This window comes from Photobacterium nomapromontoriensis (assembly GCF_050336815.1).
Lineage (GTDB): Bacteria > Pseudomonadota > Gammaproteobacteria > Enterobacterales > Vibrionaceae > Photobacterium > Photobacterium nomapromontoriensis.
Map to the genome: position 1 here is coordinate 115,344 of NZ_JAKJSL010000022.1, position 57,671 is coordinate 173,014.

Consider the following 57,671-nt stretch of genomic DNA (forward strand, 5'->3'; position numbering starts at 1 on the left):
TTCACCCTCATTGGCGAAATTTGGCCATGATTCCCAATTAAAATAATTGTCACTAATAGACTGGTTAACCGACGCCAGGCTATAGATAGGTTTACTGCTATCGTCAGGTGACGCAATCACCATTCCCGCTAAATGATCCAAATGTGCATGACTTATAAAATAGCCTTTTATTCTCTCTCTCAGCACATACCCAACCTTGGTATACGGTGATCCGTCAGGAACAACAATCGACGCTAGCGCCTTATTCTCGGCAGCAATAAGACCACTCACAAGCGCACCAGCATCAAGCATGATATAGTCATTGTCGGCCTCACTCTTCATCATAAAGGCAGTCAAATTACCATCTTGAATACCACCTTTACTCCCCAAAGCAATCAAATTAAAATCGGCATACGCCCCGTGAGTAGCTAGCAGCAACGTTCCCGCTATCAATTTTTTAACCATATTTGTTCCTATCATACATAATTGCATCCTGTAGCTTTGCTACTTTATTTCACTGTAAGAATCTCAATTGCACATAATGAAAATTGCAAACATCTAGTAGAAATATGATTATCTGCAAGAGATGACGAGATCGATAAACATCGCCTTTTATTATCGCTAATAAGAATATTACTTTAAGACTGCAAAATGTATAAAAAAACCCCGGAAAAGTGACCTCAACCGGGGGTTTTTATTTATAAGTTGATAATGTTGTTATAAAACAATACCAGCAAATATAAAGCCGAAGATAATACTAAAGACCATGCTCAATAAACCAGGCAACATAAAGCTATGGTTAAAGATATACTTACCAATCTTCGTCGTGCCTGTACGGTCAAAGTCGATTGAAGCAATGATTGGACCGTAGTTAGGGATAAAGAAGTATCCATTTACCGCAACGAATGTTGCAATAATCACTTCAGGTGGAAGACCCAGCATAATACCTACAGGTACAAGTACCGCTGTAGTAGCACCTTGGCTATTTACCATCACAGATAGACCAAAGAGTGCGAATGCGAACGTCCATGGCGCAACTTCAACCATGCCAGATACCGCTTCTTTCACCATTGCATCGTGACCCGCAATGAATGTATCACCCAACCAAGCGATACCAAAAATCGCTACGATTGCACGCATACCAGCATGAAATACAGAACCTTGAGTGATCTCATTGCCATCAGGTTTGCAGATCATGATGATCAGTGCACCAACGGCCAGCATGATAATTTCAATCGTATGCGCCATCCCCATCGGTGAGCCATCAAAGTTAGGACGCAATACCGGGAAAGCCCCCATAACAACCACAGCTAAAGCACCAAATAAGAATAGACCAACCGCTGTTTTTGCTTGAGGTTTAATCACAAGCTCGTCAACTTGAACTTCTGCTTCCATTTCCTTACGGAATGCAGGATCTTCCATACGACGTTGATACTCAGGATCGTCTTTTAACTCTTTACCTAGTTTGTTAACGATCAGACATGCCGCAGCAAGACCGAGGAAAGTACCAGGAATCGTTACCAATAATACGTCTGCAAGTGTGATGCCTTGAGGCTCTAAGAATGCCACCAATGCAACCACCGCCGCAGCAATTGGACTTGCTACGATTGCAAACTGAGATGCAATAACGGCCATACCCAGCGGACGCTCAGGGCGAATACCACTGCGACGGCTCACTTCAGCAATAACAGGTAGTACAGAATACGCAACGTGACCAGTACCAGCTAAAAATGTAAAGATATACGTGACTAAAGGCGCAATAAAAGTGATATGTCGAGGGTTTTTACGCAGAATATTAGACGCTATCTTGATCAGGTAATCTAAACCACCTGAGGCTTGCATTGCCGCAGCGGCTGCAACAACCGCCATGATCATAAGCATTACATCAATGGGTGGACTGGTTGGTTTTAAACCAAACATGAAACTTAGAATGGCCAGACCAACACCACCCAGCACACCTAAACCTATCCCGCCAATTCGGGCTCCAATTAAAATACAACCGAGGACAATAAAAAACTCGATAAAAAACACATCCAACTCCTTGATGACAATACTAACATTAACTGCGCAAATAATAATTTGTTTGCAAACTAAATAACCAGTTATACATCACATATGTGCATCAAGATTCAAAATAATTCTTTATTTTTCAACATGATGGTTTAAATGCAATTGTTATTTTTATAACAACATGTTTTCACGGGGACCTTGTATTTAACACACAATAAACCGTATTGATTAACATTAAAAAAGTTCAGATGTCATCAGCGCTATGCAAAGGTTAATTAAAATAGATACTACTTGCCGCTACGACCTATATTTAATAACACTACAAACAACAAAAGCCGCATAATGATTTACATCATTAACGGCTATTTAATGTTTATGCTGCTACTTCTGTTTCTGGCTTCACGTCCAACTTTTGGGGTTTATTTTGTCCGCCAGCAATGGCAAGGATCACACCCAATGCCACACCTAAACTGGCAGCAAATAACACTTGAAAATTTGACGGCAACATGAATGTGATGGTATGGGCAGGGATCCAGAAAAATGGAATACTTTTCTTAAACACGAAACCATACTGTACTTGCCAATCAATTTGACTAAATTTTTGTGCCATATTAATCGGCTTAATCAATGCAACCAGAGCCCCTTTATGATCCGCAATATGTAAATCGGTAATCTTATGCAATGTCATGAATATTGGAGCAAAAATCAAATTTAACCCCATACTTATTGAAAATGCGATAACCAATGGACTCGGTGAATCAATAAACTTTTTTAATAAAACAGGATCACCAACAGAAAAGATCACAAATGCGGCTTTTATCATTGTCCCCAAAATAAACCAGACAACCATTTTAGGAATCACCCCAAACCCTGTAAGCGACCATGATCCGATACGGATTCTCTGGCCAAGAACTTCACCGAATGTCGCAAGAATCGCGAACTTCACCCCTGACATTATAAATGCATGCTCATTGGTTACATTAACGAACCCGTTATACACACTTGGGATCAGAAAAAATGGTGCGAGGAAGACCAGCACTCCCGCGAGGACTGCTTTATCATGTTTTGACATATTAATTTCCTTATTAAGGGTAATGTTTCTGCTGTTCTATATGGTTGTCATAACGGTATTCGCGGTATTTATTACCGACTAATAACACCACGCCAATGGATCCAGTTACAGCCGCAACAGTGGGTACAAATTCCATTCCCCATGTTGCTGTTACCACCGAATTCACGACACCAGACATAAAATTACCGATACCGGCAATGGCCATAAAAACCGTTAACGCCATCGATTTTGCGCAACCATTAGATAGTTGAGCGGCTTGAATTTGTGAACTTGCCATCATAAATGGCCATGTACAACGATTGATAAAAATCATCGCAAGCACCACAACAGCAAGTGACGGGACATAATTTAACGCACAGTAGCTAAGAATAATAAAGACCATCGTCTTAACTGCACTTGCATTGATTAAGACATTATCGGCTCCAAATCTCTCGGTAAGCTTGCCAACAATCGGATAAAAGGTCAGCGCAATAATCCCACTAATGCTGACTACTGAGCTAGACAATTCGGGGTCAATAAGAAAGACTTCTCGCATTAATACGGGGAATGGCAGAAATAAGATCTGCGCAGCAAAACACAATAAGCCCCAGCCTACTGCCATAATACCGAACGGGGAACATAACAATTTGCTCACTCGATGAGATTCACGGTAATCTGCGGGGTTTTTTCTTACAATAAACTGGAAACTCGGTACCAACACCAAGGCCAAAGCACTACTGGCCAACATCATGTAACCACCAAATGCGATACCTGCTACCGGATCCGTAATACGTCCTGCAATCCCAAATCCAATGACTTCGCCAATAATAAAAGCGGCGATCAGCATCCCTGTCCTTCCGTGCCATTCCGATTCTTCAAATCGCCTGACTATCAATAAATTTAAAATGGAATAACCCACGGCATAGATCAGACCTTGCGCGAGCAGATTCATGAATAACAACGGAATAGTGGTACAAAACTGTACCGAAAAAGCAAGCAGACTGTTGATAAGTAATAAGCTTGAAATCCAATATCTTGGCGAGCCAAATTGATCTATATACTTTGACATTAACGGGCCAATTAGCGGCCCCGCCGTCCAAGCAGACATAATAATACCAAGAGCAACAAGTCCATTATCAAACTGGGCCACGACGTATTGGGGTACCAACATAATGCAAAAGCCAACGTTAAAGGCACCAAGAACTATCATAAATAGGTACCAAACTTCGACTTGCTTGAGTGATGTTCTGATTGAATCCATAATGATATGTGCGGGAAGGTGGAGCTGCCTTCCCGCCCTCCAATTAGTTTAGGAAAATATCATCACCACCAATCACGGTGCCAACAATACGGATATCCTTCAGCGTTTCACGCTTCTCTTCAGTGGCCTCCTCTTCCAGAATGGTAAAATCTGCCCATTTCCCCGTTTCAATTGAACCACGTACATCTTCCTGATGTGCAAGCCACGCATGATTATAGGTAATGACACGCATAGCTTCTGCCACGGTTAGGCATTGGTCTTCACCATACACTTTGCCACTCAGTGATTTACGATTAACTGCACACCACGCTGAGAATAATGGGCTCACTTCCGTTACCATATCGTCAGAGTGTACACCGTGCATTAATCCGTGATTGGTCGCTGAACGACATGCATCCATGCGTCGAACGCCATGCTCACCCACAGTATATTTGGCATGTACATCTCCCCAATAATACAAATGGTTGGTGAATAAGTTAGGGGTAATACCGGCTTTCTTCATGCGATAGAACTGGTTTTCAGTCGCTAACTGGCAATGCTCTAATGAATGGCGGAATCCACAGTTAGGATTTTGTTCACGAATTTTTTCAATCGCTTGAATCGCTAATTCTGTCGCGCCATTACCATTGGTGTGGATAGAGCAAGACATCCCATGCTCTTCACCCGTTTGGATCTGCTTGATGAGATTCTCTTCGGTCATCAGAAGGTGGCCGTTAGGTTTACCTTCTGTGATGTAGTGCTGATCAGGTAGTAAGTTAGCGGTGAAACCTTGTATCGAACCATCTGTCAGCATTTTGAAATTACCAATCGTAAGATAGGGATTTCTCTCTTCGCGAACAGCATGAATGGCATCCCAACCCGTTTTGTCGCCATACACCCAACGGTCTATACCTGTGTACCAAGGTTCCATAATGACACGAGTGTGTAACCGCCCCTGCTGCTGACCAGTAATCCAGCCCTGAGCCGCGACATTACCTGGGGTTAATGGGAAGTTTGTGCCTTTATCGGTCACTGACGTACAGCCATTAATGCGTGCCACTTTGGTGGCTATTTCACCCGCTTCAAGAATTCCTTCTGGTGAGAAATCCATCTTGGCTGCACCTTTTTCAAAAGCAAATTGCATCAGTGGTGGCTCGGCAACGGTGCCGTTTACCTGACCATTGTCATAACGGAATAAGTTAGGATCTTCCGCCATATTTTCATAACCACACAGCTCAATAGCAACCGAGTTGATATTGATGACATGGCCAGAAGCATGACCTAAACAAATCGGAAATTCAGTACTGACTTCATCTAACACATTACGGGTCACGTCTGCGCCAGATAGCAATAGTGGATCAAAACCCCAGCAATTTAGCCACTGCTCAGAGCTTGAGGATAAACGCTCACGATCTTGTTCAATCAACTCAGCCAAGCGAGATTTTAGTTGCTCAACTGACTGCGTTCCTTTCAATATTGAACCATCAGCAGCTTTGCGATCAACATAGCCCAAATAATGTGAATCTTTCAGATAAGCCCCTAAAATATGCGGATGCATGTGGTGTTCGGCAAATCCAGCATACATATAGTGATTCGCAAATGTACTGTTTGTTTCAACTTCAACACGGTGTGCACGAAGTACCTGGCGAAGTTGTTCATTCGATCCGACACCTACAATAATGCCATTTTGAACCGCAACCGTTTCTGCTTCTGGTTGCTCTGGGTTCATAGTGATCACTTTTTTCGCTTCAAAAAGAGTGACAGGTACGCGAGTATCAATAAGACGCATTGAGATAGTTTGAAATTTCATAATTCATCTCTTCTATTATTTGTAGGGGGTCGCTACCTTTATTAAGGCAGCGAGTTTATTAAGTATTATTTTGTTTAACGCTGTATTAGTCACATTACGGTTTTTGAGTCCAACCTTGCGTTGGAATACCCATAAAGCCCGGAATATGCAGTAAGACAAACAAGATTAGTGACCAGAACGCGTATTGCGCAGACTCGATACGAATATCTTTATAAATAACTAATGCTTCTTGGGCTTGTGACTCAGTTGCACCAACCGCTGTTAACTGATCAAGCATGGCTTGGTTCGCCATAAATCCATGAATTGGCGTTTCAGCTACATATTGTTTAACTACTGGTGCAACCGTGCTGGCTTCAATTTCTGACTTATAGAGTGCGGTTGAACTAAAGAGCAGCACCGCACCAATGATTGCCACACCCGCAGCCTGCCAAACGTTACGCGTTGAGCATTGAATACCACCAGATTGCGCCGCATCACGAGGGTTTAACGCCGATGCGACAATCATTGCAGACTGAGAAGCATAACCACCTTGACCACACCCCAGTAGCACCAAACCTAAGTACATTAGGACAGGGGTGAATCCATCAGGCTGCAAGGAGTAAGCCATTGATAAAGCACCGAAACATACCGCCGCCGTTGATCCTATAACGACCATTCGTGGTGATAAATGACTGAATTTTTTTGGAATCCCTAATGACAGTACAATCATAGGACCAGCCATAATAGCCATTGCGACACCAGTTGCAGCCCCGCCTTTACCTGCTACAACCATGATCCAAGACAGGGTCACGAAGAAAGCGGCGCCAAATACAGCGAAAATCAATCCTGTTACATACAAACCATTACGTACTTGACGTGTTTTAATAAAGGATTGAGGTATCAGTGCCGCGCCATGCTTAGTTTCAATGTTTTTTTCGATGACCATGGTAATAACAAGAATGGCGATACCCGCCAGCGCAAGAGGTAGCGCTGGTGACATACCAAACACGGTAAACGGTGCCACTAATGGCTCAATCAACCCCCACTCAGACACCTTTGAACAACCGATGATGAAGGCAAGTAGACCCATTGACGCAGCAACCGTTCCCACATAATCCACACGCATTTGTGCCGGTTTGATCTCTGGAATAAATTTCCATGCCGCTACAAGCACAATCACAAACCAACCAGACATGGTTGAGAATGCCGCCTGATAGCCAGAGGCATCCATAATAATCCCCGCGCCTATTGGCATAACAACGGCAGCAACCCCTGTCGCCGCGCCGACGCCACCAAAGGCAACAGCTCGATCTTTCCCCTCGTACAGGGAAACAATGATCCCAAGCACTGATGGGATCATGAGTGCTGCACCCAATCCAGTTAGCGATCGTGCCCCCCAAATTAAAATGTCCATATTCGGCGAAACAACAGCTAACGCTTCACCTGCAGCACATAACGCAGCACCGGTCATAAAGACTTTCTTAAAGCCTTTCGCAATACCCATCATGCCGCCAAATACCATTAGCGCCCCAGCTAATAAGCTGTAAACAATGTTTGCTAATTGAACTTGATTCATTGAAGCATTAAGTTGACTAATAAATTCATTGGTCGACATCGATAACACGGAGTTATCGCCCGAAGTACCAACCTGTGCAAAGCAAACCACCCATAAAGGTAACCATACGGCTAAGCCTGCTTTTTTTTCATTATTGATTGTCATATCCATAATAAAATCCTGCCATCCATTAAAAGTATTGAGGGTAATCAGAGAAGAAATAGATAATGCCAATAGATAGAGCATCACCTACAAATAAGCTGTTATTGGTTGTGTCGATATCAATGCGATATTCAGAATAGATTGCCAATTTCTGGTCGAAATTCGTGAGTACACCGACATTGGCGAATTTCGTAGTGTAGTTGTCATTTTCCGTTGTTAAGCCGTTATAACCAGCATACGCCTTCCAACTCTCGGAAAAACGATAGTGAGCAAACACTTCAATACCGGTTGAATCAACCATGTCAGAAGAGACCGGAGACATACCAAAATCTTTTTGGTTATTGTTACCAAAGGTGTAGTTCCCCCCGATCATGATGTACTTATTGTTATACATCGCCCCCATAATGGTAGCGCTAATGGCATCATCACCATTGGCGAGTCCATCCGCATTCGCGACTTGGTGAGCGACACCAAACTGTAGACCACCTTGAGAATAACGAAGCGATGCACCATAAGTGGTACTAACCGAGATTGTGTCAGTGATCGCCTGATCATTTTGGTCCCCGACTATTGCTCCAACTAATACGAGACCACTACCAAGTGGAAATAAATTCGTGTATTTCACTGAATTATCAGCGCGGCCAAAACCACCCACTTCCGATGCTGGTGCGAAGAATGCTCCTGTCGCGGTATCTTTATTGCTGAATGTCGTATCGGAATACATGGCAATGTCATAAAACGGCGACCAAACTTTACCCGCTTCAATGGCACCGTATTGTCCCCGTAAACCGATATAACCTAGACGAGTCTTAAACTCATTATCTTCAATATCACTAAATGCAATGGCATATTCCAATTTTCCATAGGCAATAAGATCATCACTGATTCTATTTTCACCCGCAAAGAAAAGCCGAGATGCACTTGAGTTAAAACCTAAATCATACGGGCTATCATCCAGATTATGACTGTACTCTGTTGCAATCCATCCACCAAACTGAAGGGTCGCGGTATCAATTTGTGCCACTTCTATCGCCGCTGCGCTGTGGGATAAAAGAAGTAAACTGATACCTAATACACTCCTTGTCGTTTTCATTTTGTATCTCCAAGAATGTCTCTAACGAGATTGAATCCAAAGGCCGTTTCTCTCTATGTACCGGCTCACTCATCGAGCAGCCACCTCCGTTTTCGCTTGGAAATACAATGCAAGATCGCTAATTCAGATACCTCAAATAAAAATCATATCGACATTTTTATTCATTCTGATACTTCTAACTATCTGTAAAAAAATGAATTTATCTCCTCAAGAGATACCAAAACCTCAAAAAAACCTCAAACGCACAAAGAGTGTGACCCTTCGCAACGACATATTCTTGATAGATATATAAAATAATGAGTCTTACCATTGTTTGAAAAAATTGGATGACGAATGATGCATGGATTACAAAGTGATCATTATCAATTCGATGATTTTCTCTATTCCCCCACAGAAGGCGTTGTGGTCAAATCCAATCAACGAATTATGTTAAAAGGAAGGGAAAATGAACTGCTGCATATTTTGGTAAAACAACACCCACATGCCGCTACGCGTGATGTTATCCAGTGTACGCTTTGGAATAATTCATACGTTACTGACTCAACCATAAATCAAGCGATTAAAACCTTACGTGATGATCTCAATGACACTGAAAGAACCTTAATCCGCACCATTCCCAAAACGGGCTATATTCTTGGCGCAAGTCCCACTTTTATTGCTTATAAAAATATCAACATCCGCCAGAGTAAACGTCAACGCTTTATCTATTTACCCATTGTATTGAGTTGGCTTCTCGTCGGTTTTATCGCTTTCTACTTAGGATCTCAAGTTGGGATTCCTTCCTTACCAGGACCTACTGAGATTGATGGTAAAATTGTGTATATGTTTGCACCATCAGCGATAGAGAAAGCTCGCTTTACTGCTCATGCTAGCCCTAAAGTAACCACATACATCGAACATACGGAGATCGGTTATCGATATTGCGAGTACAACAATAAGGTGATGCGATGCAAAAACATTCTATAAAAGTTAGCCTTATTATCAGTTTTTCAGCCATTTGTTTTTTCTTAGGAGGACTAAACTTTCATCACCGTACATCAACGCCTCTCAATGAAATACAAGGCGTCTGGAATGGACAATCGGAACTGACGACGTCAACAGGACAATTAAAATACGATATCAATGCGTTAATTCAAGAAAAGAAGATTGTCTTATCATTGATCGCTGAATCTGAAAACAAGTCAAAATTTGCCTTCAAATTAGATTTAGATTACATAGAGCACTCAGGTAATACAGTGCTTTTTTCGGTAAAAGAACGAAAAACTATTTGGTTAGAGCAATTGAGAGAAAAAGACACTCTAGACATTCCAATTATGGGACATTTTCTTATGGCCTCTATTGCACTCATCGATGAAAACAAAATGTATTTTTCTTATTCTGTAGGAACTGAGCACGCCTTTGGAACGTTATTTGAGAAAGGAATTTAGCTATGTTCTTTATTCACGATTTTGTGTTTGATTCTAATGAACGCACAATCAAACAAGCTGAAAAAAGCATCACCCTCAATCATCGAACATCACAACTGTTTGAATTATTGGCTCAACACCCCAAAGAAACCTTATCACGAGATAAGATTATTTCTGAAGTATGGCGTCGTGATTATGTCAGTGACCACTCCCTCACGCAGGCGATCAGTGATTTACGCCGAGCATTAGGGGAAATTCATCCTGATTATAAAAAATTAGTGAAAACACGGCCAAAAGCTGGATACGTTTTAGATGCTGATGTACAAAAAGTCCCCTGCCATACCAGTACCAATGAAGTTGCTGTACCACCTACAGCAACGGTAGCCGCTAAGCCAAAAACCTTTATTTTATACTCATTATTAGCGGTACTGATCATTGCGGTAATTTCTACTCTGGCGGCTTCTCTTTGGGTTTCACATACCCCAAAGACCAATGATGTAAACTTGTATAAAGTGGCTTTTATTACCTTCTCGAGCCCAGAAGAGTATCAACACTTGGCTTTTGGTCTGAGTGATCTGATCAATTACCGCATTAATCAACAAGGACATTATCGCTCTTCTTTAATTTATGATGATAACAATGATTTTTCAAATAATGCCGCATTAATCATATCGGGGGACGTTTTTGAATTAAATGGCAAACCTGTACTGATGTTTTACCTTGATGATAATATCAATAAAGAGCGCATATTTGAACATCAATACCCGCTTGATGGCGAAGCGCTAACACAAGCAGCAAAAAAAATATTAACGGATATTGAATCTAAAATGGAAAATCCGTTTGATCACGCAATCATTGCCGAACTCGACAAACACTATCCAACGGATAGTGAGCGCTTAAACTTAATGTATCAAGCACATTATGCCTCTAACACTATTACACCACGATCACTGTATAACGCAATAAAACTGTATGATGAAGTGCTACGGATCAACCCATCCTTTGAAATTGCCGCTGCTGAGCGATTGATTGCCGCTAATATGTTGATGGAGCTCCAACCAAATAGTATAAGCATGGATGAATACCAAACTATGTACCAGGCAATGCTCGATATTAACCACCCTATTCACCCACCCATTTACTACGAAGCCCTTGCAATACGCCATTTTTCAAAAGACAACTTACAAATCACAAAGGATTACTTAGCTAAAGCCGTTGCTATTCGTGAATCTTGTTTAAGTAATATCATTGCGGGAAAAATAGCTGAAGCTGAAGGCAAACAATTCCAAGCAAATATAGCTTATCGCCGCGCTTTCTCCATGAAACCGGATGATTCGACGAAGCAAATCATTCAACACCTGTTGTTTGAAACCTCGTCGCAAGGCAAGCAGCAACCCAATGTTAAAGAGATGCAGGGCTAGCAACTGTTGACTGACGCAAGAAAAAAGGCCACAACGTAGGTTGTGGCCGATTCTGAATTTTCGATCGCATTATTCAACGTACGATAACGAACTCAGATTACTTTGCAGCAATCACTTCAATTTCAACTTTCGCATCAAGAGGTAGGCGAGCGACTTCCACACAGCTGCGCGCTGGGCAATCGTCACCAAAAAATTCAGCATATACCGCATTCACTGTCGCGAAATCGTTAAGGTCTTTCACAAATACAGTTGCTTTAACGATGTTCGCTTTTGTCATGCCCGCTTCGTTCACAATAGCCTCAACATTTGCTAGCGATTGCTTAGCTTGATCCGCGACATCTTCTGGCATAGTGCCTGTTGCCGGATTAATTGGCAGCTGACCAGAGGTCATCAACATATTACCAAACAGTTTACCCTGTACATATGGGCCAACAGCAGCAGGTGCATTCACGGTATTGATTGTTTGAGTCATTATTTTGCCTATGTCTTATAGTTAACACTAGTGACAATATATCGCACTACAGAGAGAAAATGTTTATACAAACACCCATAAAAACCAGATTTTGTAGAAAGATATGCCACTAATTCAGAAATACTCATTAACTTTGTATGATGCTAAATAAAAAAGCCCTCAGTTGAAATCTGAGGGCTCGGTTATTTAATTTGGATAGTCAGTTACTGGCGAACCGTAATTGAATCTATCTTCAAAGGATCACGCAACGGTACTTTGAGATTCATACCATCAACAACTCTCATGCCCGCCTGACTGATTGCTGGAATATAAACTGGCGTATTAACACCTGGGTAGATATTAGCGACTGAACCTGGATTCCAAGCATCAAAAAAGTCAGTTAGATCTGTCTGAGCAACATAAGATGCACACACCATCAACTTATCACTTTGCTCAAGATTTTGGCCATAGCACATATTATCGCCTTTCAGGTTTAAGGCATCCTCTGATTGATTACGGGTTAAACGGTGCATTAGCTTGAACATATTCCAACCTTTCATGCCTGCCGTCGTCGTATCATAAAATGCTGGTACGTCACCTTGATACCACTGAGTAATATCAAACTCAGTTTCCGCCCACTCTTTCAGCTGAGCAAACATCACTAAACGTTCACCTGCGCCTCCAGCAGCCCATGCATGACCGTTCTCTGTGGCAACAAATGTAGGTGCAATACGGATATCTTGCTCAACACGCGTCATTTTACCTAAGTATTTATCTTGCATGTACAACGCAAGGATATTGTTCACAACTTCCGTAGCCCCTTCAACATTGAATGGTGCTTCAGCGGCGTTATGGCCCACTTCATGCCAAAGCAACCAATCATTAAGAGGTGTAGTACTCAAGTCAGAGCTATTCACATTGAAACTGCTATTCATCACTGGGTAACCTGAGTGCGCAGCACCAATGCTGATCGCCACATCATTCACAAAATGATGACGGTTGTTTGGCATTGATGTGTCCGTTGCTTTGCGGTTATTCCTGCCACCAAATGCTTCATCACGTGCATAGAAGTCATTCAGGTCATCTGCAAATTGGTCAAGTTCAGATGCAAAGGTTCCTAAATCCCCTTTATAACGATTTGCATTAAGGTTATTTTTCGGTGCGGTGTACACGAAACTGCTGGATACCACTTCACCAATCGGTGCAGGCGATGTCATTGGATTAACCCAGCCTTTTCGCACATCAAACAGCGGTGCATCCACTGTGCCTGACAAACTAATATTGACACTTTCACTCGCACCGCCCTGAACATAGATCAAGCCACCATAAGGTACTGTCATTGTCTCGGTGCCACTAGCGATAGTCATGCTCTTCGTCATCCGAGGCGGACGACGCAGACCCAGTTCATGCTTTTCACGGCCAGTAAGATCATCGTGCAACGCCACTGTTACTGTTACTGGTAGTTCATTTCCCGATACTGAAACTGTAAATGGTTGGTGCGCAACAGCCCACTGTCCTGTCGGCTGACGATTGCCCGCATACCACATGGCACTGTAATTCGCCATATCAAGCGTTAGCGAAGCGCCACCCTGAGTGCCTGACGGCTCACCAGGGAATTGGCGAACATCAACCTTTACATCATAATCCCAGAATGAACGACCAAGCATCAAACGAGTCAATGGCTTTTCCATGTAATTCAAAGGGTAGCTAGGGTTAACCATACCAATATAATCAGCGTCATCTTCACCGTATACCATATTCAAACTGACCAGATGATTTTTTAGCGCTATTGGGCATTCTGTCCCACCTTGAGCCTGGTTATTGGTGTAGCAGTTAAGGTACTGCGTAAATCGCTCAAAACCCAATTCATCATCTTTGCCTGCTTCATAACGATAATCTAGGTTATTCCATAGCCAGACCGTCATGTTTTGGTAAATACGGTTAAGATCCACACTGCTCAGGCGCTCACCTTGCTTACCTCCGGAACGGAAGTAGCGCTCATGCTGGAACAAAAGCTCAATATTGGTGCCCAAATCGGCAGCCTTAACCATTGCACGCGCTTCTGCATCACCCAAACTAAGTTCAGTATATGCCGGAACATACATACCACCGGTAACAGGAACACCATTACCCGGGCGGTACTCCAAGCAATTCACCTCATAGTGATACGTACTGTCACTACACTCTTGATAAGTTCGTTTACCATTCACAGCAAAAGCATCTAAAATTCGCGCTTTCGCTTTAGCTAATGAACGCACATCAATCACAGGCTCGCCGCCACGAGTAACAACATTACCTTTTGCATCTTTCACAAAATGATCAGCTTCAGAAATATGAGCTGTATTTGTCGTCACTTCACCCGCGTCATTCTCTGTAACCCATGTAGCTAATTCTAAATTTGGCTTATCGTCTGGCTTATTGTCAACAATGAAGTCCCAAATCACTTTGCCTTCGCTGTCAATGGTGTAAGGCAGTTTAGGTAACTCTCCCTCTCCTGGACTCACCGCCGCGTAGCGAGAGATCATCCAAGTACCATATTGGCTATGTGTATGCGGTTTATCCGGACGCGCATTACTCGGGCCATTGCCATTAGGCACAACAGACCCTCCCATACCAAACGCGATACCAGCACTATCCAACAGACGCGCTAATGGACCGATATCGCTACTGTTCTCTATCGCTTCCATGACGAGTACACTACCGCCACGGCTAACATAATCAATCAATGCTGTCGCATCTTCTTGTGTTAGCTTCGGCTGATTCAAATCCGCCGTCATTGGTAACAAATAATGATTACCATTTGGATGGATCTTATACTCAAAACCATTAATGATTAGCAGAGGCATAGTCAACGGGTCCAATCCATCAAAGCTATTCATCTGCTCTGTAGTATCAACACCGAATACCGGGTCAATGACATATTCCGCATTATTACCCGCCGTTTGTCCGTGACGCTTGAAATAAACATGAGGAATATTCGTACCTACCGTTAAATTACTTTTACCGTTAGTAAGGTAACGGAACGTATTCTGGAAGAAATGCTTCATATCATCACTATCAGTATTGATACCGCACTCACCAGTGGCACTATTCACCCAACCATTCCAACTGTAACCATTTGGGCACACCAATACACTGTTATAACGGGCATTGCCCATTACCATGACTTTACCTTTACCAAGCTCACCGATACTAATAAATGGCAAGTTAAATGTTGCAGTATTTGCACCAACACGCTCTGGTTGCTCTTTTGACGGAGCTTCCGTGATATAAGCTAGGCCACGGCTGTCCCATGCTTTCTTCTCACCAAACGACAACCAGTAATTATTATCGTTACGTGCCATCATTACCGGAAATGCAGTATTAGAGATATTGACTGCGCCCTGCCCACGCGCACTACCAGTACTACCATAAAAGTTAGTACTGTCATGGAATACGTGAAAACGATTTACCGGACGCCAATTCTCATCAATACCCCATAATTTATTTATATCGGCTTGAATGTTGGATAAGTCATTCTTTGCCTGTCGAAAAGTAATAGCTCGCTCATAGCGTTTTGGTGAACAACTACCACCACAAATGGCTTGATCAATATTCGCGGCTAAACCTAGACTAAATTGTTTATCAAATTCAGCTTCAACAACTTGAGTCAAACCACCGCCAACCTCAAGTTCAGTATCTTTATCATTCAGTGAAAGCGATATGATTTCATTAATCACGTTCGGGTATTGGGCAAACACGGCTTCAATATTATCACCTAATAACAAGCTGCCGTTTTCGACTTTACCATAGCGATGCAAAAGCGCTTCAGCATTGCGTCCACGTTGCTCTTCACCCAAATCGACTAATGTGAAGCTTGTCTGGTTACCACGCACTGAACCTAGCTCGAAAGTATCGACGCCAAAGCTGATAGCTTCACCCCATAGGAACTCAAACTCACCTAACGCATTTGTTTTTCCACGAGCAGAAGCACTAAAGTATGATAGACCTTGTACTGGCAAGCCGTTTGTGTCGGTCAAAACAGCTTTACTTAAAATCGTTTCTTTCGGCTTATATTGCAGGCTTTCTTCTGCACTTGCAGAGATAAAACTACTATTCAGATCGCTCGATGCACCAGGTGAAACTTCCGGCTCAATATCAGGCACGTGCGTTGTCGGCGCTTTATCTGTCAAGCTATCATTAGCTTCTTCTTCCAAAATCAGCTTACGAAAAGCCTCTTCGTCCATCGTTAAATCATTAGTGTACAAGTTTTCAAAGCTCAATTTATCTTTTGAACTTGTAAACGTTAATTCAACTTGATCGCCCGTGGTCAATGCCATATTTTTAATTAAGAAGATAGCATTCTTCGCTTGTGACGGGGCATCAATAAATTCATCGGCACTTTCTAACATCAGGCGATGGCGTGAGACATTGGTTCGAGCTGCCATGCTTTCATAATCAAACACATCAGTAAATGTCGCTAAGACTAAATCGTCTTTTCGACAAATAACGGTATCGCGTTGCGAAAATTCAAAAGCATTCGCTGGCTGACTATTACATTGAACTGATGCACCAAATACCAGATGACTGTCTAAAGACAATTCACCCGCAATCATTGGGTCGTCAACACCAATATCTGGTAATTCCCCGCCAGGAAGCGTCGGTAAAGGCTGACTCGGTTCAAGAGGCGTTGTTGGCACATCCGGATTGGTCATCGGATGATTATGTTCATCCTTACAGCCGACCAAAGCCAACGTCACTAAAGTCGTTAATAGTAATTTATTATTCATGCTGAGCGTTACTCGTTAACTGATATCTACTAATTTTAATTTTTTTGTAAAATAGACGTCTGCTAACCCCGATCTGGTTGCTAGAATTAGTCTAATTTAACGGCTAAATCCAGCATTATCTCCAATGCCAGTTTTACAACGGCAGTATACATTGGAATAATCATTTGAAGTATCCGGTACAATATTCATATTAAAATACCTCTTAAATATAATGAGATAAATTATTCACCAATCAACAACAATAGTCACTTTTGCCGTATTCACGGCGCGCATAGTAACGGTTTTTTGTCACCATCTTCCCTGTTTTAGGTTTAATCATTATCCAAATGATCATATCGTCAAATAATTGGCTCTCACCGTACAAAAAATTAATGGTAATAATAAAAAAATTTCATCATTTTTTTATTCAATAAAAGCTCAACTCTTATTTCCCAATCACAATTTAACTATCTAAATAACAATACACACTTCGACATAAACACCCTCATTCTGTGATTTTGTTCTCACTTTAAGCAAATAAGTATGAAAACTCTAAAGCATGCTGTGACAAGTTCGATCACTCTAGCGTGTACGCATTGCATGTCATAAACAAATATTTAACACTAACAGGTAAATGATAATCATTACAATTATGAGACAAAATGAATAACGTCAGGCTATTTCAACAAGGAATCATCAAGCAAGTCAGTGTCTCAGATCCTCTTGCTTACCAAATTCACAACATCACTCCCGCTATTCACCAGCGCTCCGCCTATCAGACTATGGGTTGGTACGATATTTATTTACCTAAACAGCACAACCAAAACCATTTCCGCTGTTTCCAACTTTGTAAAAACGTCTGTTTTACCAAGAGTTACTATCATAGCGAGCAACCCTTACTATCAAAAATTGATTACCAAAGCGATACAACGCTAATGGTGTTTGGCATCAATGGACAAAGTCAGCTTGGTTTCTCTGCCAACAACCAACCCTATTGCATCAACGCTGGTGAAATATGGCTATTTAATCTTCGGCATCAGCCACTTTTTCGCTTTAGTTCAGCACATATCAAACATGAAATGGCTGTACTAAAAATCCCAACCCGACGGTTGAAACAAGCTTTCTCTGAACAAGACAACAAATTCAACTGTATTTTCGACTCTCCTGTTACTCAGATTGCTGTTCAGCAGGCCAATGAAGAATGGATTGCCCCCTTACTGGAAAATCCATTACACACTCCATTTGATCGAATTAAAGCAGAAGGCCGTACACTTGAATTATTTGCTCACTGGCTTCATCCATTAGCGCAATCGCTCTCACTTCCCTCTTTACTAAATAATAATCATCAACAAATTAATGCCATCGAAAAAGCCCGATCTATTCTGATCTCTGAGTTGACGAGCCCACCAGCGCTCAATGATCTTGCACGGCAAGTGGGGATGAGTCATACCCGGCTAAACCGGGATTTTAAAAAAGCCTATGGCAAAACGGTATTCAGTTGGCTAAGGGAATACCGCCTAACATTAGCCAAAACTTATCTTAAAGATAAAACACACAGTATCACTGATATTGCCTTTCAATGTGGATTCAGCAGCGCCAGCCATTTTACTCAAACCTTTCGACAGCAAGAGGGGAATACACCTGTCGCCTATCGGAATCAGCACCTAAGTCAGGGAACTCTTGATGCTTACTAAACTTATATCACCCATGAGTCGATTCCTACCACTTGTGGTGCTATTAATCTGCAATGTCATTGCCCACAGTCTGTTTATGATCAGCTTTCCTGTCGCAGGCCGGGAATTAGGCATGACTGATATACAAACTGGAGCTCTGCTTTCACTATCCGCCTTTACCATGATGCTGGCTGCACCATGGTGGGGGAAACGCATTGATAGACAAGGCCATCGCTCTGCGATATTCAGTGGTATTCTGATCACCGCCTTTTTTTTACTTTTGACGGGGACATTCATTGCGCTTCAGCCAACCTTATTATGGTCAACCACAACGCTATTCACTGTATTACTGAGCCTTCGCATTATTCAATCTCTGGGCGTGGCGGGCTTAATGCCCAGCGCTCAAGCTTATATTGCTGTGCTCACACCGGCAGATCGACGCGTTTCCGGCATGGGGATTCTTGGGGCAACATTTGGTTTTGGAAGCCTAATCGGCGGTAGCTTAGCGATGGCAGGAGGTACAACATTCTTTCCTTTGTCTGTAGTGTTTCTTGGCGGATTGATGGTCATTCTATGTGTACGCCTTCCTCTGGATTCAATACTCATCAGCACAACAAAACCTACAGCTCTAGCACCACATAAACCATCACATAAAAACCCGCTCTCAACATCATTGCCCATAAAGCGCATTTGGCCTTATCTACTGATCACATTTTGCGTTCTGCTATCCTACGGATTACTGCAACAGACAGCGGCGATCAGACTTCAAGACCAATTTAACTACCTGCCACAAGATGCACTAAAAGGAGGAGGGGCACTACTCACTGCTACGATGGTTTGTATGGCTGCAGGGCAAGCGCTACTATCTTACTTTTCCGTCAAGCATCCAATGCGTTGGCTATTTCTCGGCTTAATTGGCGGCATGATTGGGTTAATGGGTTTAGCTATCGCAAGCTCTTTCTTGGCGATGATCATCGCAATGACGATCATCGGTTTTTCAATGAGCTTAATTTTTCCGTCTAACCTCGCACTGATCAGTCTGTCTGCCGATTCAAATAATCAAGCCTATGTCGCCTCACTCAATACCGTCGGTAAAGGGTTAGGGCTAGCCGCAGGCCCCCTGCTTGGCGCAAGCCTACACCACATAAATCCAACCCTTCCAGTATGGGCTGCATTATTATTACTCGCTCTATTAACCATCATTGTTATCTACTCAACGATATCGAACCGCCATTCAGAATTGATGGCATCCAGCTAAATCCATATCAATATTCCGCACTTAGTTAGCATCTATTCTGCACACTAATTCCATAAAATAGTTCGCTGAAATAGAGATGTTAAGGTAGTGTTGGAAAAGGACAATCAGTACACGGTTAACATAAAATGAAACGCATCGTATTATTCACTCAAAAAAACTGCCCACACTGTAAAGATGCACAACGGTATATGGAATCAAAAGGCTACTCGTTCAGATCAGTTGATGTAAGCTCGCCGCGGGGGAGAAAAGAATTTACCAGCACAGGGGCTAGATCAGTTCCTGTACTCAAAATCGGTGACCGCATTTTAATGGGGTGGAACGTGAAAAACTTTGAAGCGATCCTTCAAGCTAAAGATTGATCCTAATCATAACGATAAACACTACCTAACAGCATAGCTCTATTAGGTCGTGTTTATCTTTAGCACTTTTTTACTTACACCAATGGCAGTAGGTAACTGTTAGACCAGTCTGAATTCATGCAATTCACGCTATTTGGCCAATCACCTAAATATCAACAACCGCCAGTGCTCCTTTCTTCACTAAAGACTTAGCAAGAATATTACGATGCACTTCTGACGTACCATCAATGATCCTAAACAAACGAGCATCTCGATAGCAACTTTCGATCAGGTGTCCATCATGACACCCCGCTGCCCCAAAAATCTGTACGGCATGATCAGCAACCTTACCTAAAAGCTCGGTCACTAATACTTTAAGCATTGATATTTCTTCTCGACAGGCTAAGCCGTTATCCATACTTCGAGCCGTTTCCCACAGTAACGCCCGCGCCGCCCGTATTTCCATCGTGCTGTCTGCCAACATATTCTGAATAGTGCCATTACTCACTAAAGGCTGCTCAAACTGATGTCGTGTTTTAGCATGCTCAGTCATCAAATCCAGTAACCGAACACACTTACCTAACCCACGGGCAGCCACTTTGGCTAACCGCGCTTTGCCTAAAGTATTACACAGTAATTGGAAACCTTTATTCAGATCACCAAGCAGCGCATCATCACTGAGCTTAATATTATCGAAAATAAGTTCATTATGGCTGGTACCGATAAAACCCATCATATTGAAACGCTGGCCAAGCGAAAAACCCGGCGCATTCTTATCAACCAAAAACAGTGAGATACCATTAGCCCCTAGCCCAGGAGCTGTTTTCGCCGCCACAATAAAATAATCAGAATATTCGGCATCACTGATATACATTTTGCGACCATTAAGTAACCAGCCATCATCTGTTTTTTTCGCCGACGTTTCTATTGCGATCACATCCGATCCTGCCTCTGGCTCAGACACCGCCAGTGAACACCAGCGCTCACCTCTAACAGCAGGTAACAAATAAGATTCTTGCTGGATAGGTGTGCCTAGTGCTAAACACTCATAGATATTCCCTGTCGCACGGCGGACTAAAACATCTTTAGCATGACCCAACTGCTCTTGCACCAACACGTTTTCAAAAACACTTAGCCCTACACCACCGTACTCATTACCAATATTGGTCGCAAATAATCCAGCCTCTTTGCCCAACCCAGTCACTACCCTTGCTTGATCAAAACTAAGCTCACCATTTTCTGTCACAAGTTGCTCTAACGGAAAAAGATGCTGCTTAGTGAATTCACGCGCCAGCTCAACAAGCTGCTGTTGGGCTTGTGTTAGTTGTGTCATCAATAATATCCTTTCAATTGATTCTGAAAATGTGGTACCCGTTAATTTTGAAATGTTGACATGTCATCGCATACGCTGCGGAATGCATTAATGAATTGGTCAGCTTCTCTTTGGCTCAGCACCAATGGGGGCTGTATCCGCATCACTTTATTGCTATTGGCCGTAACGAACGTTAGAACCTGATGCTCCTTAGCCAATTTGGTCACAAAACGCAGTACAAACATATCTTCCATGCCTTGCTCAATTTCACCCAATGCCGCATTGATGTGTGATTTGGCTTTATCCGAGAGTAAATGATAGGTTCCTGCAGCATCCCAGCTAAAGCGGTGTGCCAGCTCATCCACTGTCGCAGCAACACTGCCACTAAATGATTGCTCAAATTCAATCGCCAGCATCAAGCCCTGCCCCCTGACTGCTTTAATAAAGGGATATTGCTCTGCGATTGCGAGTAACTCTTGCTTTAATTTCGCCCCTATCAACGCGGCTTGTTGCGCAAGTTGTTCTTCTTCAATCAACTGCAGAGTGCGTAATGCTGCCGTGGCAGCCAAGTTCCCCCCACCAAATGTGGACGTATGAAGTGCGAAACGATCCACACTGCCATAGGCCGCATTCCATACCTTGGCAGTTGAAATTGTCGCGCCAATCGGCATCATGCCGCCGGAGAGGGATTTCGATAATGTTAAAATATCCGGCACTACCTGCTCCCACTCACAACAGAACATTTTCCCTGTTCGACCCAAACCAGTTTGAATTTCATCCAATATCAACAAGCAGCCATATTGATGACACAGCTCACGTACCGCCTTCAAATATCCCGCTGGCGCCACGATCACCCCACCCTCACCTTGAATAGGCTCGAGAATAAAAGCCGCAACATTGCCAGTTGCCAGGCGAGCCGCCAATGTGGAGAGATCGCCAAACGGTATCGATTCACATTGCGTCATTAATGGCTCGAACGGCTTACGATGTTTATCTCGCCCGGTTACTGATAGCGCCCCTAATGTCTTGCCATGATAGCCATTATCACAATACAACAATTGCCCTTTGTCTGACGCGGCTAACGCCAACTTGATCGCCGCCTCAATCGCTTCTGTACCTGAATTACTTAAAAATACACGTGATAAGTCACCCGGGGCGATCATGGCCAGATGCTCTGCCAGCAGAGACGCCTGATAGGGCATGGAAACATATTGAATAAAAGTAGGCTGGGCTGCTGATAAGTAAGCGGTCATTGCTTCGCTGATCGCCGGATGATTATGACCAACATTCAAGCACCCGTAGCCTGCGACAAAATCCAGAAAATCCACTCCTTCCGTATCAGTCAGGGTGGCCCCTTCTCCCTTTACAAAGACCCGTTCAAGGTGATTATGGGCGTAAAAATTGGCCATTTCCGGATTAATATGTTGTTTAAAACGCTCCGTCGTTTCCTCTTTCGTTGCCATATCGGATGAAGGTAGCAATGATGCTCGCTGGCTCGGTTGATGATGTTGACGAATCGCGACCCAGTCTTGCGCTTTTATCCGGCGGCCCAAACTCGCCAGGGGCGTCGGGCTGAACCCATGCCGAACGGCAATTTCGCCAATCTCCAGTACCCGTTGACTATTAAGTTCTCTTCCAATCGAAAATGTTTCATTGCGCCCTTCAAGGGCTAAAATCAAGGTTTCAGCTAAACAACCATTGAGAAACATTTTTGGATCAAACTCAGGCTGTGCACCGCCAAACGACACTGCCTCACTGGCTGAAATTAATCCGCCATCGATCAACAAGATATCATCACGAGGCGTCGACTGTGGCAATACGTCACGAGGTAAAGCCGCATCAACGACCACCGATCCGGGCTTAAGCTGAGCGGGATCGATCACTCCACCAGTTGAGGTCGCCGCCACATAAAAGGATACCGATGAATAGCATGCGCTGATGTCATTTGTGAACCGAACTTGTCCCTGATAATTATCTGGAATATAAGCTTTTAATTGCTCAGGCCCAGGGTGTCGATTACGGTGTACCAAATGCAACCGAAAGCCATGCGGCAATAACAGACGGGCAATAACCAAGGCGATTGATCCAGGGAAGCCAACAATTGCCACCTCAGCACCATCTTCAGCCAAACTCAGATGAGCTAACGTATCAAGCAAGTTACGATAAGCCACATAAGCGGTCAGAGAATTCCCCGTCGTCACTGGCAAGCAGGCATGTTTAGCCGTTTGTATGCCACGCTGGCCAACAATCCCAGTAAACCCACCAAGCCCAACTAACTCTGCGCCTTCTGTTTTCAGTTGCTCAATACCCGCCACGACTCGCTCGGTCATAACTTTCGGCTGAGCCAACATTTCTTCTGCCGTCAACGGCATATAATGCACAATGCCACTGCATTCCGCTCCTGTCGCACTCACCACCTTCTCAAAGCGAGTAAATGGTACCAAATTTTGCTTCTGCCAATGGCGTGATTCAAATCCTCCAGCCTGCTCTCGGCTTGTTCGGGTAAAGATATCAATCAGTTTAGTGTGGCGTTTCAGATCAACCGATGTTGGGTGGGCTATAAAACCAAATTTCACGTTAAAAATCCTTATGCTACGTTAATACGATGCCAAGCAGTTTCAGACAACAGGCTCAATCCATCACCGTCTGAGTTATGGGATAGCACCACATCGATAAAATTAATTTTCTTAGGCGTATCTAGCAATTGCAGACAACGATTTGCATCAAAAACAGACCAACGATCTTTGTTAACTAGTAAAGATGGCGACAAATTTGGACTTGATGCAGCAGTAGGAGAAGAAGTCGCCCCCTTTTGTTTCTCATCACGAGAAAGAAGCGCAACCTGCTTAATATTATTTGTCGCACTGCGTTTATCAATGTATGACTGGATCATCGACAGCACCCCATTACAAAGATAAAAAACAGTAATATTTATCTTATCTCGATGTGGGTTATGCAAAAATGCCTGCTCTATCTGTCGTTCAATATTCGGCACCAAATCCCTTGCACCATCACCCACAAATGCCAATATATTTTGTGACGCTGTACGAGCTAAATAGGGTAACGCCATGAGGGCATCACCCATTAAAGCTCGTCCGTACCACCCCGAGAAACCTAACCCCGTTTTGGGTAGATTCCTGATGGCGCTTACACCACAACGACCTACGTCATATACGCCAATATATTGATAATCATGATGTTGGATCCGATCGTGAAGCAGCTCACTTAAATGCGCATAAAAATAATTGGGCGACATGGGTTGCTGAGGAAGCCAATCAACAGGCATGGTTTCAGGACTAGCATGAACACGTTTCAACTCTGCTCGTCGATAGGCCAGTACCTCTGGTGTCACATCAAGCAACTCAGAAACCGATTGTAAAAATGGTAATAAACGGCTGGTAACCGCCAGATCCGTAAAAGGTGAGATATGATGAGGTTTGTAATTAACCTGAACAATGTGGCACTTATTCTTCAGCTTACCAGGGGAAAGCGGCGAAGAGGCCTGATCCACTTTGCTTTTAAGAAAAAAAACACTCTGTGTATCAGGCTCTGCCAATTGTTGGTCTTGATGGAGATACTGAAATACTTTGCGGTTAAAACCATACACCGATAACGTGCCAATATAATTTTCAACGGGCTCTCTGCCACGATAATCAGACACGGAGCCAGGCGATATCATGGTATCCACCAAAGCGATCCCTGCTCGCTCGGCTATCTGGTACACCAACTCACGCTCTTGATTATCAAGATGGCTACATTGCCATACGATCCGACGATGAGAGTTATTGATCAGTTCCATCACCGCTGAAAGTTCAGAGGATGGAGTGGCTTTTTCTTGAGTGGTTATGGGCTCAATGCCATCACTATCCAAACCTATTTGCAATGTTGTTTCGAGCGCTTGCTGAGTTGCAAACACAAAAACTGGCCCGGGCTGATCCTGCATTATCCGAACAATTTCCGGCAGTTTATCGACTAACGTAAGCTTATCGTCAAGATACACATAAGGGATCCCTTTTGCCTCGATAGCTTTTCGTCCATCATAGTCCGTATGCATAGTTCCCTGGAATGGAAACCAATTACTCTCAGCACTATCCGCGCAGATAATGATTCCGGGGGCATGAGCCCGTTTTAAGTTATATAACGTCCCTCTGAATTCATCGATCATTCCCGAGGTAATCGCAACCACATACCCACGCTGATAAAGCTGCCAACCACACAATGCTGACACCGCTAAACTGTGCTCGTTAGCCCCGCTCTCACACTGAACATTTGAGTGCTGACAGAGACGAAACATCGAGTCAATAAACCCTGATATCATCGAACCGATATAGTAATGAAAATCCCAACGATTATGGAAGTGGTGATCCATATAGCGATAAATATACTGTGCAGGCGTTGAGATGACAGGCTTTGATGTCAGTGTTCGTGCCAACAATTTATTGATATATATACTGTCTAAATGATCCATCACGTTTTTAAGTACCTGCATTTCCCAAATCACAGGATCTTTTTGCTGCACACTTAAATTAACCTGGCCTAGTTCAGATCTGGCCTCTATGCCAACCGCTGATGGCGGTAACAATAATACAAATGAATAAGGGGACAACCGACCTGCTGATAAGGCATGTAAGTCGTAGAAGCAACTGCTGATATTTTGCTCTACGCTTTTTCCTTCCATCAGGGCAATATCGGCAATCACGAGATCAATACTATCTGCCGATTCTGGCTGGAGCGCAGCCCTTGCCTCATCGAGCGAAGTAAATGTAAGGACAGTAAACGTAAACTGCTGCTTTTTTTGATGAGACACCAGATAGTCACAAGCCTGTTTCAGCATATGTGCTAACAGAACACAATGGGAAACATTTGCATCTGGCTGCCAAGGGTCAAGGGGCCATTCATCTTGAATTAACGCGGTACTCAGCCTGTCAATAACATCCTGGATTCCTTGGCTCACTGCGGGGGACTGTGCAATCACACAAATCCCTATGTCATGATGCATTTTTACTCTCCGATTTATTACTAGAAGTGATTCGCCTTAACAGTGCCTGAAGCCACCATTAACGCTTGAAGCAGAAAGAAATATCCGTATGCCATTTCTGTATTGTCAGTTTGACTGGCTGAAATACGATAACAACACCCCATAAAATAAATTCGGTCATCTTCATCCTTAAAGTAACGGCTATCGATGACGGAATGCAGCAGCAATAGTCCCCGATCCCACCATTCAGTATTACCACCTAGCGCTTGATCTAATTTGAAAAAAGACACCGCATTGATCAACGTCGCAGAGGGATCATACTGATCAACAACAGATCCATCGTTGGGCGGCATCACGGGTAATTGATCGGCATAACGTTGCCACCAGCGTTGACAACATCGCTCAGCAAGAGAAAGAAAATCGGAAGGGTAAAATTCAGCGGCTGATACCATTGCCAAGGCACCCCAGCTTTGCCCTCTCGGCCAATGCCCCGCCTCTCCCACGGCGAACCATTGATCTTGCGAACTAGATTCAGAGGCGGGCTGATAATCGCTATACGTATACACATCCCCGAACTCATTTATCAACTGATGGGCAATTAGATGAGTATGATTGAGTGGCAAATCCTGCCATCCGGCATGACTTCCAAGCGCAACGAGTGCCGCACAAGGGTCAATACACAATCGATTTTTCCCCGCTATGCCGCCTCCCATAGTAGAGCCCAATGGAAATCCACCCCACCTGGCATAAGTAGCTTCTAACTGGCGCTGACAATATTGTAATAATTCATCAGCCTGTTCATCACCTTGAAGTCGCACAGCCGGACCCAACCCGTACCACGCATTCATCGCTCTAAATAGCGAATCATTTTCAAAGCCTAGCTTCAATTGCTGCCATCGCTGCTGAGCACAAGTGATCAAGCTTTCGGAGTCCGTTGCATAGCCTGCAAGCCAGCAGCTCCCCACCCAAAACCCCGCTAACCAAGATCCTCGCGATGACGTAACCCAATCACATCGCGGGGAAGATAACAATTGATCATCCGCTATTCGGTAAAGCGGAAAACGCGATCCAACATTGTGCTCAATATCGACTATCGTATTGGCCAATTTATGAAGCAGTGAGCGGTAGTCATGGACAGTCTCATCTGTTTTTATCATCCTCCCAACTCCCCATCGAGTAGGCTCAGAATGGGACTGCGCAACCGTATAACGGCCATTGTACAAGCAGTCAGCACCAGCAACAGTAATGCCATCCCGGCATCAATCCCGCCCAAAGATACAACGCCTTGGAACAATAGCGAACCGGATGAAAGGCCCGCAAAAAAGGCCATCGATACACGTCCTGATGCTAATGGGATCTCACCAAAACAGTGATGGCGTAAAATCATCGCCATCGCCAATGCATTTGTCGCAACTATTGTGCTACCAATGCCAATAACACCCGCATACAACAACCACACGTTCTGGCTTGTGGCGGTAAACGTCGCGACAATCGCCAAACCAGCCATAATTAACAACACCACCAATAAATCAGTTTCTAATCGGCAACGGCAAGCCAATGGCGTGAGAATTAATCGCGATATCGCTCCCATCAAACCAAAAACGGTAATAAGGAAAGCCGCTTCACTGGCAGTCATACCAATATCTAACGCAAACACAGGAACCTGCGTGATAAATGCGGCAAGTACAATGCCAACACCGCCTTGCATGATCATTAACAACATCAGCGCTTGTTGTGACAAGGCAGCAGTTCGAGGTTTCGGCAGGGCAACCTTATTACCCTGCCAATTTCGACAAGCAACCACCAACATCATAACCACACACACCGGAATCACGGCGGCCAACGCTGCACGCCATCCCCAACTGACAGCAAGCCAAGGCATCACGGTGCCCGCCGCTAACGCCGATAGCTGAACCCCTGATTGCTTCATTCCGACCATAAAAGCGCGACGTTCTAGGACAACTTGACTGGCTATCGCCTGGTTTGTTGCCGGATTCGCCAGTGCTTGAGCGATACCGCATACCGAGATAGCCAACAACATTCCCAACCAATGCCCGGTCAGCACAAGTGCTGTAAACGCAATCGCTGTGGATCCAAATAACATCATTAACGCGGTGCGCACCCCTAAGCGTTTAACCCAGTGTCCGACTCGAAATGACAGCATCGCAGCAACCCCAAATGAGGCCAATGTAAATGCCCCCAATAGCTCAGGTTCCATCGCACTATCTGCAAGCATAAAAGGGGCCAATGCCCCTGCTGCATATAAAATCAGCATCGGAAAAGCCATTGCAAGCATAAGCACCAAGCCTAAAGACCCGTCCTTAGGGTTCTTAGATTGCGCTTGCTGTCGCGTCATGACTGAACACCCCGCATTTTATTCTGAGGTAAGCTCGTCTCTTTCCGTGCAGGAGCCAGACACGCCAAAAGACTGGCTAGCCCTTTTTTATCTACCTTACCTGCCGGACTTAAAGGCAACTGGCTAAAATGACTGATATATTCCGGTGATTTATGTTTCTCTAAACCTTGATCGTGCAAATAAGAGACAACATCATTCAATGAAAGAGGCTGCCCGCCATCACGTAACGACAGGCATAAACAGACCTTTTGACCTAAGTCGTGATCCGGGACTGCCACGCAAGCAGCGCTAACCACGTCTGGATGGCAGGTGATCAACTTCTCAACCTGGGCAGGGCTGATATTGGCCCCCCCTCTGATGATCACATCTTTTTTACGCCCCATGAGATTGAGATAGCCGTCATCATCAATACAGCCTAAATCACCGGTGTATACCCAGCCTTGTTGATCGCGATACGTTTCATCCAATACGGGAGAATTAACATATTGCATCGGAGTGATTGGCCCGCGGGCCGTAATTTCGCCCACCTCCCCCTGAGGCAGTGGCTGATGGAGCTCATCAACAATACGAATATCGCAAATTGCAGGGTTAGGTTGCCCCACTGTCTGAGCGACCTGCTGCCGATTATCGGTAAGAGCATTAAAACAATTAACGCCGTCGGCCGATCCATACAAATTAATGAACTGACAGCCGAATGCATCATAACAACGATTAATTGTTGCCTCATCAATCAAGGCGCCACCACTGACTAATGCGACCAAATCACTTAAATCCAAGCTGGCTAAGCGAGGATCTACCGCTATTCGCTGGAACATGGTGGGGACACCCAATATATGCGTAGGTCGAAAAGTCCCTATCGCATCCAAAGCCGCTTCAACGCTAAACTTCGGCAATATAACGACCGTCCCACCCAGCCAAGCCATAACGCATGCGCTGGCTGTTGAACCAAATGCCGAGCCAAGAGGCATCAGATATAACGGTACAAAACGATCTCTACCGTCTTTAATCTGTGTCATAAACTGCCCTCGACCACCTAGCAACGCATTATGCGTATAAGCAATCAACTTGGGTTCCGACTCCGTACCCGAGGACACTAACAAGCGAACCGGATCGTCTGGTGAGATCGTCGGTAACGAAAGTAACGGGGGTTTATTAAGCAGCTCATCGAAAGAAAGCCAACCATCTCGTACTTCTCCCACCGAGATCAATACCCGCAAGGCCAACATAAGCGGACGTAACGTTTCAATCATCTGGCACACATCACCTTGTACTGTTTGATTTTCAACGATGATTGCACGCGCCTGACACCGCTTAAGAATAGATTCGATATCGAGTCTTCCCCGCCCGGGCGGGATCGGGCAAACCACCACACCAATCGCAGCAGCAGCCATGTCTATCACCACTGAACGCCAACTGTTACTCAGCTGATAAACAACCACATCACCACGTACCAGACCGGCTTCAGCCATTCCTGCCGCCAATCTCAGGCTATGCTGATATATCTCATCAAACTGATAGCGACCTTCACTAGAGCAAACGGCGTAAGCCTGTGGCTGACGTTGTACATGTCGATAAAAGGCGTCAAACACCGTCAAATCAGGGTAAGCACCACTTGCTAACCATCCGGCACGAACATCTTGAGGAACAATATTGATAATGCCCGCTGAATTCATAATGGCCTCCATAAATCACGTAGCTGGGTATAGCTCTGCGTTTGCAAATAGGGCGCTAACGCAGGATGGGATGAGAGTGAGGCCAAATCGGTCATGACCTTTTGTGAAAGGGGATGGCGCTGAAGTTGAGCATCGCGAACACCAAAAGCCGATTCAACCAAGAGCGTTGCCGCGCCTAATAACGAACTATTGACCTGCAATCCTGAACAACCTTTCGCTCGGCAGTACAGGGCAATAATCACGGCCTGAGCAGCAAGGATCCCGCCAAAGATGTCAGTCACCGTCAATAAGGTTCCACCTCTAGTACCACTTTGGCTGGCAATTACATCGGCAAGACCTGAATAGGCTTGCGCCATAAAGTCGGTACCAGGAATACCCACTTCATCATCTATCGCTCCCCACCCCCCAGCGTAGGTATAAATAATCTCTGGGTTCATGCTACCTAGCGCTTTTGCATCCAACCCCAGCACTTCTGCTTTTCCCGGTGCCCAGTTATGGATAAACACATCCGCATTAGTCGCCAACTCCGCAATACGCTGCCGCCCCTCTACCGACTTGATATCCACCTCTTCAATATCTTTCCGGCCATTCAACGCATCGAATCTGGCTGAGCATTCACCCGCAAGTGGCGGCATTCCACGAAGAGGGTCCCCACCAAGCGGTTCAAGCCGCTGAACGCTCGCCCCTAATAGTGACAAAATATGCCCCGCCATCGGGCCTTGAATTCGGCGACATGATTCAATGATCTGCAGTCCAGCCAACGGTAAATCACTTGGCGATACCAAAGCAGGTAACGACCGCTGCGGTGAACGCGTCTCATCAGCCGGTGCGATTGTCCATGGACCATTAGTCAGAAAATAGGCTAAATCTGCATCTTCTCGTCGCTCTGATAATGTCCGTACGGGTGTTATCGCGACCCCCACTTCACTCGCTAGCGCAACAAGATCGACATAATCTCGCTGAGCCAGCAAAGCCACCATTTCTGCAGGTAACGGCGCTACTGCCTTAGCATAGCGCTGCATAAAACTATGCCAGCCTCGGCCAATGTCTGCACCTTTAGCACCGAGCTGTTCCCAAAAGCGCTGCCATAACCGTGGCGATAACGATTCAAGCTCAAATACAATGCCATCTCGTGATAAAAACGGAGGACAACGTGCAGGATCCGCCTCACCAACAGCAAAATTTTCAGCACCTTTCTCGGTCGTGGCACCAGCCAGATACTGACCGACAGCCAATAATCCAGCCTGGATCAAATCCAATGATGCCCCAGCGGTGTCGCTGCCGCGGTGACGCGCCGTCAATCCGGCAAATAACTGTAGTAAAGCCAATGACGCTGCGGTAATAGAAACATAGTCAATACCGAGCGGTGTAATATGCTCCAACGACCGACTATGCACGGCAGTCAAGCCCGTCAACGCCTGAAGATCCCGCTCACCACAAAGCGTCCCATCAAGTAGAGGCGTGGTTATTTTCAGCAAGAATGATGGGCCATTGGCCTCTGATATGATCAATTCAAGAACGTTATTATCACTTTGATATGGCACTTCCGATAGCATCAAGCCAAGCTTGTCTGCCTGTGATTTTACCGCGTTAATAAAAGGTAAAAATGCAGTGTCAGCCTGTTTAAAATTAGCGCTAATATGTAATGATTTCAGATTTTTAACTTTTGACATAATTACATTCTGATCCAGGGGAATTTAATCTAATAACAAATATTAGCCACCAGCAACGGCGGGAAGAATTGTGATGGCATCACCCGCTTTAACCCCCGTCGTTAATCCATCACCAAAACGGATGTCATCGTCATTCACATAAACGTTAATAAAACCATGAACCTCACCTCCACTGGTTAATCGGTCTTTAATTCCTGGAAAATCAATGTCTAGGTTATCAATAATGTCTTGTACCGTTTCACCTGACGTAGTGACTGTTTTCTGATCATTAGTAAGCGCACGTAAAATAGTTGGTATATGAATAGATACTGACATGTTTTCCTCACTGTATAATTTTAATTGTTTCTTCAACTGCGCGTCCCTGCACGTATCGATAACTGCGTAGTTCTAAATAGGTGTCGGGGGCCGTTGAAATAATGACATGATGGGTGTTGGCTGCTTGAGCAAAGGCCAAATCCTCTCGACTTGGGTATGCGCGAGAAGTAGTATGAGAGTGATAAAACACTATCGCCTCCTGATGTTTCCTGTCCATCTCTCGCCACACTTTCAATTGTTCTGTCGAATCAAACTGAAAGTAAGTTGATGACTTGGCGATGTTTACCATAGGCTGGAAAGTTTCAACGTGATCACTGCCTAAATCACCGATCAATATGCCACACGCTTCGATGGGATGATCGTTAGTCGCATGTTTTACCATGGCATCGACCAAACCTTGTGGTAATACCAACATCACACTCTCCTAGTATGTCGCCTGATCAAATTCAATCACATGAATCCAATTTAAAATCCCGCCTTCAAGATTATGGAGGTCTTCAAAACCGTGCTCTTGCAGCGCCAGTAATGCGTTCCGAGAACGACCTCCCATTTTGCAATACACGACAACAGGCCGCTGACGATCGAGTTGGTCGATTCCTCGTCCACTGAGAATGTCACGTTGTGGAATTCCGATAGCGCCTTCAATATTGCAGATTTCTCGCTCACCCGGCTCGCGTACATCCACTAACTGAATAGAAGCATCTAAATTTAAACGCTGCTTAAGCTCGGCAGGGGTTAAGGTCGGTACAACGGCATCCGAGATCTGGGCTTTTAGTCCACAGAGCACCTGATAATCAGCGAGTTGAGTAATTGGGGTTCGGTTAGGCGCGCGGCGAAGTGGCAGAGTGCGATAAGTCATATCAAGAGCATCGTATACCATTAACCGCCCCAACAAACTGGTGCCCGCCCCTGTGATCAATTTGATCGCTTCTGTCGCCATAATGGAACCCATTGCCGCACACAATACCCCTAGCACCCCCCCTTCAGAGCACGATGGCGCATGTTCTGGTGGTGGTGGTGATGGATACAAATCCCGATAATTGAGTCCCACCCCTTCAGGGGTGCTTTCCCAGAAAACTGACGCCTGTCCCTCAAAACGGAAAATAGATCCCCAAACATAAGGCTTGTTAGCAAGCACACAGGCATCGTTAACTAAGTAGCGTGTTGAAAAATTATCGGTACCATCAAGCACAAGATCATAGTCACTGATAATCGCTAATGCGTTCTCTGGATCAAGCCGTAACTGGTGACAGATAACCTCGGTAAAACGGTTAATTTCAAGGATTGACTGGCGGGCACTTTCTGCTTTATTAACACCCACATCTGACTGGCCATGGATGATCTGACGCTGAAGATTCGACTCATCGACTTCATCAAAGTCAACAATTCCTAGTGTGCCGACACCCGCGGCTGCCAGATACAACAACGCAGGCGAGCCTAAACCACCGGCCCCAATCACCAACACCTTGGCATTTTTTAGTCGACACTGACCAACGTAACCAATATCAGGTAGTAGTAAGTGGCGGCTATATCGTTCCTTCTCTTCTCGGGTCAAACTCGAAGCAGGTTCCACAATCGGTGGTAATTTCATCGCTATCCCTCGGCCATTTAATCGACTCCGACAGTATCGTCGGATTATCAATGTAGAGGGGTCATTAAAAAGGAGGGGGGAGATAAAAAATATAAAATGGCGAGCCAATTTATATCAAATTCAGAACAATGACAGATATTGTTCTGCATTTGATATTCAGTTGTTCGGCATATTATATCCGTAAATATCACACCCCCTATAGTGACGCAGTGGAAGTAGTGGAATTTAGCCAAGTCACCTTAACAATAAAAATAATTAAGGGTCTTGCGATTTGATATAAGGATTTATAATGAAACAACACCGTTATTTTTGGGTTGCACTGCTCCCTCTATTTACCCATGCCCAAGTAATAAAAACACCAACAGAAACGATCGATCTAGATTCAGAAGCTGCCGTGCAACAGACCGAAACACTCGTCATAGAAGCGAGATACTGGCCAGCTGGCAATCAAGACATTCCGGCCAATATTACAGCAATCCCTACCGATGTATTGACGACACCAGCGCTGCAAGGAATCGAGCGCCTCAGTCAATACATCTCGAATACCACGGTTGAAGTATCTAGTGTCCAGCCACGGGTCGTCATGCGAGGACAAGCATCAATTGATGGCGGACTGACAAGCCCTGTCGGATATATGCTTGATGATATTTCGCTCCCTCTCGGGATCCGTCAAGCTCCAAGCTTTATCAATACAGAGGCGGTTGAAATCATAAAAGGGCCACAAGGCAGTTACTATGGCCGCAATAGTGAAGCGGGGATCATCAAAGTCAGCAGCATAGCGCCTACTGACGCACTCTCCGGCTGGGGAAAATACAGCCATATTCAAACCGATGGCGGCAACAGACACGCACCGGGACATCAATTTGAGATTGGTATAACGGGTGGAACCGACGATCTGGCCGCCTCACTGGCTATCAACTACCTTGATGCTGACAGCCCCTACTACAACCAATTCCGTCGTTCAAATAACGAAAACCAACAAGAGCATTTCCACCTTCAAGGCGGGCTCACTTTTTATCCCAGTGATATCACTGAAGTACAACTTCGTAGTCACTGGCAAGACCGTGATAGTGGCAGAGCCACAATGCGCTACCTGACCGGACCTCTCTCGACCGATCAATTTTCGGTTAACCATAATACCCTAACCGATGAACAGAAAACGACGGCAGTAAATTCATTGCGCATTGATCATGATTTCACTAATAGCACCTTAACCACTATTACAGGCTATACCCATTACACTCAAGCGTTTATTCTCGATGCAGATACCAGCCCCGTGTTATTACCCGCCACATATTCTGACCTAAAAGACAGGATGCTCTCTCAAGAGTTTCGCTTAGCTGGTCATACTGAAAATGACAATCGATGGGCAATAGGTAGCTATTTTTACCAGCAAGATACCGACATGAATTTTAAGATGGGATTCAGTGACCTACGCCGGATAACCCATAATGATCAATGGGGTGCGGCGCTCTTTGGCCACATTCAGTACCCCATTAATTCCAGTTGGTCTATCACTGCGGGGTTACGGGCTGAACATACGCAACAAAATGGACACCAGACCGGGGTTGGAACACAAGTATTCAACCAAACACTCAGTAACACTGAATGGTTACCCAGCCTGATTATCGATTATACCGTCTCTTCACAACAACAAGTCTATCTTGGCTGGTCGACGGGTTACCTACCCGGCGGGTTCAATTATACATCAACCTCTTCTACTGACACATTCAGTTATCAGGCCGAGCATACGGATGCGTTTGAACTTGGCCACCGTGGAAATTGGCTGAGTAATCAACTCCACACTGAGTTGACATTTTTCTACAATCAAATCACTGACAAACAAATGATTGATATCTTGCCAGGCATGGCACAAAAAATCAGTAATACCGCTGAAGCCGATATTCATGGCCTAGAGGTCTCTGCCAACTTAACCATGACAAGCGATTGGTCACTGCTCACCACTTGGGGGTATCAAAAAGGGAAAATCAGCCAAGCCCATCAACCAATGGGGTTCACAATAACAGGGAATAATCTGCCCTACTCACCAGACTACACCTGGTCACTGGGGATCAATTATACACCTGACCATCCATTCAGTGCGCTTCTGGCTATCAGAGGGAGTGACAGCTATTTCTTTGATAGTCGGAACACCCTCAAACAAGACAAGTATGAACTGATTGATTTTACAGCCAAATATGATTTAACGCCGCTCACGGTGACGTTCGCAGTCAGTAACCTCTTTGAGGCGGAAATCTATAGCCGAGCTGTCACAACGCCAGCCGGTATTATCGTTGAAGATACCCTACCGCGCACTTTTTCGATAACGGCAAACTACCGGTGGTAAACGACATGAAGCATTCTCTCGTTGGCTCTCCCGCACAACATCACTTATTCAGCACGCTCCTTGGGCCTATACACTGGCATTTACTGGAATTTGCCTTTGAGCACCAGTTGTTCGATCAGCTACATTCACGATCTACCGCTACTGATATCGCTCGGCAGCGGAGCTGGTGCCCTGAACGCTTGGCATTATTACTTAACGCCTATGTCGCATTGGGGGTTCTGACGAAGCAACAAGGCAATAATCAACAGCCATACTATCAAATTGCTACCGGATATCCCCCATACTTACTCAGTGGTTCTAAGCACTACCTTGGCACGACCCTGTGTCATCTGGCTAAGGTAAAAGCTTGCTCATCAGCACGGCTGACCGAATTAATCGCACGTTCCGAACATCCCGTGTCAGACAGCACAAAACAGCGTTTAGATGCAGATACTAATGCCATCACTCACAATAAAAAAAGCACCGAAGGGGAAACCTGCAACATGCGAGATGGTCATTTTTGGCAACATGCGATTACGGGCCTGCTAGCATTTCATCAAAGTACCCGTAATCCCATATTGCTACCGCTCCTTAGCCAGCATCCAGACTGGCGTGATGGTCTGTGCATTCTTGACGTGGGGGCAGGATCACTCCAACTCGCCGAGAATATCTTAGTAAACCACCCCAACACTCAGTTGACCTTGTTTGATCTGCCTGCATGCTGTGATCATTTACGCCAGCAGCTTGTACACTCCCCTCACCTAAATAAATCGGTAACCCTACGCGCCGGCGACATGAATCATGATGACTTTGGCTGCCCCTATCACCTAATACTGGCTTCTATGTCGCTCTATTTTTCCGCCGATCTTCAGCAATGTATCAACAGGCTTTGGCAATCCCTAGCTCCCGGCGGCCTCTTCGTCAGTTTTCATGAAGCATTGGATTCAAGTCGCACTCAACCCGCATTTCATATTTTGGGGCGACTTCCTGCTGAACTTGCAAACGGGCCGCTCTCTCTGGAGCAAGGTCAAGTGGAGGCGGCATTAACCGCCAATGATCCAATCAGCATAACCTCTGAACAAATTTCAACCCCATTTGGTGATATGACATTAATTATTGCCAAAAAACCTGACTAACTAACAAAATAGGAGAAGTGAGATGTCGTTGAATATGGATTTTCTACGTCAATCGGTCATCGGTGAACATTGGCCAATTGAAACCCCATTTGGCATAAAACCCTTAGTTTATGCCGATCACACGGCATCAGGACGCAGCTTGAATTTCATCGAGCAATTTATTCAAAGCAAGGTCATGCCCTTCTATGGCAATACGCATACAGAAACCTCATTAACTGGTCGGCAAACGACTTTCTTGCGAGAACAAAGTCGCCGCATCATTCGTCATGCACTGAATGCATCACCTGAACACCATATTATCTTTACAGGTTCAGGTGCAACCAGTGCCATTAATCGATTCATTCATATGCTGGACTTACCGCGCTATGACCAATATAAGCCGGTGATATTCATTGGTGGATATGAACACCATTCAAATGATCTTCCTTGGCGAGAGGCAAATGTCGAACTGATCAGAATCCCGCTTTCTGATAATGGAACACTTGATCTTACCTTTCTCCGTAAACAATTAATCCACCACCAACGAGCACCGCTTCTCGTGGGCTCATTCTCGGCCGCCTCTAACGTTACGGGCATCAAAACCGATATCGCCGCCACTACCTCGCTACTGAAAGAGTTTGGTGCATTAGCTTGCTGGGATTTTGCTGCAGCGGCCCCTTATATGGCGGTTGACGTACAGGCGATCCCAATGGACGCCGTCTTCATTTCTCCCCATAAATTCCTCGGAGGCCCTGGTACACCTGGGCTGCTTGTGATTCATGATGACTGCTTTGATCAACGTTTACCAGGCTTAAATGGTGGGGGAACCGTCTCTTATGTCAACGAATATATTCATAATTATGTTGATAATATCGAGCGGCGTGAAGAGGGAGGCACTCCTGCCATCATTGAATCTATCCGTGCCGGTTTAGTGTTTAAAATCCAACAAAATATCGGATTGGATTATATTGAAAAACGCGAAAAAGAACTCGTCAAACTAGCCTTTGACCATTGGCACCCACTCACAAACGTTACTTTACTGGGAAACCAGTCGGTCGATAGACTCGCCATTTTTTCATTCAACATTGACAACCTACATTACGGAATAGTCGTGGCAATGCTCAATGATTTATTTGGCATTCAAGCCCGAGGAGGCTGTTCATGTGCCGGTCCTTATGCACATGAATTACTCGATATATCTCAAGATGACAGTAAACAAATACAACAAAAGATTGCCCAAGGGGATGGGCTCGCTAAGCCGGGTTGGGTGAGGCTAAATTTACATTACCTACTCGATCAACCGTCTGTGGACTATATTCTTGGTGCCGTGTCACTTATTGCTCACTACGGGCACCTACTGGCTCCCCATTACCATTACCATAATGACAAAGGGGTCTGGCTTTATCAGCACCACCAACCACAGCTAGCTGTGTCACTAGATCACTTAGATACATTTTTACAACACGATGCGATTCAACCTGAGTCACTGAATGCTGCAATGGATTCAGCCAAGCAAATATTCTATCACCTAAAAGAGCAGCTACCGATAGCGCTCGCTTAACCACACAACAGAGCCTTCGGACCGTGATCTCATTATATTAGACCTAAAAGACATAGTATCACTGGCAGCAGTTTCACCATGACTGCCGCCAGTTTGCGTTTTATCAATATCTATATTCAAACTACGTTAAAGATGGTGAATGGGCTCGATTTTGATGATAATCCACCAGATATTGCGGCTATCCGGCAAAATACCTATCGGCTAAAAAATGCCATTAACCAATACCCCGGCGATGCCCCTCATGATCTATTACGACAGTTACTTGGCAGTTTTGGTGAAGATAGCCACATTTTACCGCATTTTTTATGTGAGTTTGGCAAAACGATTCATATCGGCGATCACACCTTCATTAATATGGGGGTGACAATGCTCAATAATGCAGAAATCCATATTGGCAGCAATGTGCTCATCGGCCCTAATGCCCAATTCTATACTCCGACCCACCCTCTGGACTACCAAAGCCGTCGCCACTGGGAGACCTTCTGTAAACCCATTGTCGTTGAGGACGATGTCTGGGTCGGTGGCCATACAGTAATCTGTCAAGGCGTACCCATTGGGGCTCGATCGGTTGTGACAGCAAACAGCACCGTGACGCGTGATGCGCCCCCAGATACCTTAGCCGCGGGTTCACCAGCTAGGATAATTCGTTCACTCGCAACGGAATAATCTATAGTTAAGCTATGGCTTTTTATATTAAGGGATTAAATGGCAACGGGCTTGTTTCTATTTCAAAACGATCTGCGTCTGCATGACAACCCCGCGTTAAAACTAGCGGCGTCAGAAATGGATAACCTTATCTGTGTGTATTGCCTACCCTATGACCGAGCAAACCGGTACCCGTATGGGATCACCCGGCTCGGGCCACATCGGTTACAATTTCTGCTACAATCGCTCGACAACCTTGCAGAGCAACTTGAACAACACCGACAACATCTGCATGTCCTGCTTGAACACCCGCTCAATATTTTACCCACACTGATCACCAAGCATAATATCAGTGCAATATATAGCAATGAACAAACCGGTACTTATGAGCAACGGAATTGGCAAACGCTTAAGGGCCGCTACCCTTATATCCAATTTTTCAGCGTCGCCAGCCAAACCCTGTTTGACCGCACCGAATTGCCTTTTCACATTACTCAACTTCCTGATTCCTTTGCTCATTTCAACGCTCAAGTAGAAGGGCTCTGCATCACCCCTCCAGTTTCTGAAATTTGCGCACTTCCACCAGCACCTTCAAGCTCTCGCCCCTTTGATATATTAGGCCCTCTTATCAATCAGCAAACTAGCCACTTATTTTCAGGAGGGGAACAGGCGGGATTAAAACAATTGCTTAATTATCAATTAGCTTTCGACCCAAGTGACGATAAAGCGAGTTACAATCAACTTGATGACTTGAGCATCTCTAGCCATATGTCACCATGGCTGGCACTGGGGTGCGTATCACCCAAAACAATGTTATCAACACTCAATACTGCACAACCCGTTAATGGCACCGCCGATCATCCGGCTGATAGCCCTCTCTTATTGATTGAAAGCATGAAAAAAGCATTACTCATCCGCGAATACCGCCATTGGTCTGCCCATTATCTTGGTCCGACACTATTTGCATTCAAGGGAATTAAATCTCATGGTCCCCATACCGCCTTCTATCCAGAACGATTTCGTCGCTGGTGTGAAGGAAATACCCCTTTCCCTCTGGTAAATGCCTTGATGAATCAGCTACGGCAAACGGGCTATCTTTCTCATTGTGGACGACAAATAGTTGCCTCCTGCCTAGTCAACGAGCTCAGTGTCGATTGGCGTTATGGCGCTAGTTTCTTTGAAGAACACCTAATTGATTACGATGTCGCCGTAAATTGGGGAAATTGGCAGTGTATTGCTGGTGTGGGGACAGAACCGGCCGATCCTCAGCCCTTTAATATCGAGCAGCAAACCGCACGTTATGATCCTGATGGACAATTTATCCGTAAATGGGGGGGAGATAACCACGATGGTAATCTCGACTCCGTGGATGCCGCTGACTGGCCAATTTGGTAGCCAACAACAACAGCACCCCATTGAGACTCAAAAAATCACGCTATCAAAGTGACCTAGCGAACAATAGACGCCCGATATTGATTGGGCGTCACACCCATATACTTTTTAAATACTTTGCAAAAATAGCTTACGTCAGAAAAGCCGGCTTCATCAGCAATAATACTCAGAGTATAAGTAGAGTTGTGTAATCGCCACCGCGTATGAGTCAACCGCATGGCGGTCCAATAGTCACTGACAGTACAGGAAAACTCGGCCTGAAAAAGCCGGTCTAGCTGACGACGGCATAAGCCCAGCTCCTCAACTAACTCTGTCACTGATTTTTTTCCTGATAAATGCTGGCGCATTAGCCCAATAGCCCGTCCAACATGACGATTCGTACCATGCACCGCCTGTGTTTCATCATTCAGTGATTTCAGATGATGCTGCTGACAACGGGCTTCATCAACCAGCATATCTGCGAGTCCTTTCAACGCCTTATTTCGGCCACAATGACGAGCCAACAACGCAACCGCTAATTCAATCGCAGCGGTTCCCCCCGCACAGCTGATCCGCTTACCATCAAGGCAAAACAACTGATCAGGCTGAACCCTAATTGTCGGAAAAGCGGTTTCAAACTCACGCACATGCCGCCAATGCACAGCGACCTGACGTTGCTCCATCAACCCGGCAGCTGCAAATAAAAAACTGGCATTATCCACACTGACTAGCGTCAAGCCTTTCGCTGCCGCTCGACGTAATAGTGGTTTATACTGCTCAGCTAATGATATACACGCCTGTGCGCTACGCCCACCAAACACCACCAAGTAGTCGTAGTGTTCAATACTCACCTCATCAAACTGAAAGGGTATCTCTATCGACACCCCGCTGCTAGAGACCAATTGACCCGCTGATAATCCAACGATTTTCCACTGGCAATATTTTTGCTGGCTATAGTCTTCTTCATCAGCAGAGAAGCGTAATTTATCAAGGAAACCACCAAAAGGCAGCATGTTGAACTCAGGAAGCGGTAAGAGTAAAAAACGCACATCTGCACCTGATGTGCACATGGGGGTAGGCTCGATTGTCGGCGAAGTATTTGTATAGCACATGGTAAATTTTAGAAAAACAGACGCGGAACATGTCTAAATAATACCTTACTTATACCAAATAATACCCCGTTAATTAATACTTTAATCAGTATACTTGCTCCGCATACTGTTCGTTTTGTTCAAGGAATTTTTATGACGTTAGAGACTTGGCTTCTCTATCTCATTGCAGTCACTGGCCTCGCCTTTGCTCCTGGTCCCAATGGCCTATTGGCCCTTAGCCACGGTGCGATTTACGGCCGAAAAAAAGTACTGGCTACCATTTTTGGAGGTGTAGCAGGATTTATCCTCATTATTGCCCTGTCTATGTTTGGTATCGGCTCATTAATGATGGCTTCATCGCATGTTCTTACCGTATTTAAATGGCTAGGTGGTGCGTACTTAATTTATCTTGGTATTCAAATGTGGCGTTCACCGGGCTTCCAATTAGGTCACGTCGATAATAATCACGATAAAGGTAATCTTGCACGTTTTCGCCAAGGCGGTTTAGCGGCAATTTCAAACCCGAAGGTGTTACTCTTTTTTGGCGCTTTCTTACCACAATTTATGAACTCAGAACAGCCGATATTGATCCAATTTATCATCATGGCAACAACGTTTGCCGTGGTGGAATTCAGTGTTGAATACCTTGTCGCCTGTGTCGCCCATCAGTTGCGACCATGGCTGGAAAAAAGCGGCCAGCGCTTTAATCGTGGCTGCGGTACTGTTTTTGCCTTACTTGGTGCAAGTCTTCCATTAAGTCAATAACATAACAACACGGAATCCCCCTTTGTGCGGAGCAGCTATACGGAACCCATGGAACAGGAACACGCTGTTCCGCACATCCCTTCTCACCTTCTTCCATTCATCAGCTTACTGCTTCTTTCCCATCCTGACTAAACGACATTATCGTCGACCTTGCTTCCAAATTTATTCTTATACCCCATACCGAGATACCAAAACCTGAGAAAACAGGACATCCATTACATTATTCGTGACGCAATAATAAATGTCGCTATGCCAAGATACTGACCAACATCTCACTAATAATTACAATATGATCAAGAGGCTAAGAATGAAACTGACCCATCTAGCAACGGCACTTTCAGGGCTCCTTCTCTCAGTAGTGGTACAAGCAGGAGAGAGCCCTAATCTCATCAGCAACCCCGGCTTTGAAGATAAAGGACTCGGCTGGTCTTACTGGTTCGCCAACATTCGTAGTGATGACGCGCACGAAGGCACCTACCGTGGCCGTATTGCTATCGGTGCCGACCACCATATCAGCCAAGTCATTACAATTCCTGAAACAGGGTATTATGATCTCACCGCCTTCATCCAAAGTGATAAAAAAAGTGGCCAATTTGGCCTTAAAAACCTAGCTGGGGATATACTCGTATCAGAAAAACTGGGTAAGAATAAGTACTATACCCAAAATAAAATTAAACATATCGCCCTAGAAAAAGGAGAAATACTATCAGTATTCTTCTCGGGTTCAGATGGCAGTGCCATCAGCATCGATCAGGTTGAACTGATCAAATCAAAACGAAATAAGTCCCCTAAATTCAATCAAATCATTCAGTTTAATGTCAATGAACAGTCCGGTTTAACCGCCATTAACCGTGATAAGAAGAAAATCTCACTTACTATTCCTTACGGTACAGACATTACTCGCCTAACTGTCGATAACCTGCTTGCCTCTCCCAATAGCCGGACCAGTATCAGAACCGGAGACATTGTCGACTTCAGTAAGCCCGTTCACGCCTATGTCATCAACACTAAAGGCAAAGCAGAAAAATGGCAGATAACCGCTACTGTGAATGCCAAAGAAGTCACTATATCTTCGTCTAATCCGAACCTCGAAACATCGTTTAACTGGGCGATGGCCAAGACTAAACAGTTTGTCATGACGGGTAAAAATGGCCTCATCAACCGTGATGAACGCAACAACGATGGCAGTGGGCGCGCTGATTATATTCCGTCTTACTGGGCTGGGTATTTTGACCGTACCGCCTTCTATTCACGTGACTTCTTACATCAAGCCAGTGGTGCTGGTTTAGCAGGGTTAACCCCTGAGAACTTCTCGATGTTCAAAACCTTTGCCCGGCATTCAACTGAATCACGTAAATGGTACACCTTATGGGCAGTTAACTTTGATGGCACCCCACATACCATTGATTACCACCACGACGAGTATTTTGTCCGTGAAGTACCCGCTCAGTTTGAATTTATTGAAAAAGCGTATGAGCAATATCGCTGGACGGGAGACCGTCGTTATATCGAGGACAAGGATCTTTGGACGTTTTATACCAAGGTACTGACCGATTATATTGCGCTGCATGATGATCAAGAACCCAACCATATTGCCGAAGGTTATGGCGGGATCTTTGAAGGTTCAGCAACATATAACGAGCGTGGTGAATTCCCAATAGAAGCAGGTGACGGTATTGGATCGCAGTATCAGGCTACTGTCGCCTATGCCGCCATGCTTAAAGCTCGGGGAGAAGCCAGCCTCGCTTTTGAGTGGGCCGAAAAAGCCGATAACCTGAAACGCTTCTTCAACGAAGACTGGAGTATCAAAGAGACTAACCAGCCATTGGCCAACTACGTCAACATCATCCAAAAAGACGGACTACGCTTGAATGATTTTGGCAAAGAAAACAGTTGGTTCATGCCAATGAAACTGATCACAGAACCAGGTGTTCGCAACGACAACTACCTTGATTTTATTGCTGAAAATTTGGGGGATGGCATCGGCTCAACGCCTGAAGCACCACACAACATTGAGGCCTATACCTATATTCCTGAAACCTACTTCCCGTATAACCGTAACGAGGAAGCCTGGAAATGGATGAATTACCTCATCAACAAGAAAGATCTCCCCCATGAGCGTCCAACACAAGGCACCAACGGGGATTACCCTGAGATCTCGTTTACCTTCATCTCCAATACCATTGAAGGCTTAATGGGAATAGTACCTGATGCTGCAGATAATAAAGTGATCACCGCATCACACCTACCTGCTGATATCGAATGGCTTGAAGTCGAGCATCTTCCGATGGGAGAGCACGAGCTCAACATCCGACATGATGGCCTTAATCGTACAGCGCTAACAAACCGCTCAGAGCACGAACTCGAATGGGAAGCTCATTTCTATGGCAGTCATACAGAAATCACAATAAACGGTGAAACCATCACTGCACTGCAAAAAAACGTAAATGGGGTGACGGTTAGCTATGCCACAGTAACTGTACCCGCTAACACGTCAGTGATCGCCAGCCTTCACTCCCACTAACAAATTGTGACACTAGCTCCACCTTTGCAGGCACCCCATAATGGTGCCTGCCTTTTTCTCCTTTCGTTAATCCTGCACACAGAGTTCACTCTAAACCCTGCATATTGAAATAGCTAAGATATACTTATACCCAGTTAGTCAAGCAAACAGGAGATAACGTGTATTCACTCTTATCCTCACAAACTAGACGATATTTAACTCCGTTTGTGACACGAAAGACCCTCTTTACAGTTATCTGTAGCTTGATCATCACTGGTTGCAGCACAAACTCGGATATCCAGAGGCGAACTGGCGAGTACAGTTTTTTTGACTCTACCCAGAGCTTCATTTCCATGAACGATATCCGACGCAATGGTGCCGTGGTCGATAAAGGGATCTTCTACCCCAAAAACACGTACTCCTTCACATATCGTTACTGCGCCAACAGCGAGCAGGATGCAGCCAGAGACATTGCTGACTATCAAATACTCGCCCAGCGGGTGTGTGATGCAAATGCTGGCCAGCTCACCCTGCAGGACAGCGGAACATGGTGTGTCACTGGGGCAAATACTCTTGAGGAAACCCCTATTTTCTCTGCGCGTATTTCCAGTACCGAACTGTGGGCGGATCTCTGCCTCGATGGCCCTTTTGTGACGTTAAGAGTGATCGAAAATACCACCGCACCAACAGGTGAATGGTTTGAAGCCGCCGAAATCTTAGGGTATGACCCCTATAGTCCACAGCGACAAGTTGTTCTCGCCAGCGTGATCAATAGTCCTCTGTATCAACCATCTAGCAACATAAATACGAATAGCAAGTGGAGTGAAGAAAGCCAATACATCTATTCCAATATTGGTACTACCGTTTGCCTGTATGATCAAACAGACAAGACCACTATCGGTTACACCTATCGGGGGCAAGTTTACAGTGTAAACAATGGCATGGTGAAAGTACTGGCAAGAGAGAAAATCAAAGGTGATATCCGGGTTGCACCCGCTTGGGAACCAGTAAAATGGCATAAAGAAGCCTATATCACCGCAGCGGCCAATTCATGGTTTGTCTGTTCATCATAACGTGTCCCTGAGCGCCAGAAACAAAAAAGCTAGCCGATTTGGCTAGCTTTAATGACGTAATAAGCCATCACTCGACAGGCAATGGCATATACACGTATTACGACACCTGTGAACAAAGAGGTCGATGAAGTGGCATCGGATAGACCCGCTTAATCATCGGTTTTTTCTTCTTGTTCAGCATAATGTGACAGCCTTCCATCACTAAGCCAAAGGCCATAGCAAAGTAGACGTAACCCTTGTTGACATGAATAGCAAAGCCTTCCGCCATCAGCAGGCCACCAAGTAACACCAAGAACAGCAGTGCTAAGGTTTTTAGGCCTGGATAACGCATAACTGCATCATTGATTTTCTCTGCACACAATACCATCACTACCGCAGAAGCCAATATCGCTGCAACCATGACTGGCACTTCATCAGTCAAGCCAACCGCAGTGATCACCGAGTCCATAGAGAACACCGCATCTACCGCAACAATCTGCAATAGCACCAGTGCAATACCAGTACGTACCTTGCTGGCGTGGGTATCTTCAGTGTGTGTCAGCCATAACCACAATTCTTTCGCACTTTTGGCTAACAAGAAACCACCACCAGCGATCATGATCAGATCTCGGCCTGTAAAGCTATAACCCACCATATTAAGTAATGGCTCGGTTAACGACATCACCCAGCTGATCGAGAAAACCAAAACAATACGCGCCATTACCGCCAAGCCAATACCCAGATTTCGGGCAAGCTTACGCTGATGCTCTGGAAGACGTTCACACAAGACAGAAATGAACACGATATTGTCGACACCCAGAACAACTTCAAGGGCAAACAAGGTAGCAAAGATAACCCAGGTTTCGGGTTGCATGAATAAATCAATCATGACAGTTGCTCCGTGGATACAGAGCAGGAAGAAAAGGACATTGTCATTCGACTATAGGGGTCGTCCATTAAACTATTAACCTCATTTTGCTTAGGAGGGATGAGTTAATCACCCGCGATGAGTTTGGGCAATCGAGAGTGTGTAACCAAATGTGTCGTACAAAAATAATCTCTTCTTCGTGTATTTTAAATGTCTGATAATACCGTTAATATATCGCCGCTTATGCCATGGACGCGCAATTTCAACTCTTCATCACTAAATCGTTATCTAACTCCGATTTAGCACCGCAGATACGTGTGACGCCTCTCTGAATAGCCTCTGTCATTTTTTCTACCGGTTATAACGGTATGTTTATCAATAGGTTTATATGAATCACAAGAAAGTCGAGCACGCGATTCTGCTACTGGTGCTTGCTAATTTACTGGCCTCGTTTTCCGATGTCTCACTGAAAATGCTCAATGGGGAAGTGCCCACATTTCAATATGTTTTCATTCGCCAAGCCATCAGCTTAATTATTTTACTGCCTCTCTGGCTACGGTTACCGAAAACAACCCGTATAAAAGGGTGCAGTATCATTACCTTCTGGCGTGCACAGCTCATTTTATTAGGTAGTGCTTGTGCCATGGTGGCTATTACCCACCTCACCCTTGCAACCGCCAATGCTATTTTTTATGTCGGACCTTTATTGGTGTTGCCGTTATCCGTGCTATTTTTGAATGAGCGCCCGCCGCTAAGCAAAATTATTGCCACAATCATAGGGTTTGCCGGGGTACTGATTGTATTACGCCCTGAACATTTCCACTGGGCTGCCATTGTCGCACTCGGCAGTGCGTTAGCCATTGGAGTGGGAAATATTTTAATCCGTCGTATGCCTGATGATCAGCCGCTGATCTGCACCCTGTTCTGGACCACGCTCATGACACTGCCTATTGCGGCGGCTATTGCGTACTTCGAATGGCAGCCGATCACTCTGACTCACGTACTTTGGATCATAGCCATTAACCTGTTTGTACTGGCCTATCACGCACTGGTTGTGATGGCATTCAAACAAGCGCCAGCCAGCCAAATTGCACTCGCCGAGTACTCCGGGTTAGCATTTGTGATTTTCTTTGGGGTGATTTGGTTTGATGAAGTCCCCGATCTATATACCGCATTAGGGATCGTTCTGATCGTTGTTCCAATGATGCCAATTAAATGGAAAAAACTGCTACGACGCCACAAAGCTAAGCTCGCAGCTGATCCGCAAGGCAATACCTAAAGATCTTATAGTAACCAGTCGTTGATCATTGTTCACAATTATCAGAGCCTTTACTTATCCAGATTAGTTTGAGTCATCGAACGCTTGGCATAAAAAAAGTACAGCGATAAAACGCTGTACTTTTTCAGTTATGCGCTGACGTTACAGTGTCATTAATTCACTGAAACCAGCTTTAATGCCACTTGATAACTGTCGACAAATGACGCGATCGGTAAGAACTCATACTGACTATGGAAATTATGTGCGCCAGTAAAGAAGTTCGGGGTAAATAACCCCCTCACAGAGAGGGCAGAACCGTCCGTCCCACCACGCATTGCAATAGTTTTTGCTGGTATTTCAAGCGATTCCAACGCTTGATATAGCTTGGTTAAAGCTTCAGTATCCTCCCCCATCGCTTGCGCGATATTGCTATATACATCGGTAATTGTCAGCGATATAACGGCTTTCGGATGCTTTTGCTGCAAGAACTCACTCACTGTTTCCAGATAAGCTTTCCGGCTATCGTAACTGGCTTGTTCAAAATCACGAATGGCCACATGCACCTTAGCGTGATTCTGATTACCACTGATATCGGTTACCCAGAAATATCCTTCACGGCCTTCTGTTTGCTCAGGTAAACCACGTCCACGCAGCTGTTCAATGAAATCAGCGGCAATCAGGTTCGGGTTCACCAATACATTTTTAGCGCTCATCGGGTGGGCGGTGATCCCATCAATAGACAGTACCGCACTGCCCGCATTGAAGGTTTCATAGATCACCTCGCCGCGCTCACAACAGTCAATGGTGTAACAATAGTCGACCGGAAACTTCTCCAGCGGCAGCACTTTTGCGCCACGCAAGCCTATTTCCTCATCAGGCACAAATGCTAAATAAATATCCCCGTGCTTCACATCCGACGTTTGCAGCTGCTGTGCTAGCGTCATCATCACTGAAATAGCAGCCTTGTTATCTGCCCCTAATACACTCGTACCATCTGAGAATAAAATATCCTGTCCGATATATTTTGCCAGTTCAGGGTGACTCAGCTCATCAATAAAGATCTGCTTATCGGCATTCAGACACAGCCGCTCTCCCTGATAGGTCAATAGCTGAGGATGAATATCGGCACTTAACCCAACATCTACCGTGTCTAGGTGTGCAATAAAGCCAACCGTTTTAGCCCCTGTGGTATTGGCTGGAATACGTGCGATTGCAATGCCTGAGTCCAACAACTCAGTCTCATTGAAACCAAGCGCATTTAAGTCCTCACACAATAACGTCGCTAACGCCATTTGCCCAGGGGTCGAAGGTAGAGTCGTTGCACTGGCATCTGACTGACTGCTGATCGCCACATAGCGCAGAAAGTGATTAATTAACGTTTGTTCTAGTGTCTTCATGATTATTGTCCAGACAAGCTATAGGTATAACCGCTATTAAAGCCAAGAGGGATATCAAAGCCCCAGAATAAGAACAGCATGATAACCAAGGTGATCAGCAGGCCAATGGTATATGGCAACATCATTGATACCAAAGTACCGATACCAGACTGTGAGCAATACCGCTGCATATAGGAAATAATTAGCGGATAGAATGCAAACATTGGGGTACTCACGTTCACCGCGCTGTCTGAAATACGGAATGCGGCCTGCGTCAATTCAGGTGAAATACCAACTGCCATCAGCATCGGTACTAATACCGGAGCCAAAATAGCCCACTTCGATGATGCTGATGTAATCAGTAAATTCAAACACGCGGTCAGTAAAATCACCCCTAGAATCGTCAACTGCCCTGGCATGTTCATGGCTTTTAACGCTTCCGCACCTGACAGTGCGATAAGACTACCGATGTTTGATTTACTGAAGCAGTACAAGAACTGTGCGCAGAAAAAAGCAAATACAATGAATGAGACCAGTGAACCAGTGATCGTCTCCATCGCTTTGGTCACATCTTTACTGCTCTTAAACTGCTTACTCACAAAGCCATACACCAAACCAGGCGCGGTAAAGAAAATCAGCAGTAATGGAACAATGGTTTTCATTGCCGGCGCGGCAGGACTCGTTAGTGAACCATCCGGCGCACGAAATAATGAAGTTTCTGGCACCATTAACGCAACACCTGCACCAATCAAAGCTAACAAGGTCCAGTTAGCAATTTTAAATGCACGGTTTTCTTCTGGGCTTGGTTGCGTATTGGTGTCTTCCACTTGATCCACATCCACTGGTATCGCATGACGTAAACGTGGCTCCACAATTTTGTCTGTTACGTACCAGCAGCAACCAATAACCGCAAACGTCGAAGCAAACGAGTAGAAGAAATTACACAACACATTCACGGTGTACTCAGGATCAAGAACTTGAGCGCCTGTTTCGGTAAACCCCGCTAAGATAGGATCGATAATTGACGGGGTATAAGACGCCGTAAAGCCACCAGCTAAGCCCGCAAAACCCGCGGCAATACCTGCAAGTGGGTGCTTACCTGTTTTGTAGAAGATATATGCTGATACCGGCATTAAAATCACATAAGCAGAATCAGATGCCACGTGTGCCAGAATACCGATAAAGATAACTGAGGGGGTTACCGCTGAAAGGGGCACGACAGACAGTAACTTCTTCAGGGCTGTTGTGATATAACCAGACCCTTCGGCGATACCGATACCTAAGGTCGCGACAATCACAATGCCAAGCGGTGGGAATGAAACAAAGTTACTCACCATCGACATCAATAATGTCATCAACTCATTAGACGAAAATAAATTAACAACTTGAACCGGTTCTTTCGTTAATGGGTGAATATAATCAAACTGAATTGTCGAAAGAAACATAGACAAGCCAATGCATATTATTGTAGCAAACAAGAACAGAATAGTAATATCTGGGATCTTGTTACCTATGCTTTCGATATTGTCTAGCCAACTTCTTTTTTGTGTTGGCGGTGACGCCATTTCAATACTCATTAGATAATCCTTTATTTACAATGAAACAATAAACTGAGGACTTAATCATAATGTCTTAATGATAATTAAGTAATTATCAAAATAGTGATCTCTGCGAGAGTTTTTTCAGCGCTATTTTATCTGTCTTATCAATTACCCTACATGGTGTTAACTAAGTTAATTTTTTAATCACATCGATAAATAAATCCGATGGTACATACCCAAACTATTCCGTGGTTGATACAAACGCGGCCTCGCACATAAACTCAACGCGTTGACTAAATCGGGCTATTTGGTGCTGATGATTCACAATACTTCGCCATTAAATCCTGAACACGTCTTACTCGTCCCCGCTAAACACGATGGAAAATAGGGCGACGATAAAGTATATATCCGCTTTATTGATATTCTTCACAAAATGGGACGTTCTATCAATGCATTCCCATTATGGCGATTTAGATCACACTTATAGTTTAGTTGTTAAACTACAATCAGCTCAATAGTACAAATTCGCACCATAACTCATACCACATAACGGTGGTTATGTCATAAAACTGCCATTCAAGTATGGTTGCCAAACTAATGAAGGACATCTCTGTGCCAACAAACGGTTCCGTTCAAATTCGAACACAAAATAAATCTAATGTCCTCAATGTGATTAAACAACATGATCGCTCAACACGTGCTGAAATTGCAGAGTTGACCCACATGACCAAAGCGACGATTTCCGAGATCGTGTCACAGTTAATTCATGAAGGCTTAGTGATTGAACACGATAAGAATAAGTCTGACAGTAAAGCGGGCCGTAAAGGTATAGCTATCAGCTTTAATAAAAATGCAGATTACGCCATTTCGATTGATTTAGGTGGCACAAAAATCGCGATATCTTTATTTAATATTGGGCTAGAACTCATCACCCATAAAACGATTCCTACTTTTAAAGTGTCGCTTCGTGCTCAGTTTATTGAAAAATTAAATACAGCTATTGCGATCTTTATTCAAGAAGCAGGCATACCCACTAACTCTATTTCTGTCATTGGTATCGCTACGGCCGGGATCGTTGAAAACACAACGGGGTTCGTGCTTGAAGGCTCACCTAACCTACCGCAATGGGAAGGATTCTCTCTAGCGGGCGAAATTCAAGATCAGCTCAATATTCCTGTCGTGGTTGAAAATGATGTGCGTGCGGCGCTCGTTGGCGAGATATTCAAAGGCAAATGTAAAGACACACAAAGCGCGATGCTTATCGGCATAGGCACCGGGCTCGGTTCCGCTCTGGTCATCGATGGCAAGCTGATCCGTGGCACCAATAATGCGGCGGGAGAAATCGGCTATATGGTGCTGTCTCGCGAACAGCTTAACCAAAATTGGCATAACAAAGGCGCACTAGAAACCCATTGTTCAGGCTCTGGTATTGAACAACGTTACTATCAGTTAACCAATAATCAGTTAAGTTCAAAAGCTATCTTTATTCTTGCTGAACACGGCGATTTCTTAGCGAAATCATTGGTTGAAGAACTCTCGGACTCTCTGGCGCTTGGGATAATCAACGCCATTGCTATCGCCAATCCCGAAAAAGTGGTGCTGTATGGTGGCGTCTGTTTAGCCGCAACACAATTTTTAGAGCGAACCCAGTCAATCATTGATCGCCATACCCTCGCCAATACCAGAATCACATTAGAACTCTCAAGCTTAGGAAACCATGCCCCCGTTTATGGTATGGCCGTGATGGCAATGGCCAGCGCACATCCTGATATTCAATTTTTACCTAACATTCAATTAAAGTGAGGCACACCATGTCCAGCTGTAATGGTATTCACATCCACCCACACGATATCACTGATGAAGGCGTGGAAGCGATCAAAACACGCTTACGTGCTATGGGGGATATCAAATATATCTTCGCGGAAGTGAACACGATTTTTGAGCGTAATCCCGTTCCGGTAGGGATATTGCCTCACAATCCAGTTCACGATGTTGTCATGGGCGATGCAACACTGCATGTCGATATTGATTTTTCTCAGTGTCGCCTCCAGCAAGTAAAACATCAGTCATTGCAAGCAGGTGAAGATTGCTTTAATACCTTGAAAGAGAATATCGCCCCCGATGAATTCACGGTTATTCCTTGGGTAAACGTGCTCAATGGTCATTTCACTGGGGATTTAGACAATAATCACGTTGTCGATTATAAAGGTGTCATGCAAAAACATTGGATCTGCCCGAATGGATCTGACGTCATCGACTTATGGAAAACGATCTTCCTTGGTATCAAAAAGCAGTATGGCTATAACACTTTTTTGATTGACCGTATTCGTTACCCTGACTGGGCTGGTGAAGCGATTAATCCCGATCAACTGTATACCTGTTTCTGTGACAAATGCTGCCACAAGATGACCGCTCAAGGATTAAATGTCACCGCAATTAAACAGCGATTGGGAGAGCTGGTTGCCCTTCTCGAACAAAAAGAATTTGAAGCATTCCCACTCGCTTTTAAAAATGACCCATTAATCCAATCTTGGGTGGCATTTAAACAAGCCTCTGTCACTGAATTTGTCGCCAATCTGAAACAAGCCATGCATGCCGTCGACGCAGAGATTGAACTATGGCTCGACTTATGGTCACCGAAGTATTCGTGGCTGTTGGGCCAGAATTATACAGATCTCACTAAACATGCATCTGCACTAAAACACTTCCCATACCATAAGCTGGGAGGCGGCGCAGACGTACAAGGACTCATCAACTTTTATGCGCATAATGAAGCAGAACAAGAGCGGATGTTCCACTCGTTTCTTTCACTCTTTGATATGCCTTATGACTTATCTTATCAACAATTCAAACAATCGGGTTATCCCATTGAGTTTGTCCGTGACATGAATAATCACGTTCGTGAGCTTTCTCAAGATGGTACCTTCATTTTTAGTGGGATCCAGATGTGGAACTTACCTGAAAATGAATTAATTGACGCGATAACTGCTGCTAATACAAGCGATTGCAATGCCCTGCTGTATTACTGCTACGGATGGGCAGGTGATGAATTATTTAATGCCGTAAGCCAATTTAATGCTGAGACACTCTAAGGATAGCTATTATGACAAGCACGTCGACATCTCAACCCATCAGCGCAGCAAAAAGAATGCAGGTTTTCTTCCTGCTGTTTATGACCATGTTTTTATTGGGTTCAATCCAAACCACGAAAGGTCTGGTATTGGAACAAGTGCAATACGACATTGAAATATCCCTAACACTACTTGGTACCGTTATGTCGTTCTTCCAATGGGGCTTTACTCTCGCCGCATTGGTAACGGGCTACATGACGGATAAGAAAGGTGTTCGGTACATGATGTTGGTCGGCTCTGGCCTCATGGCTGGCGGTTTGATCATGACGGGCATGGCCGGATCGGCAGCCTTCTTCCTCGGTTTCTATATGATCGTCGGCATCGGTATCGGATCAATGATGACCGCGATTTGTTCAGTGATCCCGAAACTATTCAGCAAAGAAGCCAGTATGCTGTTTAATGTGGGTAATGCTTTCTTTGGCGTGGGACTGATCATTGCCCCTTTCTTGCTGAATGCCTTATTTAGCAATGATATTACATGGCGTTATTTTTACTACGGCATTGCCGCGATTGTAATACTGATGATGGCAGTGATGTCGACCTTAAACGTTGAAAACTCAGCAAAATCAGAGACCTTGAGTATCAATAATGCCATGCTGGTATTAAAAGACCGTCAAGTTGCTATTTTAATTGCATTTTTTATGTTCTATGTTGCCATGGAAGCCGCCTTCTTCAACTTTTTCCCTTTATTTATTTCAGGGCTTGATATTGACGGTATGAGTGCTGCTGATAAAACAGCAAAAGCAGCTGGCGTACTCGGGATGTTCGGCTTCATGTTCACCGCTTTTCGTTTTGCTGGTGGTTATATTACTCGCTTCTTTGGTGAAAAACGTACGCTGGTAATCTTCTCTGGGCTGGCACTGATTTCATTAATCTTAGGCATTCTCTTTGCTGAACAAGCGATTTACCTCTTCATGGCCTTTGGTGTAGGCCTGTCTCTGTTATGGACAACCGCACAAACAATCATCACCCGTGGCACGGATAAGGAAGGGACAGTGATCGGCCTGACGTATGTTGCTGCAGGTTTTGGTGGCGTTATCGCCGGTCAAGTTGTAGGCACATTATCAGATGTTTATGGCACCACTGCTGGCTTTTCATCACTGATTGTCTTCGGCGCTATCGCGTTTATTCTGGCATTAATGGTGAAATCACCCGAATCGCAGGTTAGCGCAACAATGCAAGAGCAAAACGCCTGATTATCGCAAGCTGATCTATCACTAAGCCGCTACTAAACATAGCGGCTTATTTATATCCCGGACCGTACTCGCTATCTCGGCAATTCAGCATCAATGACTATGCCGTTGCTATACTCAAACCGTGTTTTCACACCAGCTTCTGTCCACAATAACTCTTCACCGTGTAATTGGTCCTGACTAAAGTGGCTAACCGACTGCGGTTGACCATTTTTATACCAAGTTTGTTGTTTGCCTTGCTTCAAGCCCGCTTGATATAACGCACTGTGCATTAAGGTGCCATCTTCATACCAAAACTGCTCTTGCCCTTGCTTGGCACCCGCAAGGTAATTCACTTGGTGTTTAAGCTGACCGTTCTCATACCAATAACGTGCTTCACCGTGTAATTGACCTTTCGCATACATCACCTCCGTGGCGAGCTGTCCCTCTTCATACCAGACTTGGTAAATGCCATCGTATTGGCCATCCATAAACTGGGTGCGTTGTTGTTTTTGGCCATGATTGTAATACCACCAATGCTCACCCTGCCGCTTGTTATGGGCAAATTCGCCGTTATAGATCAGTGCTCCGCTATCACTCCAACCTTGCGCGACACCATGACGCCATCCTTGCTTCATGTTCATCACCCCTTGTTTTCGGCCATGCGTATCCCAGTAGGTCGATAAACCGTCCTCTTTACCCTTAACGTAAAAGGTCTCCATCGCCTTGCGGTTGGCCATATGGGGATAGAAGGTCACCGCTCGTCCGTTTAAGACACCCTTATCGTAAGTGTGCAGCATGCTAAGTTGGCCGTTATACAACCAATACGTCGCTTGGCCCTGCATTTTGCCGTCAACATACGTGATTTCACTGAGTTTATGGGGACTGACTTCGGGTTTATCGGGGTAAAAGTAGTATTGAGTATCGGTGCCGGAATACGGTACAGAGCCTCCCACCTCATACGCTAACGCTGGCGTTCCTTTATATTCCAGTAAAGCACCGTTCACGGTAAGTGGCACAACACTGAGCAGTAAGAGAAAACGTGATGTTAAGGTAACTTGTCGCGCCATGATTACAATCCCATCTCTTTTTCTGAATATAATGTGCCATCATCAAGCCACGTACGGCGTGTTCCCACCGCTTCACCTTCATGGTAAGTCCCTGTTAACTTTGGTTGCCCATTGCTATACCATTGGGTTTCTTTACCGTGCTTCACACTGTACGCATATCGCCCTTTTTGAATCAGGGCATAGGTTATTTCACTCTTCAATTGCCCCGACTTATACCACGCTTTATGTAGCCCCATTTTGCCACGCTTACCTTTGAGTCCCTGCTCCCGCAACTGGCCATTGTCATACCACTCACTTTCAAGGAACTGACCGGCATGTTGGCTGGGGATAACTTGATGTTTTTTCGTCCCGTTTTTATACCATTCCGTCACAGGCTCAGATAATTTACCCAGCTCGAACTGCCGGACTTCCTGTAGTACACCGGTTTTAAACCAATAATACTGAAGCGCATGGCTCTCACCCTCCAGTTTGTTTCTTTCTGAACCACGGATATTGGTATTGTGGTAATACTCAACCTGTTTGCCTGAACCGGTCAAATACACGTTCTGCAGTACGCCGTCACCGGTAAAACGGTGCTCAAATCCGTACGTTTCTCCATGACGGTGACTGCGCACTATACGATCTCCGCCATCATAGTCTCGTCGTTCAATGCCTTGAAGCTGGTTATTTTGGCTGAACTGCACCGCGGTAAGGTAAGGGGGGTTCACATCGTCAAGGGTGAACTCAAGTGAGGGGCCATTTGTCTCCCCATGGC

At 44.8% G+C, this 57,671-nt stretch carries 43 protein-coding genes (2 of these 43 cut by a window edge); 18 read left to right on the forward strand and 25 right to left on the reverse strand.

The window, feature by feature from the left end; translation table 11 throughout:
• From L4D12_RS08485 to L4D12_RS08515, 7 genes are all read right to left on the reverse strand, one after another.
• Positions 1–444 carry the 5' portion of an MBL fold metallo-hydrolase gene (locus L4D12_RS08485; RefSeq protein ID WP_428447391.1) on the reverse strand. The gene continues 555 nt to the left of window position 1, outside the view, so only the first 444 of its 999 coding nucleotides appear in the window; its start codon is at positions 442–444; its stop codon lies off the left edge, out of view.
• A gap of 252 nt (positions 445–696) precedes the next feature.
• Positions 697–2,010 (reverse strand): anaerobic C4-dicarboxylate transporter family protein, encoded by a 1,314-nt coding sequence (locus L4D12_RS08490; protein WP_428447392.1) that lies wholly within the window; start codon positions 2,008–2,010, stop codon positions 697–699.
• A 352-nt stretch (positions 2,011–2,362) separates the two neighbouring features.
• Positions 2,363–3,061 carry a hypothetical protein gene (locus L4D12_RS08495; RefSeq protein WP_428447393.1) on the reverse strand — a complete coding sequence of 233 codons (699 nt, stop codon included), beginning with the start codon at positions 3,059–3,061 and terminating at the stop codon, positions 2,363–2,365.
• A gap of 13 nt (positions 3,062–3,074) precedes the next feature.
• Entirely contained in the window at positions 3,075–4,250 is a 1,176-nt protein-coding gene (locus tag L4D12_RS08500; protein WP_428447394.1) for an MFS transporter, read from the reverse strand.
• Between the two features lie 94 nt (positions 4,251–4,344).
• Complete coding sequence (locus L4D12_RS08505; RefSeq protein WP_428447395.1) at positions 4,345–6,090, reverse strand: amidohydrolase; 1,746 nt, start codon at positions 6,088–6,090, stop codon at positions 4,345–4,347.
• A gap of 94 nt (positions 6,091–6,184) precedes the next feature.
• The gene (locus L4D12_RS08510) at positions 6,185–7,795 is read right to left on the reverse strand and encodes an MFS transporter (RefSeq protein WP_428447396.1); all 1,611 of its coding nucleotides are present in this window, start codon (positions 7,793–7,795) and stop codon (positions 6,185–6,187) included.
• 19 nt (positions 7,796–7,814) lie between these two features.
• Positions 7,815–8,879 carry a porin gene (locus tag L4D12_RS08515; RefSeq protein WP_428447397.1) on the reverse strand — a complete coding sequence of 355 codons (1,065 nt, stop codon included), beginning with the start codon at positions 8,877–8,879 and terminating at the stop codon, positions 7,815–7,817.
• Positions 8,880–9,212: 333 nt separating this feature from the next.
• Between L4D12_RS08515 and L4D12_RS08520 the strand changes: the two genes are divergently transcribed.
• The 3 genes from L4D12_RS08520 to L4D12_RS08530 are packed head-to-tail and all read left to right on the forward strand — an operon-like array spanning position 9,213 to position 11,706.
• On the forward strand, positions 9,213–9,845 hold the full coding sequence (locus L4D12_RS08520; RefSeq protein ID WP_428447398.1) for a winged helix-turn-helix domain-containing protein: 633 nt from the start codon (positions 9,213–9,215) through the stop codon (positions 9,843–9,845).
• Positions 9,827–10,306, forward strand: coding sequence for a hypothetical protein (locus L4D12_RS08525; RefSeq protein ID WP_428447399.1), 480 nt, complete (start codon positions 9,827–9,829; stop codon positions 10,304–10,306). The genes L4D12_RS08520 and L4D12_RS08525 overlap by 19 nt, the downstream gene beginning before the upstream one ends.
• Before the next feature lie 2 nt (positions 10,307–10,308).
• Entirely contained in the window at positions 10,309–11,706 is a 1,398-nt protein-coding gene (locus tag L4D12_RS08530) for a winged helix-turn-helix domain-containing protein (RefSeq protein ID WP_428447400.1), read from the forward strand.
• Positions 11,707–11,803: 97 nt separating this feature from the next.
• Here L4D12_RS08530 and L4D12_RS08535 read toward each other — a convergent pair whose 3' ends face one another.
• Entirely contained in the window at positions 11,804–12,178 is a 375-nt protein-coding gene (locus L4D12_RS08535) for a Rid family detoxifying hydrolase (protein WP_428447401.1), read from the reverse strand.
• A 203-nt stretch (positions 12,179–12,381) separates the two neighbouring features.
• On the reverse strand, positions 12,382–16,926 hold the full coding sequence (locus L4D12_RS08540) for an SslE/AcfD family lipoprotein zinc metalloprotease (RefSeq protein ID WP_428447402.1): 4,545 nt from the start codon (positions 16,924–16,926) through the stop codon (positions 12,382–12,384).
• Between the two features lie 641 nt (positions 16,927–17,567).
• On the opposite strand from L4D12_RS08540, the gene L4D12_RS08545 reads away from it, so the two are divergent.
• From L4D12_RS08545 to L4D12_RS08555, 3 genes are all read left to right on the forward strand, one after another.
• Complete coding sequence (locus L4D12_RS08545) at positions 17,568–18,599, forward strand: helix-turn-helix domain-containing protein (RefSeq protein ID WP_428447403.1); 1,032 nt, start codon at positions 17,568–17,570, stop codon at positions 18,597–18,599.
• Positions 18,589–19,836, forward strand: a complete 1,248-nt coding sequence (locus tag L4D12_RS08550) for an MFS transporter (protein ID WP_428447404.1) — start codon at positions 18,589–18,591, stop codon at positions 19,834–19,836. Before L4D12_RS08545 ends, L4D12_RS08550 begins: the two co-directional genes overlap by 11 nt.
• A 125-nt stretch (positions 19,837–19,961) precedes the next feature.
• A complete protein-coding gene (locus tag L4D12_RS08555; protein ID WP_428447405.1) occupies positions 19,962–20,195 on the forward strand; it encodes a glutaredoxin family protein in 234 nt (77 codons plus the stop codon).
• 145 nt (positions 20,196–20,340) lie between these two features.
• Here L4D12_RS08555 and L4D12_RS08560 read toward each other — a convergent pair whose 3' ends face one another.
• From L4D12_RS08560 to moeB, 10 genes are read right to left on the reverse strand one after another with little or no spacing between them, the layout of a single operon-like run.
• Positions 20,341–21,507: an acyl-CoA dehydrogenase family protein gene (locus L4D12_RS08560; RefSeq protein WP_428447406.1), complete on the reverse strand. Its 1,167-nt coding sequence runs from the start codon at positions 21,505–21,507 to the stop codon at positions 20,341–20,343.
• A 41-nt stretch (positions 21,508–21,548) separates the two neighbouring features.
• Positions 21,549–24,062, reverse strand: a complete 2,514-nt coding sequence (gene pigE / locus L4D12_RS08565) for a prodigiosin MAP biosynthesis aminotransferase PigE (protein ID WP_428447407.1) — start codon at positions 24,060–24,062, stop codon at positions 21,549–21,551.
• 11 nt (positions 24,063–24,073) lie between these two features.
• Entirely contained in the window at positions 24,074–26,485 is a 2,412-nt protein-coding gene (locus L4D12_RS08570; RefSeq protein WP_428447408.1) for a hypothetical protein, read from the reverse strand.
• A 20-nt stretch (positions 26,486–26,505) separates the two neighbouring features.
• Positions 26,506–27,621 (reverse strand): hypothetical protein, encoded by a 1,116-nt coding sequence (locus L4D12_RS08575; protein ID WP_428447409.1) that lies wholly within the window; start codon positions 27,619–27,621, stop codon positions 26,506–26,508.
• Positions 27,618–28,820: an MFS transporter gene (locus L4D12_RS08580; protein ID WP_428447410.1), complete on the reverse strand. Its 1,203-nt coding sequence runs from the start codon at positions 28,818–28,820 to the stop codon at positions 27,618–27,620. The genes L4D12_RS08575 and L4D12_RS08580 overlap by 4 nt, the downstream gene beginning before the upstream one ends.
• Entirely contained in the window at positions 28,817–30,493 is a 1,677-nt protein-coding gene (locus L4D12_RS08585) for a class I adenylate-forming enzyme family protein (RefSeq protein ID WP_428447411.1), read from the reverse strand. The genes L4D12_RS08580 and L4D12_RS08585 overlap by 4 nt, the downstream gene beginning before the upstream one ends.
• The gene (locus L4D12_RS08590; protein ID WP_428447412.1) at positions 30,490–32,166 is read right to left on the reverse strand and encodes a CoA transferase; all 1,677 of its coding nucleotides are present in this window, start codon (positions 32,164–32,166) and stop codon (positions 30,490–30,492) included. Before L4D12_RS08590 ends, L4D12_RS08585 begins: the two co-directional genes overlap by 4 nt.
• A 42-nt stretch (positions 32,167–32,208) precedes the next feature.
• The gene (locus L4D12_RS08595; RefSeq protein WP_428447413.1) at positions 32,209–32,481 is read right to left on the reverse strand and encodes a MoaD/ThiS family protein; all 273 of its coding nucleotides are present in this window, start codon (positions 32,479–32,481) and stop codon (positions 32,209–32,211) included.
• 7 nt (positions 32,482–32,488) lie between these two features.
• Positions 32,489–32,896 carry a M67 family metallopeptidase gene (locus L4D12_RS08600; RefSeq protein ID WP_428447414.1) on the reverse strand — a complete coding sequence of 136 codons (408 nt, stop codon included), beginning with the start codon at positions 32,894–32,896 and terminating at the stop codon, positions 32,489–32,491.
• A 9-nt stretch (positions 32,897–32,905) separates the two neighbouring features.
• Positions 32,906–34,072: a molybdopterin-synthase adenylyltransferase MoeB gene (gene moeB / locus L4D12_RS08605; protein ID WP_428447415.1), complete on the reverse strand. Its 1,167-nt coding sequence runs from the start codon at positions 34,070–34,072 to the stop codon at positions 32,906–32,908.
• A 289-nt stretch (positions 34,073–34,361) separates the two neighbouring features.
• Here moeB and L4D12_RS08610 point away from each other — a divergent pair, with 289 nt between their 5' ends.
• The 5 genes from L4D12_RS08610 (at position 34,362) to L4D12_RS08630 (ending at position 41,114) form a co-directional block, all read left to right on the forward strand.
• On the forward strand, positions 34,362–36,419 hold the full coding sequence (locus L4D12_RS08610) for a TonB-dependent receptor (protein ID WP_428447416.1): 2,058 nt from the start codon (positions 34,362–34,364) through the stop codon (positions 36,417–36,419).
• Between the two features lie 5 nt (positions 36,420–36,424).
• A complete protein-coding gene (locus L4D12_RS08615) occupies positions 36,425–37,534 on the forward strand; it encodes a methyltransferase (protein ID WP_428447417.1) in 1,110 nt (369 codons plus the stop codon).
• Positions 37,535–37,556: 22 nt separating this feature from the next.
• Entirely contained in the window at positions 37,557–39,074 is a 1,518-nt protein-coding gene (locus L4D12_RS08620; RefSeq protein ID WP_428447418.1) for an aminotransferase class V-fold PLP-dependent enzyme, read from the forward strand.
• Positions 39,075–39,152: 78 nt separating this feature from the next.
• Positions 39,153–39,740, forward strand: a complete 588-nt coding sequence (locus tag L4D12_RS08625; RefSeq protein WP_428447419.1) for a sugar O-acetyltransferase — start codon at positions 39,153–39,155, stop codon at positions 39,738–39,740.
• Positions 39,741–39,779: 39 nt separating this feature from the next.
• Positions 39,780–41,114, forward strand: a complete 1,335-nt coding sequence (locus L4D12_RS08630) for a DASH family cryptochrome (protein WP_428447420.1) — start codon at positions 39,780–39,782, stop codon at positions 41,112–41,114.
• A 53-nt stretch (positions 41,115–41,167) separates the two neighbouring features.
• On the opposite strand, the gene L4D12_RS08635 is transcribed toward L4D12_RS08630, so the two are convergent.
• Positions 41,168–42,139, reverse strand: a complete 972-nt coding sequence (locus L4D12_RS08635; RefSeq protein WP_428447421.1) for a GlxA family transcriptional regulator — start codon at positions 42,137–42,139, stop codon at positions 41,168–41,170.
• A gap of 195 nt (positions 42,140–42,334) precedes the next feature.
• Between L4D12_RS08635 and L4D12_RS08640 the strand changes: the two genes are divergently transcribed.
• The 3 genes from L4D12_RS08640 to L4D12_RS08650 all read left to right on the forward strand — a co-directional run bounded on the left by L4D12_RS08640 (position 42,335) and on the right by L4D12_RS08650 (position 46,522).
• Complete coding sequence (locus L4D12_RS08640) at positions 42,335–42,946, forward strand: LysE family translocator (RefSeq protein WP_428447422.1); 612 nt, start codon at positions 42,335–42,337, stop codon at positions 42,944–42,946.
• A gap of 307 nt (positions 42,947–43,253) precedes the next feature.
• Positions 43,254–45,470, forward strand: coding sequence for a glucosidase family protein (locus L4D12_RS08645; RefSeq protein ID WP_428447423.1), 2,217 nt, complete (start codon positions 43,254–43,256; stop codon positions 45,468–45,470).
• Between the two features lie 332 nt (positions 45,471–45,802).
• The gene (locus L4D12_RS08650; RefSeq protein WP_428447424.1) at positions 45,803–46,522 is read left to right on the forward strand and encodes a hypothetical protein; all 720 of its coding nucleotides are present in this window, start codon (positions 45,803–45,805) and stop codon (positions 46,520–46,522) included.
• Between the two features lie 97 nt (positions 46,523–46,619).
• Here the strand turns inward: L4D12_RS08650 and L4D12_RS08655 are convergent, their stop codons facing one another.
• On the reverse strand, positions 46,620–47,390 hold the full coding sequence (locus L4D12_RS08655; RefSeq protein ID WP_428447425.1) for a TerC family protein: 771 nt from the start codon (positions 47,388–47,390) through the stop codon (positions 46,620–46,622).
• 367 nt (positions 47,391–47,757) lie between these two features.
• Here L4D12_RS08655 and L4D12_RS08660 point away from each other — a divergent pair, with 367 nt between their 5' ends.
• The gene (locus tag L4D12_RS08660) at positions 47,758–48,648 is read left to right on the forward strand and encodes a DMT family transporter (RefSeq protein WP_428447426.1); all 891 of its coding nucleotides are present in this window, start codon (positions 47,758–47,760) and stop codon (positions 48,646–48,648) included.
• A gap of 152 nt (positions 48,649–48,800) precedes the next feature.
• Here L4D12_RS08660 and pepT read toward each other — a convergent pair whose 3' ends face one another.
• Entirely contained in the window at positions 48,801–50,024 is a 1,224-nt protein-coding gene (gene pepT / locus L4D12_RS08665) for a peptidase T (protein ID WP_428447427.1), read from the reverse strand.
• Between the two features lie 2 nt (positions 50,025–50,026).
• The gene (locus L4D12_RS08670; protein ID WP_428447428.1) at positions 50,027–51,580 is read right to left on the reverse strand and encodes an AbgT family transporter; all 1,554 of its coding nucleotides are present in this window, start codon (positions 51,578–51,580) and stop codon (positions 50,027–50,029) included.
• A 576-nt stretch (positions 51,581–52,156) separates the two neighbouring features.
• Between L4D12_RS08670 and L4D12_RS08675 the strand changes: the two genes are divergently transcribed.
• From L4D12_RS08675 to L4D12_RS08685, 3 genes are read left to right on the forward strand one after another with little or no spacing between them, the layout of a single operon-like run.
• Entirely contained in the window at positions 52,157–53,347 is a 1,191-nt protein-coding gene (locus tag L4D12_RS08675; protein ID WP_428447429.1) for an ROK family protein, read from the forward strand.
• 8 nt (positions 53,348–53,355) lie between these two features.
• On the forward strand, positions 53,356–54,636 hold the full coding sequence (locus tag L4D12_RS08680) for a hypothetical protein (RefSeq protein WP_428447430.1): 1,281 nt from the start codon (positions 53,356–53,358) through the stop codon (positions 54,634–54,636).
• An 11-nt stretch (positions 54,637–54,647) separates the two neighbouring features.
• Positions 54,648–55,871 carry an MFS transporter gene (locus L4D12_RS08685; RefSeq protein WP_428447431.1) on the forward strand — a complete coding sequence of 408 codons (1,224 nt, stop codon included), beginning with the start codon at positions 54,648–54,650 and terminating at the stop codon, positions 55,869–55,871.
• A gap of 71 nt (positions 55,872–55,942) precedes the next feature.
• Here the strand turns inward: L4D12_RS08685 and L4D12_RS08690 are convergent, their stop codons facing one another.
• Both L4D12_RS08690 and L4D12_RS08695 read right to left on the reverse strand, forming a co-directional pair.
• Positions 55,943–56,917: a toxin-antitoxin system YwqK family antitoxin gene (locus L4D12_RS08690; RefSeq protein ID WP_428447432.1), complete on the reverse strand. Its 975-nt coding sequence runs from the start codon at positions 56,915–56,917 to the stop codon at positions 55,943–55,945.
• 2 nt (positions 56,918–56,919) lie between these two features.
• A protein-coding gene (locus L4D12_RS08695) for a toxin-antitoxin system YwqK family antitoxin (protein ID WP_428447433.1) crosses the window boundary here: on the reverse strand, positions 56,920–57,671 show its 3' portion. It continues 637 nt past the right edge of the window; 752 of the gene's 1,389 nt are visible here — the last part of the coding sequence; its start codon lies beyond the right edge, outside the window; it ends in the stop codon at positions 56,920–56,922.

Bases quoted from the DNA above. Each gene is read 5' to 3' on its own strand.
- L4D12_RS08560 (WP_428447406.1), bottom strand. From the start codon at position 21,507: ATGACACAACTAACACAAGCCCAACAGCAGCTTGTTGAGCTGGCGCGT.
- L4D12_RS08530 (WP_428447400.1), top strand. From the start codon at position 10,309: ATGTTCTTTATTCACGATTTTGTGTTTGATTCTAATGAACGCACAATC.
- L4D12_RS08555 (WP_428447405.1), top strand. From the start codon at position 19,962: ATGAAACGCATCGTATTATTCACTCAAAAAAACTGCCCACACTGTAAA.
- L4D12_RS08575 (WP_428447409.1), bottom strand. From the start codon at position 27,621: ATGATAAAAACAGATGAGACTGTCCATGACTACCGCTCACTGCTTCAT.
- L4D12_RS08590 (WP_428447412.1), bottom strand. From the start codon at position 32,166: ATGTCAAAAGTTAAAAATCTGAAATCATTACATATTAGCGCTAATTTT.
- L4D12_RS08510 (WP_428447396.1), bottom strand. From the start codon at position 7,795: ATGGATATGACAATCAATAATGAAAAAAAAGCAGGCTTAGCCGTATGG.
- L4D12_RS08520 (WP_428447398.1), top strand. From the start codon at position 9,213: ATGATGCATGGATTACAAAGTGATCATTATCAATTCGATGATTTTCTC.
- L4D12_RS08685 (WP_428447431.1), top strand. From the start codon at position 54,648: ATGACAAGCACGTCGACATCTCAACCCATCAGCGCAGCAAAAAGAATG.
- L4D12_RS08610 (WP_428447416.1), top strand. From the start codon at position 34,362: ATGAAACAACACCGTTATTTTTGGGTTGCACTGCTCCCTCTATTTACC.
- L4D12_RS08505 (WP_428447395.1), bottom strand. From the start codon at position 6,090: ATGAAATTTCAAACTATCTCAATGCGTCTTATTGATACTCGCGTACCT.
- L4D12_RS08585 (WP_428447411.1), bottom strand. From the start codon at position 30,493: ATGAATTCAGCGGGCATTATCAATATTGTTCCTCAAGATGTTCGTGCC.
- moeB (WP_428447415.1), bottom strand. From the start codon at position 34,072: ATGAAATTACCACCGATTGTGGAACCTGCTTCGAGTTTGACCCGAGAA.
- L4D12_RS08615 (WP_428447417.1), top strand. From the start codon at position 36,425: ATGAAGCATTCTCTCGTTGGCTCTCCCGCACAACATCACTTATTCAGC.
- L4D12_RS08690 (WP_428447432.1), bottom strand. From the start codon at position 56,917: ATGGCGCGACAAGTTACCTTAACATCACGTTTTCTCTTACTGCTCAGT.
- L4D12_RS08495 (WP_428447393.1), bottom strand. From the start codon at position 3,061: ATGTCAAAACATGATAAAGCAGTCCTCGCGGGAGTGCTGGTCTTCCTC.
- pepT (WP_428447427.1), bottom strand. From the start codon at position 50,024: ATGAAGACACTAGAACAAACGTTAATTAATCACTTTCTGCGCTATGTG.
- L4D12_RS08515 (WP_428447397.1), bottom strand. From the start codon at position 8,879: ATGAAAACGACAAGGAGTGTATTAGGTATCAGTTTACTTCTTTTATCC.
- L4D12_RS08500 (WP_428447394.1), bottom strand. From the start codon at position 4,250: ATGATAGTTCTTGGTGCCTTTAACGTTGGCTTTTGCATTATGTTGGTA.
- L4D12_RS08655 (WP_428447425.1), bottom strand. From the start codon at position 47,390: ATGATTGATTTATTCATGCAACCCGAAACCTGGGTTATCTTTGCTACC.
- L4D12_RS08645 (WP_428447423.1), top strand. From the start codon at position 43,254: ATGAAACTGACCCATCTAGCAACGGCACTTTCAGGGCTCCTTCTCTCA.
- L4D12_RS08540 (WP_428447402.1), bottom strand. From the start codon at position 16,926: ATGAATAATAAATTACTATTAACGACTTTAGTGACGTTGGCTTTGGTC.
- L4D12_RS08625 (WP_428447419.1), top strand. From the start codon at position 39,153: ATGACTGCCGCCAGTTTGCGTTTTATCAATATCTATATTCAAACTACG.
- L4D12_RS08640 (WP_428447422.1), top strand. From the start codon at position 42,335: ATGACGTTAGAGACTTGGCTTCTCTATCTCATTGCAGTCACTGGCCTC.
- L4D12_RS08630 (WP_428447420.1), top strand. From the start codon at position 39,780: ATGGCAACGGGCTTGTTTCTATTTCAAAACGATCTGCGTCTGCATGAC.
- L4D12_RS08535 (WP_428447401.1), bottom strand. From the start codon at position 12,178: ATGACTCAAACAATCAATACCGTGAATGCACCTGCTGCTGTTGGCCCA.
- L4D12_RS08620 (WP_428447418.1), top strand. From the start codon at position 37,557: ATGTCGTTGAATATGGATTTTCTACGTCAATCGGTCATCGGTGAACAT.
- L4D12_RS08545 (WP_428447403.1), top strand. From the start codon at position 17,568: ATGAATAACGTCAGGCTATTTCAACAAGGAATCATCAAGCAAGTCAGT.
- L4D12_RS08595 (WP_428447413.1), bottom strand. From the start codon at position 32,481: ATGTCAGTATCTATTCATATACCAACTATTTTACGTGCGCTTACTAAT.
- L4D12_RS08600 (WP_428447414.1), bottom strand. From the start codon at position 32,896: ATGTTGGTATTACCACAAGGTTTGGTCGATGCCATGGTAAAACATGCG.
- L4D12_RS08550 (WP_428447404.1), top strand. From the start codon at position 18,589: ATGCTTACTAAACTTATATCACCCATGAGTCGATTCCTACCACTTGTG.
- L4D12_RS08650 (WP_428447424.1), top strand. From the start codon at position 45,803: ATGAACGATATCCGACGCAATGGTGCCGTGGTCGATAAAGGGATCTTC.
- L4D12_RS08660 (WP_428447426.1), top strand. From the start codon at position 47,758: ATGAATCACAAGAAAGTCGAGCACGCGATTCTGCTACTGGTGCTTGCT.
- L4D12_RS08680 (WP_428447430.1), top strand. From the start codon at position 53,356: ATGTCCAGCTGTAATGGTATTCACATCCACCCACACGATATCACTGAT.
- L4D12_RS08670 (WP_428447428.1), bottom strand. From the start codon at position 51,580: ATGAGTATTGAAATGGCGTCACCGCCAACACAAAAAAGAAGTTGGCTA.
- L4D12_RS08580 (WP_428447410.1), bottom strand. From the start codon at position 28,820: ATGACGCGACAGCAAGCGCAATCTAAGAACCCTAAGGACGGGTCTTTA.
- L4D12_RS08570 (WP_428447408.1), bottom strand. From the start codon at position 26,485: ATGCATCATGACATAGGGATTTGTGTGATTGCACAGTCCCCCGCAGTG.
- L4D12_RS08525 (WP_428447399.1), top strand. From the start codon at position 9,827: ATGCAAAAACATTCTATAAAAGTTAGCCTTATTATCAGTTTTTCAGCC.